The following is a 57,671-nucleotide window of genomic DNA, read 5'->3' as shown; positions in this document are numbered from 1 at the left end:
GATTCTATACGAACTATGGAAATTGAAGTAAATCCGGAATTTACGATCAGTAATACAGGTTTGATAAAATGATGGGAAAGCCTTTTGTCAGTTTGATGAAAATAAAAATGTCTAGAGAAGATGCAAGAAGAAAAATGCGAGGCAGTGACAGCTGAAAGAGGGAGTCGTATGCAAAAAGAAATGTTAACAATGCAGCAAGCCGTTTGTATGATTGCAATGTTTTTGATTGGCAGTAGTACAGTCTTGGGAGTAAGATCTACGGAAAATGATTCGTGGATCGTATTAATTATGGCTGCTATATTTGGAAGTGTACTTACTCTCATGTATGCTCGGATTATGAGTTTGTTTCCGGAACTAAATTTCTATGATATCGTGGAGTTCCTTTTTGGCAAATATTTAGGTAAATTGATGACCTTATTGATGACTTGGTACGCAATCCATTTGGGGGCACTGGTACTTAGAAATTTTTCCGAATTTATTCAAATTGCTGCAATGGAAGAGACACCGCAGCTCGCAGTGATGATTGCAACGCTAGTGGTTACCGGTTATATGGTGGCCAGTGGGATAGAAACTTTCGGCAAATGGACAATGGTGGCGCTCTTTCTGGTTTCCTTGGTTGTTGTATCTACGGTCATTCTATCGATCAAGCAAGCTGACTTTTCAAATCTTCTGCCGATTATGAATCATGATTTAGAAACGATGAGCGCGGCAACCGTAAAATTATTTGCTTTTCCTTTTGCAGAACTCGTCGTATTTTTAGGTTTGGCAGATACGGTAAAAAAAAGCGACAATCCATATAAAATGTATTTGTCGGGGATTTTTATTGGAACGCTGATTTTATTACTTGCTGTTTTAAGAAATATTGTCATTCTGGGATTTCCCATGCTGGAAAAATTATATTTTCCTTCCTATGCTTCTGCTCGCATTATCAATATCGCAGAACTTTTTTCGCGCATTGAAATGTCAATATTCTACATTTATATACTGAATGGTATTGTTAAAATATCAATTTGTTTAGTTGTTGCAAAAAAAGGAATAAAAAAATTATTTTCTACAAATAAAGATGTAACTGCTGTAATTTTGCTTAGTCTTATCGTTTTGCTAGTAAGCAAATATCAATTTAAGAATGTTGTGGAAATGATCAATTTTATTGATATTTATCAATACTATGCATTCCCTTTTCAAATCATTCTTCCGGGGCTTGTGTGGATATGTGCGGAAATAAAAGCGAAAAAAATGAAATATATTGTGAATAAATAAGGTTGAAAAATTTATTTTGGAGGAGCGTTTTATGGCGAATGAAAAATTAGAAGACAAAGGTAAAGATATTCTTAGCTCCTGCTTTGAGAAAAATATAGACGATTTGAAAGCTTTATTTGCAGGTGATGATACGATTGCTGTACGCACAATTGCAAGTTGTCAAAACACACAACTGCGATATTGCATTGCGCAAAACGATGGTTTAGTTAATCCGGCGATCATCAACGAAAATATTATAAAGCCGCTGATTCTTTCAAAAGCGCCGCTTATCTATGGCGATCAAATTGAAACATTAATTCATCAGGTGATTTCAATTAATCAAATCAAGAAAATAAATCAGTGGAAAGAGATCATTCAATCACTGACCTATGGTGATACGATATTATTTATCGATGGTGAGGCGGAAGTTCTCATATTAAATAGCAAAGGATTTAATGTTCGATCAATCTCGGAACCATCGAGTGAAAAAATTCTGAGTGGGCCAAGGGAAGGCTTTTGTGAAGCGTTGATGATGAATCTTTCTATGATTCGTCGCAGGCTTAGAAATAACGAATTAAAAATAAAATTTCGCACTTTAGGAGTACGAACGAATACGCAAGTTTGTATTTGCTATATTGATAGCATTGTAAATAAACATATTCTTACCGAATTAAATCGCCGTCTTGATACGATTGATATGGACGGAATTTTAGATACACAGTATATTACAGAATGTATTCGTGACTCCAAAATGTCCCCATTTCGGGCAACTGGGTATACAGAAAGACCGGATGTTGTTGTTGGAAAACTTTTGGAAGGACGTATTGCGTTGTTGGTGGATGGATCACCAGTCGCTTTAACAGTACCTTATTTATTCATTGAAAATTTTCAAAGCAATGAAGATTATTATCTAAGTTTTTTTTACACTTCATTTAACAGATTTCTTAGAATCTTTGGGTTCCTTTTAAGTGTTATTGTTCCCGCTTTCTATATTGTCATCGTAGCTTTTGATCAGGAAATTTTACCGACTACGTTGTTGGTCAATATCGCGAATGAGCGATCGGGCGCACCGCTGCCAGCCGTTTTAGAATCATTTGTAATGTTGATTTTATTTGATATTTTAAAAGAAACGGGGATACGTGTGCCCAGTGGTATTGGTCAAGCTTTAAGTATTGTCGGTGCATTGGTGATTGGGCAAGCTGCGGTATCTGCAAAGCTTGTAGCAGCACCGATGATTATTGTAGTGGCAATTACTGCGGTAAACGGGTTATTGGTGCCAAAATTGAATGCACCGATTATTTATATACGCTTTTTTTTGTTGATTTTATCATCAACGATGGGATTGTTAGGGTTTATGGTTGGAGTTACGGCAGTCTTGATTCATTTACTCAATCTCCATTCATTAGGAATACCACAGATGACCCCTACAGGCAGTCTTAAATATCAAGAAGTAAAAGATACTTTTTTCCGGGGTCCTTGGTGGAAAATGATCAATCGTCCAGAGACATTAACGAAAAATGAGCGAAGAATGTATCAGGAGGATAAAGGGTGAGTGCAATAAAGAAATGGGTAAGCAGTTTATTAATTGTTCTTTTCTGTATTTCGCTTAGTGGTTGTTGGAATTATCGTGGCCTTAACAAAATTTCTATTGTTTCAGGGATTGCGATTGATCGTCAGGCTGGTACGAATAACTATCATTTAACAATGGAGATTATTGACTTTTCTGAGGCAGGGAAGAAAGATCTTGGAAAACCACAATTGATAGAATCAGAGGGGAAAACGATTTTTGATGCAGTAAGAAATGCCAAGAAAAAGCTATTTAAAAAATTGTATTTCAGTGACACGAAGATTATTGTAATCAGTAATCAGATTGCAAAAGAGGAAGGGATCAGTTCTATTTTAGATTGGTTCCTCAGAGATGCGGAATTAAGAGAGACGATAAAGCCTATTATTTCACAAGAGAAAACAGCGAAAGAGATACTTATGGTAAAAGGAATGGATGAAAAAATCGTTTCAGAAGAAATTGAGCGCATGATCGACATCGATAAAAAAATGGTGGCATCAACGAAAAAAATAAACAATTACCAAGTATTTAATCTTTTACAAGGAGAAAAAGAAACATCTTTAGTTTTGCCGGCTGTACATTGTACGTTAAACCAAGATAAAAAGATCGTAGAGCTAAACGGGGTAGCTATATTTAAGGCAGATCGATTACAGGGATATTTATCTGCCGAGGAAACGCAGTATTACTTATTTGGTGTAGATGAAATAAAAGGAAGTATTATTGCATTTCCGTTTGCAAGAAGTAATGAAAAAAATCAAGATAATTTTTCGCTTGAGGTAAATCAAAACAAAACCAAAAGATCGTATACTTTTGACGAAAATCGTCTTAAAGTAATTTTTGATGTAAAGACGATCGCTGACCTGGGGGAAGTCGGTACAGACATCGATGTTTCTAAGACGGATACGCTGGAACAGATTAAGTTTGCAGCAGAGTCTAGACTGAAAGAGAATATGGAAGAGGTAATTAAAAAAAGTCAACTGGAATTCGGGTGTGATGTCTTGGGAATTGGTGCGATCATTCACAAAAGTGATCCTGCGTTGTGGTACAAGTTAAAAGAAAATTGGACGTATTACGTACAGTCTATGGAGATTGAGATAAGACCGAATTTGGTAATCACCAATACCGGATCAATGAAATGATAGAAAAAGTCTAAAAGCGCAGCGTTTAAGAGAGGTAGTAAAATGCAAAGAGAAATGATTTCAAAAAATCAGATGATTTGTATCGTAATATTATTTTTATTTGGCAGTAATGCTGTGATGGGCGGGAGCTGGCGGGTCGGACAAGATGCGTGGATTGCAATTTTAGTTGCCTTAGCAGCTGGGACTGTTCTTGCGCTCATGTATGCTCGCATCATTCGTTTATTTCCACAAAAAAATATTTATGAGATAGCTGAATATGTCTTTGGTAAGATCATTGGAAAAATATTAATTTTCCTTATGGTTTGGTATGCTGTTCATTTAAGCGCGATCTTACTTAGACTGCTTTCGGAATTTACTAAAATTGCAATGCTGCAAGAAACACCGCATTGGGCAATGATTCTTTTGATTATATGTGTTACTGGATATATTGGCGTAAGTGGAATTAAAACTTTGGGCAGGTGGCTTTTTATTGTTCTGGCATTTTATTTACTTTCTGTACTCGATATATCCGTGATGTCATTATCAGAATTTAAAGTGGCAAATCTTTTCCCGATCATGGAACATAACATTGCAGATATTGGAAGCGCCAGTCTTAAAATTTTTACGACAGCTTTTGGTAGTACTGTGCTTCTTTTGGCGTTGACAGATTCGCTTGAGAAAAAAGAAAATCCTTATAAAGTCTACCTATATGGTATTTTTTTTGGTACGGTAATCTTACTCTTTGTGTTTGTCACAAATGTAATGTTTTTAGGAGTTCCGATGCTGGAAAAATCATATTTTCCATCCTATACAATGGCTAGATTGGTCAATGTTGGAGATTTTCTTTCGAGGGTAGAAAGTATTATTTATTATAATTTCTTGCTTACGGGCATTGCAAAGCTTGCGATTTGTTTACTAGCTGCGATAAAAGGTGTAGAAACGATGTTTAAAACAAGAAAGCGAGGCTGGATTTTGCTTGCCCTTAGTGTTGTAGTTTTAGTTGCGGGAATGAAAGGCTTTGCCAACGCAAATGAGGTATTTAGTTTTGTGGATATTTTTCAATATTACGCGCTGTTATTTCAAATCCTGATTCCTTTTATTGTATGGATTGGGGCGGAAATAAAGGTAGCTAGACAAAGAGGAATAGAGTAAATAACATGTTGAAAAATAGTTGTTTACATAGCATAAGATCACACTTACTTTAGTATAAGTGCGGTCTTTTTTTGTCTGTTCTGCTTGCCAGATTGTTTGCATATAGTATGTTAGCAAATAGTTTTAGGGGGCAGAGGAATGAAGGAATACATTCGTAAACGCGTGTTAGATGTTTGTGATCATATCTTACAGAGTAAACATACGGTTCGGCAGGCGGCAGCAGTTTTTGGTGTTAGTAAGAGTACGGTTCATAAAGATATGATTGAACGATTGCCTCTCATCAATAAAAATTTGGCTGGAAAGATCCGGTTAGTTTTAGAAGAAAACAAAGCAGAGCGTCATATTAGGGGCGGAGAAGCGACACGAAAAAAATATAAAAATTGTTAGATTTAAGCTAAAAATGAAGGATTTAATTGTAAAATGTAGAATAAACAATGTTAGGCATAATTGTATGCAAATCGGTTTGAAATATAGAAGATCGTAATCGTATATTGCAGTTTTGGAAGGGGATTATTCATGTTTGGAATGTCAATGGATATTGGTGTAGATTTAGGAACTGCCAATGTTTTAGTGTATATAAAGGGGAAAGGTATTGTATTAAGAGAGCCGTCAGTGGTTGCAATTGATCGTGATACCAATAAAGTACTTGAAATTGGAGAAGAAGCACGTCGCATGCTTGGACGTACGCCGGGAAACATTGTAGCGATTCGTCCGCTTCGTGAAGGCGTCATTGCAGATTATGATACAACGGAAAGCATGCTGCGTCATTTCATTGAAAAAGTTGCGGGAAAAAGCTTCTTATTCAAACCTCGTATTATGGTTTGTATTCCTTCTGGCGTAACCACGGTTGAAAAGCGCGCGGTATTAGAGGCTGCAGTACAAGCAGGTGCACGGAAAACGTATCTGATTGAGGAACCATTAGCTGCAGCACTTGGTGCAGGGTTAGAAATTTCTGAACCATACGGTTCGATGGTGGTTGACATCGGTGGCGGAACAACGGATGTTGCAGTAATCAGTTTGGGCGGAATTGTAATCAGTGAATCACTGCGTATTGGCGGTGATAAATTTGATGAAGCAATTGTTCGTTATGTAAAGACGGAATACAATATTATGATCGGTGAACGAACGGCAGAAGAGGTTAAGATCAATATCGGCAGTGCGATTATGGATGCACGAAGCGGGACTTTAGAAGTACGTGGACGGGATTTATTAACCGGTTTGCCTAAAACGATTAAAATGGGCGTAAATGAAACTTGTGAAGCACTTCGTGAACCCGTGGCTCGTATTGTTCAATGTGTGAAAAAGGTTCTTGAGGATACACCACCGGAACTTGCGTCTGATATTATGGATCGTGGTATTGTAATGACAGGCGGCGGTTCGTTATTATACAGTTTAGATAAATTAATACAAAAAGAAACAGGGATTCCTACATATTTAGCCGAGGAACCATTATCTTGTGTTGCTTTGGGAACGGGAAAAGCTCTAGATTCTATTGATAAAATAGAGGATAGTTTGACGACGTTAAGAACAAATACTAGGTCTTAGTAATAAATTTAACTTCTGGAGGTATTGGATTATGCTACGCGGACTTTATACAGCGACAGCCGGAATGGTAACCGAATCACTTCGGACGGATGTTATTGCCAATAATTTAGCAAATGTTAACACTGTAGGATATAAAAAAGATGAAACGATTAGTTCTGAATTTGAAGCAGTTTTGTTAAAGCGTATAAATGATGGACAAGTTACCCCCGATGTTGGTGGTTTAGGCAGAGGGTCTCAGGTAGATGAGATTGCAACGATCTATGAGCAGGGCGCGAATCAGCAAACTGGAAATCAATATGATGTTGCAATTCATGGTACTGGGTATTTTGTGATTGAAACACCTGAGGGAGAACGCTATACGCGCAATGGTTCTTTTTCAAGATCTTCGGCGGGTGAATTGGTGACACAAGATGGTTCGAGGGTTCTGGATCAGAATGGTCGTCCGATTCGTATTCCTGATGGCGGGAATTTAACGATTGGTGCAAAAGGTGAAATTACATTGGATAATCAGCCTGTGGGCGTATTGGGCTTTGTTGAGTTTGAAAACGACAGACGATTGACAAAACAAGGAAGCAATCTATATATCGCGCCACAGAATGAACCAACAAACCCGGCAACAGGTACGTTACAACAAGGCAGTTTAGAAATGTCGAATGTAAATGTTGTATCGGAAATGGTAAAATTAATCAACTGTTATCGTACATATGAAGCAAATTCAAAAGCTGTGACTACGCAAGACAGCCTACTTGATAAAGCGGTCAATCAAGTTGGAACGGTTTAATAAAAAACATTTAATATTTATGTCATTTCTTACGATATTATAATAGAAGGTTTATTTAGAGATCATAATTTTATAAGAAGAATATTTTGTAAATGTATGATTTTTAGCATAGTTATGGAGTTTAAAGTTAAAATAAACGGAGGTTTTTCATTATGATGAGAGCACTTTGGACTGCCGGATCGGGAATGGCAGCACAACAAAGTAATATTGATGTAATTTCAAATAATATAGCCAATGTAAATACAACTGGCTATAAGAAGCAACGTGCTGAATTTCAAGATTTAGTATATCAAACATTGAATCTCGCTGGTGCGACAACTGGCCCGGATACACAGCTTCCAACAGGCTTACAAATGGGGCATGGGGTTCGTTTATCCGCTACAAATAATGTACATACACAAGGTAGCCCGCAAAGTACAGGCAGTGAATATGACATGGCAATTCAAGGAAAAGGTTTTTTCCAAGTTACGATGCCGGACGGTACAATTGGCTATACGAGAGATGGATCTTTTAAACGAGATTCTGAAAGTAGATTGGTAACGTCTGATGGGTATCCTATGGAACCAGAAATTTTAATTCCGGAAGATGCTACTGACATTTCGATATCAGCTGATGGACGTGTATCGGTAAAAATTCCAGGGCAAGCAGCAACTGAAGAAGTTGGACAAATTGAGTTAGCTCGGTTTGTAAATCCCGCAGGACTATCAAGAATCGGTAAAAATCTCTATGAAGAAACAGAAGCTTCTGGAGCGCCGATTGTAAATGCGGCTGGAGAAGATGGTACTGGTACAATTCTTCAACAATATCTTGAAATGTCAAATGTGCAAATTGTTGATGAAATGGTAAATATGATCGTTGCACAACGTGCGTATGAAACAAATTCAAAAGCAATTACTACGTCGGATTCGATGCTTGAAATTGCAAATGGGTTGAAACGTTAGGTGTAATTTTATGGTAAGAAAAATATTGCTGGCCTTGGCGGTAAGCTTTTATTTATCGTTTCGTCTGGTGATAGCTTCACCAATTGAAGTCAATACATATGATACGGTGGAAATTGTTGGTCCTGATATTTTACTTGGTGATATTGCGGTAATTTCAGGAGATAATCTTGATCGAGTTGCTGCGTTAAAATCTCTAAAGATTGGAAACGCTGCAAGTCCAGGCAATAGTGTTGTATTTACGAATGAATTGTTGGGAATGCGATTGTCGGCGGCTGGTGGAGATTATACTGATATTACATGGCAGATCAAGCAGCCTGTCATTGTAACAACAAAAGCGCAAAGCATATCAGCTGATATGCTTATTGCATTTGCTGAAGATTATATTAAAGAACAAATTGGAACTGCAAAGATATTTCATATCGATCATATGAGTATTCCGAACGCAGTAATAGCACCGGATGGAAATTTGAGCTTTAGAGTGGATTTGCCGTATGGAATCCGATATAATGCACCGACAAATGCGATTGTGAATATTTATATTAATGATTACCTATATAATAAGTCAAATATTCGCTTTAAAGTGCGTTCTTATGAAAAGGTCGTTGTCATCAATCGAACTTTACCAAGAAAGTATATTTTAACAAAAGAAGATGTTCGTTTAGAGAATTCTGATACGAGTAAGCTTGAGCCAGGGTATATCACTGACATTGATCAAGTCATTGGTCTGGTGACGAAGCGGGTACTGCAAGATGGTACGCCGCTTAGCAAAAATATGTTAGAAAAACCGGTTATCATAAAGCGAATGGCAATGGTAAATATCGTGTCGAATATAAATGGGATCGTTGTTAAAGTAGATGGACAGGCATTGCAAGATGGCAGAGAAGGCAGTTTTATTCGTGTTAAAAATGTAAATTCAAATAAAATTGTAAGTGGTAAGGTAATAGATAGTTCTACTGTTGAGGTTTTAACTCATAAAAGGTAGGTGATTTTCGTGAGAAACTTAAATAAATTATTGGGAGTATTGCTTGTTAGTTTCGCTGTACTGGCAAGCAATGCGATGAGCGTTCATGCAAGCGAGGCTTCCCTTTGGTCGGAAGATTATAATTCCGTAAGTCTCTTTGCTGATCGCAAAGCGAGAGCAGTCGGTGATTCACTTACGATCATTATTAATGAAAGTTCGTCGGCATCGAAATCAAACAGCGCAAGCAATTCAAAATCTGGCAGTAATGAGTTGTCGGCAGGAACGGGAATTTTTCATTTTTTAGCGGCAGCAAGTGCGAGTCAGTCTGATTCTTTTAAAGCAAACGGCAGTTTAAGTAATACGAATCGAGTAACTGGTAAGATTACCGTGCAGGTCGTTGAAGTGAAACCAAATGGAAATATGGTGATTTCAGGAACTCAAAGTATCATCCAAAACAAGGATGAACATAAAATTACGATTACTGGGATTGTTCGTAAAGATGATGTTACCGCGGATAACACCGTATTATCATCTTTAGTATCTGATGCACAGTTGAAATTCGATGGTAAAGGTCCGTTGAATGCAAAACAGCGTCAAGGTATTTTAACACAAGTATTTAATATCTTATTTTAGTGGAGGCTTAGTATGCGTAAGTTTATTGCGGCAATGACCTTTTTATTCGTGTTTGGTTCGTTGATTACATCAGCCTTCGCAGCATCGAGTACAGTGAGCACAAGAATCAAAGACATTGCAAAAGTGCAGGGCGTTCGTTCCAACCAATTGGTCGGATATGGCTTAGTGGTTGGCTTAGCAGGAACTGGTGATTCCAATAAAACACTGGAAACACTGCAATCTGTGAGTAATATGTTAAAAGAATTTGGTGTATCCATATCGACGGCGCAGCTTAAGACAAAAAATGTCGCGGCAGTTATGGTTACAGCACAATTGCCGCCTTTCGTAAGAGAGGGCGATACAATTGATATTACTGTATCCTCGATGGGCGATGCAAAAAGTATTCAAGGTGGGACGCTTTTGCAAACGCCATTAAAGGCGGCGAACGGACAAGTTTACGCTGTTGGGCAAGGTGCGGTATCTACAGGAGGGTTTGCTGCCGGCAGTGGTGGGACTTCCGTACAGAAGAATTTCCCTACCGTGGGCATTACACCGAATGGCGGTATTGTCGAACGTAGTGTAGAAACGAATCTGGCTTCTAACGGAATGATTACTTTGTCTTTGCGGAAAGCTGATTTTACGACAGCAACAAGAATAGCCAATGCCGTTAATTCTCAATATGGTGGCATTGCAACTGCCAGTAATCCAGGCAGAATCGATATTACAGTTCCTTATATGTATCAAAATGATGTGGTTGGTTTTGTTGCCAATATTGAAGATTTATATGTAACACCGGATAATATCGCAAAAGTTGTTGTCAATGAACGAACAGGAACGATTGTTATGGGTGGCAATATTGCGGTTGATGAAGTTGCAATTGCCCAAGGTAGCTTAAATATAAGCGTTACAAAGAATACAGATGTAAATCAACCGCCGCCATTTAGTATGGGAGAAACGGTTGAAACGAAGAATACAGATGTAAATGTAGATGAAGAAAAAGCACATACGATTGTACTTCCGGCAACGGCAAATGTAAGTGATGTTGTAGGCGCGTTGAATGCTGTTGGGGCAACATCGCGTGATATTATTTCCATTTTGCAGGCCATTAAAGCTGCAGGGGCACTTCATGCAGACTTAGAAATTATCTAAATGTAGGTGAATCATATGCAAATTGATAACGTTTCCTCGGAAAATATCATAAATCAATACGCTTCGGCAAAACATAATGCAGATGGGGCTTTTTCCAAAACCTTGGAAAAAGCTACTGAAAATGCAGCAACAGCAGCAGATGATGCAAAGTTAAAAGCAACGTGCAAGGAGTTTGAGGCACTGTTTCTAAATTACATGTATACGCAAATGCGTGATACGATTCCCGAGAATTCTCTGATCGGGGAATCAAGTGGCGAAAAAATTATGCAATCCATGTTAGATACAGAATTGACCAAAAACATGGCAAATGCAGGAGGAATTGGCCTTGGAAATATGATTTACAAGCAATTGTCGATGAGTATGAAGGCCAAACCTAAAAATGATTTAGGTGCAATTTAATTTAATAATACCTGCCAGGCTCCGTGCAGCCTGGCTTTTTTTCTATAATAAGCAGTAGGAAGTGTAGATAAAGATGAAAAATTTAGTGAGACGCGTTGGCCTGTTTGTGATGATGTTATTACTTATTTCACAAATTGCTTTTGCGGCAAAATTATCAACGAATGTAAGTGGAATACGTTCCAGCCAAAGTGCTGAGGCGGTCAGAATCGTTTTTGATGTAGATTCGATTCCTGAATATAAAGTAGTGACGGCAAATAACGGGACGAGTATTGTGATTGATATGCCGAGTACAATCAATAAAACATCTCTGAAAGAATTGCCGATCAAAGATACTTTGGTACAAGATGTTACATTTAAAGATATCAATAAGACCACATTTAGGGTTACGATTCATTTAAAACATAACGTGCTTTATAAAGTTAATCAATTAGCAAATCCAAATCGCATTTACATAGATATAATCAAAAATTTTAATCAAAAATTAGTAGATCAAATTGCACCCGGAGTGGAGCATATTACTTTACTTAGAAGCAATGAAAAGGGAATGCTTACAGCCAATTTTTTAGCGATTGACGGTCAAGCAAACTTTAAGCTTCAGCCGATGCTTGCAAATGGTAAAATTGCCGGTCGTGAAGTTTTAAGCTCAATTGCAAGTTCCGCCAATGCTTTGGCAGCAATAAATTCATCTTATTTTGCAACCAATGGAGAAATTATTGGTTTGACAAAGATGCATAATAAGATTGTCAGTACAACGTACCTTGCACGCGGTGCATTTGGGGTAAAAGCCGATGGAAAGCCAATGATTGGGCAGGTGAACTATTCTGGGACTGTCACTTTAGCAAATGGAACATCGATTCCCGTATCTGGTGTGAATTGTGAACGCGGTGAAAATAATTTGACACTCTACAACGCTTACTATGATGACAGTACAAAAACAAATGAGTATGGAAATGAATACATCGTGAAAAATGATCGAGTGATTGCAATACGTCAAAATGATTCTCCACTCGAGGAAGGAACTGTTGTTGTATCTGTGCATGGAACTAGTATGGAAAAGTTAGCTGACGTAAAGGTTGGCGATGTTCTTAAGATTCGGGAGGATTTGGGCCCTGTTTGGAACAATGTACCGGAAATTATGGGAGTTGGCCCATTATTATTAAAGAATAATAGTTTGAATGTAACTGTAGAGGAAGAACAATTTGGTCCGGATGTCGCAAGTGGAAGAGCTCCTCGTAGTGCTGTTGGCATAACGAAAGACGGGCACGTTATTTTAGGCGTTGTAGATGGTAGGCAGAGCCATAGCATCGGGTGTACTTTAAAAGAAATGGCATTGTTGATGAAGGAAATGGGCGCAGTTGACGCAGTTAATTTTGATGGCGGCGGCTCAAGTGAGATGGTCATTGAGAATGAAGTAATCAATAAACCATCTGACGGAAGAGAACGCAGTATCGGAGCAGCGCTGGTAGTTTTATCAAAATAGGAAGAATCCGCTTGCTATTCATTTGTAATAGGTTATAATGAATGCATAGCAAGATTTTATATTAAGGGGGTAGAATTCGATGCTCCAAAAAAAGACATGGATCATTCTTGTTGTATTGTTATTGACTGTTACTGGGGTTTGGAAAGCAACAGCTAGCTCTTTAATAGAACAGCGGTCGGTACTATCAGGAGAAGTTGTATCGACAATTGCAGTTGGAACGACTGTAAGTGAAGGAACTGAACTTGTGCGTGTTACTACGCTTGCTGGGTCAGCTACTGCAGCTAGAGCAACAACAGCAGGAATTATAAGAGAAATTACAGTGCAAAAAGGGAGTAAAATAAATAGTGGCGACGTTGTAGCTCGCATTGAAGCACGATAGAGAAAGGATGAATTTTTATTGCGATGGATGAGGGAAACTTTGTTTATACTTTTCGCGCTTTTGCTATTACCTCTCAGTAGTGTAAGTGCTGCTCCAGAGATTATGACAGCAGACCAAGTACTACCAGGTATGCAGGGAATTGCGAAAACAGTGATTCAAGGAACAAAGATTGATACATTTGATATTGAAATTATCGGTGTGGTGCAAGAAAGTGATGCGAGTGAAGGCCGGATTTTGGCGAAAGCATCGGGTGCGGTAATTGATAAAACTGGCGGTGTACTGCAGGGGATGAGTGGCAGTCCGGTTTATATTGATGGAAAGCTCATTGGCGCTGTATCTGGCGGCTGGAAAGATATTGATAATCGTACCTGCCTGATAACACCGATTGCCGATATGTTGAAACTTTGGGATATGCCGGAAGTAAGTGGTAGAAAAATTAAACAAGTAAATTTAAAAGAAGTTCTAAAAAGTTATGAATCAAAAGAAGATTCTGTGACAGTTAAAGAGGAGTCCAAAGAAAAAGCGCTTGCGACACCTATTATGGCGGCTGGATTGAGTGATGGTGCGCTTGCACTGTTGACGGAAAAATTAGAACCATTTGATATGGTTCCTTATGCGGCCGCTAGTGCGCAAGGTAATTTTGCACCTGTTACAATTGAACCGGGAAGTTCAATTGGTGCGCAGTTGGTGCGTGGTGATTTCAGTTTAGCTGCAATTGGCACTGTAACTGCTGTAGAAGATGGGAAAGTTTTGGCTTTTGGTCACCCGTTTTTACGGAAAGGGAATGTCAACTATTTTATGACGGATGCGAATATCATTGGTACAGCTAGCGGGTTAAACACCGGATTTAAAATTGGTGTTCCAGGCAATTTGGTTGGTGTTATTCAGCAGGATCGAACTTCTGCTATTGCTGGAAAACTCGGTAAGTATCCAAGTGTAATTCCACTGGAAGTTCGTGTAACGGATAAGCAGCTCAATACAACGAAACGTTACACAATGCAAATCGCGTATGACGAACAGTTGGCATCAACACTTACGGCAACGATGGTTTATAATGCGATTGATAAAACGATCGATCGTACTGGGGAAGGTACAGCTAAAGTAAGCTTTGAGATTTTATCAAGTGCACTGTCTGATGGTGTTTTGAAAAGAGATAATATGTACTATAATCCACAAGAAGTCGGCAAATTAGCGATTGGCGAAGTTTTCCAAGCGATGGATTTATTGTGCAGTAATAATTTAAATGAAGTCGATATATTTAGCGTAAAAGTGAATATTGAGATTGAACAAGCGAGAAAGACTGCATCAATCCTTGAAGTAGTACCAGATAAACCGGTTGTAAAACCAGGTGAAAAAGTAAATCTTGCCGTTAAGTTAAAACCGTATCGTTCAGATGAAGTTGTGGTTGTAGTTCCTTATACTGTACCTAAATATCAGGCACCAGGAATGATGGCATTAGAGGTGCGCGGTGGAGGGCTGGTTCCAATCATGCAGCTTCTCATGCAGCAGCAAGGTATTATGGAACTTGGAATGCAAGAGGAAAAAAATAAGCCATTAGATAAAACAATACAAGAATTTATGGAAGCAAATAAAAACAATGAAATCATTGTAGAACAGGCGATCGTACCAAATGAGCAGGAAATGCAGGCTGAAACGGTACATCCTGTTGCAGTGGATAGAAGTAAGAATGTAGGTCACGAAGTTAAGGACACAAATAAAGAAATGAAAAATACGAAATTTGCGACTGAGTATATTATTGATAATTTTGTACAAACATCCGTGAATGTACAGTCAGCAAAATAGCAGAGCAATCAGACATAATTTGAACAAGCTATGCAAATTTATATGCCGATTTAATTGGCGTAAAAGTAGGCTGTCAGCTGTTGAAAGATGATTAGATGCCCACTGTGTGGAGTGTCGTATTAAACGGCACCCCGAATGTTTTCGTACCTGGCCTTTTCCGGAAAAATACGTTCCGAAGGATGAAAAAAGATCAACTTACGTTAAGAAATCCGTTTGTCTGAGCGAAGCGAGTTAAGGATTTTAGTAAGTTGATCTTTTTTTAAGTATTTTGGAGGTTTGAGGCCTAGACTTTTTGGTCCTTTTGTGTCGATGACAAAAGGACATTTATGCGTTACATGATACATTCAGCATTTATGAGTAAAATTTTAATGCTACAGCTGCATAAGAGTATACATCACTTGTCCGCAGTCTATCTGCGTTTTACTCTGTTGACAAGAAAAGTAATAAAACTTGCCAAAAGTTGCAGGGAATTGACGAAAAATATAGAATAAAAATAGTACACTAATATTTACTATTATAATTTGCATATTTTTATATTGGGTGAGGGAGAAAATGTAAATATGGTTGGTTACTTGGAAAAAGTTGGCCGTAGTGTGATCGCATCTATGGAAGCTTTTGGTGCGGTAGTACTGCTTATCTATGAAGTTTTCTGTCAACTTAAAAAGCCGCCTAAAATAAAACATATATTGGTGCAGATGGCACATTTAGGTGTGGATACGCTGCCGATTGTATTACTTATGATTTTATTTACAGGAATGGTTATTACTTTGCAGACAGCGCAAGAATTTATTAAATATGGTGCGCAATCGACGGTTGGTGGTGTTGTAGCGATTGCAATGGGACGTGAGCTCGGACCTGTTTTGACAGGCGTGGTTGCTGCCGGGCGTGTTGGTGCTGCGATTACTGCAGAAATTAGTACGATGAAAGTTACAGAACAAATTGATGCGCTAAGAGTGATGGCGACAAATCCGGTAGGGTATTTGGTCATTCCACGCTTGATTGCTTGTATGCTGACCTTGCCGATTTTGGTTGTGTTTGCTGATGTGGTTGGTACGATCGGCGGTTATTTAGTTGCTACTTTCTATGCGGGGATCAATTCGGTAACTTATATACAATCGATTCTTAACTTTACTGTATTGCATGATATTACAGGCGGATTAATCAAAGCGGTTTTCTTTGGTGCAGTGATTGCGATCGTTGGTTGCTATAAAGGCTTGAACGCCCCGGATGGAGCTGTTGGTGTTGGACAAGCCACCACGGGATCTGTTGTTATTTCGATTGTTATTATTTTTATTTCTAACTGTTTCTTATCGTTGATTTTGTATCGCTAGAGGTGCTGGTGTGATTAAATTAGTGAATGTAGATATGGAGTTTAAAGAGAAAAAAATTCTGAAAAATATTAATTTAGGAATAGAAAAAGGTGAAACACTAGCTGTTATCGGTGCAAGCGGATCCGGTAAAAGTACGTTACTGCGTCTGATGATTGGATTGCTGAGGCCGACTAAAGGAGAAATTTGGATCAATGATACGGAGTTATCAAAATTAGGTGAAAGCGCGCTTGATCAGGTTAGGCTGCAAATGGGCATGGTATTTCAATATTCCGCTTTATTTGATTCAATGACTGTTGGTGAAAATGTTGCCTTTGGACTGAGGGAACATCAAAAATTAAGTGAAGCTGAAATTGCAGCAAAGGTTCATGAAAAATTGAAAATGGTAGATTTAGAAGGCTATGAAAACTATATGCCAAATGAACTGTCTGGTGGGATGAAGAAAAGGGTTAGTCTGGCACGGGCGATTGCTTTTGAGCCAGATATTGTTTTATATGATGAGCCAAGTGCAGGTCTTGACCCAATTATGACAGCGAAAATTGACAGTTTGATTGTGCATACGCAAAAGATGTTAGGCGTTACTTCTGTTGTTGTGACACATCACATGGAAAGTGCGTTTCATATTGCCGATCGCATTGCCATGATCCATGAAGGGCAGATCATTGCACTTGGAAATGTTGATGAGATGAAAAATACAAAAAACCCAATCGTGAAAGAATTTATTTATGGATCGAAAGGCAGTCTAAGGAGGGGCAAAGATGACAACAGAAGCTAAAGTCGGTGCATTTACCATTGCTGGACTGGCGCTCTTCCTTTATGTAGTACTGCAATTTGGCGGTATGGGGATGAGCGATAAGGGATATCCTGTCAATGTTGTTTTTAATGAGGTCAATGGATTGAAACCGGGAAATCTTGTCCGGTATGCTGGTGTAGATATAGGTAAAGTAGATGAAGTTCGTGCGGAGCCCGATGGAGCAAAAGTGCGATTGCTGATTCACCACGATGTTAAGATTCCGGATACTGCTTTGATTAGTATCGGAGCAGATGGCCTTATGGGAGAAAAATATATTAGTATCTCTCCTGGCGCAGAAACGGGAAACTTTTTGAAAGCAGGCGATGTGGTCAGCGGAAAAGATCAGCAGGGTTTGGATCGATTACTAGTTACCGCGGACAGTGTTTTATTGGATATTCAAAAATTAGTGCAATCATTAAATAAAATTTTTGGTGATGAACGCGTACAAAATGCGATGATTGATTCGGCGGTCAATATAAAAGAATTAACTGCAAATTTAAATCAAATGAGTATGGTTATGGCGCGTATGGCAATCAATAATGAGCAGGATGTAAAAGCGATGGTGACAAATTTAAATCTGATGTCAGGCAGTATGATGCGTGCTGCTGCTCGTGTTGACCAGATGCTTGCAAACTTGGATAATGACGGACAGACAGCAACTGATTTAAGACAGGCCATTGCCAACTTGAATGCGACGAGTAAACGTATAGAACATATGGCTGTTTCTGTTGAATCGTTTGTTACCGATCCAGAGACTGCAGAAAATTTAAAAGTTACACTGCGTAATGCGCGAGGTGTCAGCGAGAAAGCAGATCGTATGATGCAGCAGGTATCGAGTATGAAGGCACAAACGAGTGCAGAAATTCTTTACAGTGCGGGAGATGATCAATATAAAGCCAATGCAGATGTAAAACTTCATACGTCGCCAAATGATTTTATTCTAGTCGGGGTAAACGATATTGGTGAAAGCAATAAAACGAACTTGCAGATTGGTTCAGGCAGTGATAAATTTACAGGACGAGTAGGCGTTATCAACAGTAAAGCCGGTATTGGATTAGATACAAAAATTAATCAGGATTTTAAGATGTCAGTAGATGCCTATGATCCTAACGACGTTCGTGTAAAGCTAAGAGCAGAATATGAAGTAGCGCCAAAAACTTTTATCGTTGGTGAAACGGACGGGATTAATAAAAGCGATGATCGACAATCCTTTGTGGGTATGCGACAATCGTTTTGAGGATCATTTTGGTTGACACCTAAATCGATAAAGAATATAATAAATTATGAAATTTGACTGTGTAGTCAGATTCGTTAAGCTTAGGAGGAAAATTAATCATGATGAGATATAGTTTTAAGAAAAATTTGACTGCGATGATTCTATGTGGATTGTTAAGTTTAACCAGCGTTACAGCTTTTGCTAACGAGGTGGATTTAACCTTGGAAGAAAGTATTGAAATGGCATTGAACAATAATCAAAGCATTAAAATTTCCAGCGCTGAACAAGAAGGTGCTAAGGCTGATTTAGCAGCGGCAAAAGGTGGGAAAAATGTTTCCATTGATTTCGTGCATACAGACGGCCGGTCGAAAAACTTGAATTCTTCGACAAACAACTTTTTCACCTCAAATTCTTTTGGGAATAAAGTAGGGGCTTCTTGGCGTGTTTATACAGGCGGCAAGCTTGAAGGTACGATCAACAGAGCAAAACTGAATACGGAAGTCAGTGATTTGTCACTGGAAAATACAAAGCAAAAAGTTAAGTTAGATGTAACAACGAACTATTTTAATATTTTGCAATCTGCTGATGTTGTAAAAGTCAGTGAAGAGTCTGTCAACACCTTAAAGGGGCATTTAAATAATGTACAAGCGCAATATGCTGTGGGGACGGTTGCAAAATCTGATGTTCTTCGTTCAGAAGTTGAATTGGCAGATGCAGAACAGACTTTGATTAAAGCAAAGAATAGTTATGATTTGGCAATGTCGACATTTAATAATGTAGTTGGGTTACCGCTAGACACTAAGGTCAACATTCAAGATACCTTAAAGTATCAAAAATATGAAGTTTCTTTAGATGACAGTGTTGCTTATGCGCTTGCAAATCGTCCGGATGGGATCGCTGCACAAAAAGCAATTGAGATGTCAAAAGAAAGTGTAAATGTTGCCAAAGCTGACCAAAGACCGAGTGTAGTATTGGAAGCGAATAAAAAATGGGCAGATGATGAATTTGCCGGCACGGAAGATAATGGCTGGGGTGTAGGCTTGACAACAAGCTGGAATATTTTTGACGGCAATGTAACAAGATCAAATATTAAAAGTGCAGAAGCCGGCGTATTGAAAAGTGTAGAAACAGCAAAACAGACCCAAGATGCAATTCAGTTAGAGGTACGTCAAGCTTATTTGAATATGATAGAATCTGAGAAGCGGATTCAAACAAGTCAAGTGACGGTAGAGAAGGCACAAGAAGATTTAAAAATTGCGCAAGTGCGTTATAGTGCCGGCGTAGGTACAAATCTTGATGTAATGGATGCGCAGGTTGCTTTGACACAGGCGCAGAATAATTATATTGCTGCATTATACGACTATAATACAAGCAAAGCATCGTTAGACAAAGCAATGGGGATCGCGGTAGAATAAATTTTCGTAAAACAGGGCTGTTACAAAGTGTTGTAGCAGTCTTGTTTTGTTATATTCAAAGAATTTTCAAATTGTAGTAGTTTAAAATAGTATTCATTTGGTAGAATGGTAAATTTTAATTACAGGAAGTAGATACGCTGATGGCGAAATAAAGCAAAATATATGTTTGCAGATATTTAAGTTGGAGGATAGTTGTATGGGGCGTAAGGCATTCATCGTAATTGTAGGTTTCATTTTTATCATTGGCGTTGGCGTTTTCTGGTGGATAAAGAGTCAATCTTTTATGACAGAGTCGGCAGCGATCTTGTCATCGGAAATTACAAAGACGATCAATACGAAGATCGACATTGCGTCTGTACAAATAAAATCACCGACAAAAATAGCGGTGGATGATATTACGCTTTATACGAAAAATGGCGACGTTTTGGCCAGTGCGAAGAATGTGGATATTGCGTTCAGCCCGTTTGATATGATACGAGGAAAGTCTATTGTGCAAACCATTGACAGAGTAACGGTCGATGCTGCATTTTTAAGTCTTATACAAGACGAGGATGGTAAGTGGAATTATGAAGAGCTGTTATCGGGCGAGCGTAGTTCACATGATTTTAAAGGAAAAGTAGAGCTGAAAAACTCCGTTGTAAAATTAAGTGCTGATCAAAAAACACTCCGTTTAGAAAATGTAAATGGAAGTTTGGATTTTGTTAGCCAGCCATCGATTGCTATGGCTATTTCGGTGGAACATAATGGAGCAAATTTAGATGTATCGGGAACTTTGGGTGGCGAGCGGCAAGCTGTCAGCGTAAAGGCAAAAGATATTGATTTAGAAAATTATTTGGAATTTTTACCGGATAATATGGCGATTCAGGTGCAGAAGGGGAATTTAAAACAACTGGATATGACTGTTTTAAAGGTAAATGATGCATATGAATTCACAGGTGAGACTGTGATTTTAGGTGGCAGTGTGGATGTAGAGGGCACAGTCATTGATCAAATTGATGGATTGTTGCTTTTCAATGAAAAAGAGGTACGCGTATTTAGCCGCGGCAAAATTGCTGAGCAGCCAATTGTTTTAAGAGGTACAACAAATCTTGATGTCGTTAAGCCTTTAGTCAATTTGCAATTGAGCTCAAAAGGGTTTGATGCGAGTAAAGTTTTAAACGAGTTTCCACTCAAGGGGCCGATCGCTTTCCAAGCAAATATTCATGGTGAATTTGATAACCCCGTAATAAGCGGTGCGTTTGATGTCGCTGATGGCACTGTATATGACTATAAGATTCATGATGTAAAAACAAAATTGAAGTTTGCAAATCATATTTTATTTGTAGAGCAGGCGACGGGTTCTGCGTTTGGCGGAACATTTAATTTGCAGGGGCAAGTCGATACGGATACGCAAGCGTATAATTTGCAGGCGAAAGTAAAGCAGATTGCGCTGCATGATTTAAAGCAGTATATTCCTGAAATGACAGGACAAGGAGAGGCGGATGTTGTCATCTCAGGTAAAGGGACAACAATAGATGATAACCTTGTCGTGTATGGAAACTTAGGAATTACCGATGGAAGTTATCAGGGGATTGGATTTAAACAACTGGATACAAGTTTTTATAAACAAGGAGACCGTATTGCGATTGATTATGCCAATGTAGCTTTAAATGAAGGGAAAATTAGTGCAGAAGGTGCAGTGAATGGCCAAGCTTTAGCTTTAGCTTTTTATGGTTCAGGCGTTGGTTTGCAGCAAGTCAGTGATTTATATCCAGACATCCTCTTAAATGGAGTGGCAGATTTTACAGGGAAAATCTCAGGAACATTCGCATCACCAGCGGTTCAGGCAAATTTCTTAGCTTCTAACGGAAATGCTTTCTATCAACCCTTCGAAGTTGCAAAAGGCAATATTACGGTGAACGGAAACCAATTATATATGCATCATGTTGATTTGCTTGATGGTGTGTCAAAGCATGAAATCAATGGCAGTATTGGATTAACGGGTTCTCATGGATTGAACCTGACTGTCTTATCCAGACAAGCAAGAATGGAAAATATAGCAAAATTGTTATTCCCAAATGAAGATATTACTGGGAATGTAGATAATGACGTCACGATCACTGGGACTTTGGATGATATTAATGCAGAAGGTGAGCTGCGGTTCCATGAAGGCAGTTTCCGAAAAATTTTATTAACGAGTGCAACAGGGCGTTATGTGCGTAAAAACGGACAAACCGAATTAAAAGATTTCGTCATTAGTGCACCGAGTTTACATGTTAAATTAAGCGGTATATTAAAAGCGAATGAAGATCTTGATTTTCAGATCGTTGCAGATGATATTCAACTGGATAAACTTCGTTTGCAGCTGCCTTATCCGGTACAAGGAAAGGCAAAATTTGTCGGAAGTTTACAGGGCAATGTCAACGAACCGATTTTTAACGGACATTTGACTGCGGATGCTGTTACCTTTAATGGGCAAGAATTAAAGGCGATTGATGGAAAAATTAATTTTGATCACCATATATTGAAATTGAACTCCCTTAATTTTAAACAAGAGGAAAGTAAGTTTAGCTTATCGGGAAATATAAATACAGCTACAAATCAGATCAAAGGTGATTTAGATGTAATGCAGGGGAATTTGGCTTCCATTTTAAAAATCTTGAATGTAGATCAGAACTGGATTGATGGAATGCTTAATGGGAATATTCATGTAGAAGGGACGACAGACAGTCCCAAAGTTCGGTTGTTAGGAAATTTAAAAAATGGGTCACTGAAAAAGTATGCGTTGGATAGTGTTGATTTAGATATCTTCTTGGATGACAAATTGGTTACGATCACGCGTTTTGATGCCGTTCAGGGAAATGGCCGCCTGGTTGCGCAAGGGAAAATGAATTTGGGCGGAAATTTAGATATTGAAATTGCTGGACAGAATATTGACGCTGGTTTGTTAACCAGTTTGGCAGATTATGATGTGGATACAAAAGGCCTTTTAAATTTTGGTGCACAAATCACAGGTACAGTAGAAAATCCGAATGCCAATGTTTCAGTTGATGTGCAGGGTGGTGGCGTGAATACAGCAACCTTTGATTCCTTGTATGGAATGTTTATATTACAAAATGGAATTATCAATGTGCAGCAGATTCTTGTAAATAAAGGATCATATAAAGCAAGTGCCTATGGCATCATTCCGTTGGCGGCGATCACCAAAGATAAGGGTCAGTATGCAGATGTAAAAGAACAAATGGATTTGAAAGTATCGTTAGATCAAGCGGATCTTAGTATTTTACCGTTATTGAGCAAACAAATTGAGTGGGCAATTGGTCCGACGAAAGGAAATATTACGTTGAATGGGACAATTGCAGAGCCATTGATCAACGGCAGCATTACGGTAACGGATGGTGCGGTTAAATTTAAAGATCTCGCAAAACCTGTCCAAAAAATGGTGCTTGATATTCAATTCCTAAATGATAAAATAGATTTGCAAACCTTTGAGGGTGTCATGGGTAACGGGTCCTATAAAATGTTTGGGACAAGTCAAATTACAGGTGACGGTTTAAAAGATTATAATTTTGAACTTAAATTAGATCAATTAGAGATTGCAAATAAATATTATACCGGACCATTGGAAGGGACATTGACATTAACGGAAAATAAAGGTGTGCCGAAAGTTGCCGGCAATTTAAATTTTGAAAATTGCACTTTGGATATTCCGGCAATTCCCGAAGGCGAAGAGCAGTTGCCGCATGTTCGTTTAGATATTGATGTAACTGCTGGAAAGAAAGTTCGTTTATATAATTCCTTCTTATATGATATTTGGTTTGAGGGATATGCAAATTTCTCGGGCAGTACGATTCATCCGCGTACTTCCGGGGAGTTTCAGGCAAAACGCGGAACGATTAGTTATCTAAAAACTCCATTCAAAGTCAGAGAAGCGACAGCTTATTTTAATCAAGTAGGTTCTTTTTTACCAACCCTTTCTGTAAATGCTGATACGCGGCTTGAAAGTACAAAAGTATATTTGAATATTGATGGACCGGCAGATGCGATGAATATTCGGTTAAGTTCTAGTCCGGCGATGAATGAACAGGAACTTTTGACATTATTAACGCTGCGGAGTCGTTATAACAGCAAAAATAATGATGACAGTTTTGGTCGTGATGAATTGACTTCAATGCTGAATATTGGCTTGCAAATGAGCTTTTTAAATGAGCTTGAAAATATGGTTCGCAAGGCAATTGGGGTAGATGAATTTAACATTGTGCGTGATACATTGTCTGCACAGTCGGTCAATAATACTACAATGGATCGGGAAGTATATAATGTAGAAATCGGCAAGTATTTAAATGATAAAACGATCTTGCAATATACGGCAGGTGTAGATCATGATGCGTATAAATTTGGTGTTCGTTATGAATTTGATCATCGATTCAGCTTGACCAGTGATATTGACCAAGATAGAAATACTGCAGTTGGCCTAGAAGCCAGGATTAAGTTTTAATATGGGGTTGATAGAATGGAACTAGATGCATATTTAAAAGAATTGAAAAAAATAAAAATGCTGCAGTACGAAGAAGAAAAAAAACTATGGCAATCGTTTAAAATGCAGCAGAATATGAAGGCTAGAGAAATTTTAATTGAAAGTTATCAACCCCTTGTATTTAAGGCTGTAATGCAGTTTAAGATTACCGGTCAAATGATGGATCTCGTGCAAGAAGGAACCGTTGGACTTATTGAAGCGGTAGAAAATTATGATCATGAACGCAATGTCGCATTTAGTTTATATGCCTTGCATCGAATTCGCGGACGTATGCTGAATTTCTTAAAGCAAGAAGGTTGTTTTGCGTTGACTTCTGTAGATAGCACAATGTATAATGATGACAGTTTAACTACATTAGAGGAAAATATTGTCGATCCAGAACCGGCTGTTGCGAAACAGGCTGAACAGAATTTTTTAGTTGAACAGCTAAAAAATGCAATGCATCGATTGCCTGAAAATGAGCAATTGGTTTTACAAAGTGTTTATATGAAGGACAAGGAAGTAAAAGAGGTTGCTGAGGATTTAGCACTGAGTCCTACCCATATATATCGTTTGCAAAAACGCGGCATAAAAAGAATTCGCGGTATGTTATCGAATTTGATGAAACATTGGTAAATGGTGAAAAATAGTCATTTTAAAGTGAATTTTAAAGGATACGATACAAATTGCTTAATTTTGCTGATTTATGGCTGAAAATAGCTGGTTTTAATATGAACTTTGTTTTGGATTATAGTATTGTCTATAGGATTGACATTAGGGGTGTGATCTAATGGCGGAGTTAAAAGATCGGATATCGAATCATGTGAAAGCCGCAAAAGCGTGGCTTGGCAGAGCTGAAGAGTCCTTTGATAAGGAAGAAGATATCCGAGGCGAGCTCAACTTAATGTTGGCACAAGCTGAATTGAAGCGTGCACAAGAGTCCAAAGAAAGAAATAAAAAATATCGGAGAAAAAATCGACTAATTCACAGTATGCTTGCTGCCAGTGTTGCTGGTTTGGTTGCAGTTGTTGGTTTTAGTGGATTAGGTATGATTGATAGAAAACCAGCGGTAGAGGCCATTGTTCAATTCAATGAATTAGAACAACCCAAAGCGGTAATTGTGGATAAAACTGAAAAGCCTTTGCTTGATGATAAACCCAAGCAAAGGACAGAAAAAAAGCTTGAAAGCACAGTTGCCAGTCCCGTTATAAAACGGGAGATATCGGAAGTAAATCCGATACAAGAAACAAATGTGCATGTTGAAGAAAAAATCCATCAGACTTCAACATTGAAAGAAGAGTCTATAGACTTACCGCCAGCCCAAATGCAGACATTAATGCGTGCTGCCGGAAAGTCACTACGCGGACAGTAATGAATTAGAAATTGGAGGATAATGCGTGAAGATGAATAAAAATTATAGAGCCATTTTATGTGCTTTAATGCTTACCACGAGTCTAGTAACAGTTACGCACCCAGTCTTCGCCGAAGAAGTAACTGCCGAGACACAAACAGAAACTGCTGCGAATCCAACGAATGCTTATATGAATAAGCCGATCATGAATGTGAGTGTAGCCGGGAATAAAACAATCAATCAAGAAGCTATATTGGCTGTTACGAAAATAAAAGCAGGCGATATTTTAACAGAAGAAGCAATTAAGCAAGATATGAAAGCAATTTATGAGATGGGAAATTTCTTTGATATCATCGTAAATTTTCAAGAGATTCCTGAAGGTGTAAAAGTTGTTTATACCGTCATTGAGAATCCGATCTTAAAAGATATTGTCGTGCAGGGAAATACAAAAGTAACGACTGAGAAAATCTTAGAAATGCTTACGGTAAAAAAAGGTGAAATTTTAAATACAAAAGATTTGAATACGAATGCACGCAGTGTTGAAGCATATTATCATGATCAAGGCTTTATTTTCACCAAAGTCAGTGATGTGGCTATGTCACAAGAGGGTATTTTAACTTTAACAATAAATGAAGGTGTTTTAGAAGGCTTTAAAGTAAAAGGCAATGAAAAAACAAAAGAACATGTAATTACGCGTGAAATGCGCTTAAAACCAGGTGAAGCTTTTAATGTAAAAGATGCACGCCGCAGTATGCAGCGGGTTTATAATCTAGGCTATTTTGAGGATGTAAATATGAAATTAAATCCAGGCCGCGAGCCAAATGCTGTGGTACTGGAAACAGATGTTGTAGAAAAACGTACAGGCTCGTTTTCTGTAGGGGCCGGTTATAGTAGTTCTGATGGTTTAGTTGGTATTTTAGAAGTTGGTGATACGAACTTTAGAGGTACAGGCGATGCGATCAAAGTTCATTTTGAATTTGGTGGCGATGCGGATTCTTATGACAGCTATCAATTCAGTTATACAAAACCTTGGTTAGACAGCAAACAAACTTCTGCTACGGTTCGTGTATATGATATGACACATGAATACGATGATTACAATACAGATGGTGACCTCATAGAAACTTATGATAAAAAATACAAAGGTTTTGAACTTTCCTTTGGCCGTCCGGTAAGTGAGTATTCAACGAATTATATTACACTGAAGAATCGTACGGATAAATATATCGAACATGTCAGTGGTGATACCAATTATGGTGATGGTACGCATCAACAATATTTAGATGATAATTTTGGTAATACGCGCAGTATCACACTTGCGCATACGACCGATACACGTGATAATATCTATAATCCAACCGAAGGTGCAAAGGTTTCAATCAGTGGTGAATTTGCCGGCTTAGCAGGTGGTGATTTCGACTATGATAAATATACTTTTGACGATCGTCACTATTTCAAAGTAGGTCGTGCGCATGTCATTGCAACACGGGCAACTGTAGGGTATGCTACGGGTTCAATGCCAGAGGCAGCACAATTTGATGCGGGCGGACAATCTACTTTACGTGGTTATAAGGATGATCAGTTTGAGGGCAAGAATTTATTGTTAGGTTCAGTTGAGTATCGTTTCCCGATTGCAAGTAAAGTAAAAGGTGCGGTATTTACTGATTTCGGTAATGCTTGGAGTGGAAGTTACAGCGTACCTGACCTTCATGCAAGTGTTGGTGTTGGGGTACAGCTTGAAACACCAATCGGTCCGATTCGCTTAGACTATGGTAGAGGCGATGATGGCGGCAGAACGCACTTTAGTTTTGGAGGCAGTTTCTAACAAGACTTAAAGCCAGGCAATTCTGCCTGGTTTGTTTGTAATTTGCAGGTCAATTGGTGAGGTGAGGCATCATTCGGAACTTTATTTTTGCACTTGCTTTGTTTCCCTGGTTCTTATGTTCAGCACCTACAGTGCAGGCCGCGATTCCCGAGCTGATTGACACTTTGCAGGTAAGGGTAGAAACGGAACAAGGGGTAACAATCCCGGATAGAATTGGGAAAAGGATGCAAGCGAGTGTCTATACGATTGGCGATAATGTTTTAGTTGGACATCCTGTAGAAGAAATTGTTACAAAAAAAGAAAGTTATGAGAACTTAATTCAAGAAGTGTTTGACCGAATTTTAGTCGGTTATTCTGTAAAATCTGTGACAATTACGCCAAACACAGCAGCAAATATCGTTGTAGTAGTTTCACCATGGTCTGACGTGATTCGAGAAGTCAAGGTAGAGGTTGCGGTAAATGAAGTTTCGCCAGAGGTGAAAACTTTAATTTTAACCGATATCGCTGAAATTGAAAGTGTAGTGCACAATGTTTTAATTGGCTTACCGGTTGATGCAGTTGAGTGGGCACGTAGTGTAGTAAAGATAGCGCTTACAGAATATTTATCCGTACGTTTACCGGAATATGATTTTAGTTTTGATATAACAGCAGATCATGTTACAAGGCTTCATTTAATCTTGTATCCAAAAGGAACGATCGTACATGATGTCAATTTGTCCTTGCGTTCTGAAACAATTCCTAATTTATTGTTGCTAAATTTTAGACCATATATTCAAAGACAATCAGATCAATTGATTGGTTTACCAGTCAGTTTTGTGAAAAGGCATCAGGATTATTTTGTAAATGCACTTACGAAAGTTTTAAATGCGGATAAAAATCTGCAAAAATTCGGTGTAGTAACGAATATAAAAATGCAGACCGCAAACAATACCGATATCATAATTCGTGCTGAAACCGATCGATATCGCATTGCATTTGAAGGTTATTTAGATGTTGGTCGAGAGGAAGATAATACATCGTTGAAACTTCATGCCGGGAGAATGATTTCTAGACAAAATGAAATTTTTGCGGAAGTTGATTTCTTGCCGCATAAAGTAAAATGGATATTTCTTCCGGGATTAGCGCATGATATAACACCGCAAATGCAGTTAGGTTTTAAATATGATATGGATCAAAAGGCATCCATCTTGTGGGCAAAGCAAAAAGTTGCAAATAAGTGGATTCTTAGATTTGAACATACACCGAAAACCCAATTGAATGAATTTGCAATTCGATATAATCTGCATGATTTTGTCGGTGTAGAATATGTAATGAATGATGATGATCATTGGTTGCGTATGATTGGATATTTTTAAACTTTCTTGAATAAGAAGCGCTAGTTTGTTATAATAATGTTGTTTAACTTACGAGTCAGTGTGTGAAAAAATGAGTTGAAATGTAAATGCCGAAAGGCAAAAAGGAGAATATTAAAATGATAAAATTCGAGAAAAAACAAATTAAGATTATTAGTGTAGCAATTGCGTTTGTTTTTGTATTTAGTATTGTTGCGCTTGCATTATCACAATCAAGTACAGGATTTGCCGGTGCGGCTGGTTCTTCTTCCAATGTTGGTGTTGTAAATCAACAATTGATCGTTTCACAGCATCCTGATATGACAGCAGCAAAAGAAGCAATGCAAAAAGAAGTGGAACAAGCAAAAGCTGATTTTGAATCCAAATCTGCAAATATGAATGATCAGGAAAAACAAGCGTATTATCAACAAATCCAACAACGTTTAGCAGCGAAAGAAAAAGAATTAATTACGCCAATTTTTGATAAAGTGGAAGCTACGATTAAAAGTGTAGCAGATGCAAAAGGTTTATCTGTTGTTCTTGACAAAAGTAATGTAGTTTATGGCGGACAAGATATTACGGATGAAGTTGTAAAAAAGCTTTCTAAATAATAATTTATAGAGTTAAAAAAATGTGTTTTAACAGTACCGAGCAAGGGCAACCGCGCTCGGTACTTTCTTAGAAAGGGTGGTTTTGTGGCGAGTCGAAAGGTTTGGACGATTGGTTTCCTTGTTTTAGCCGTTATCGCGTTTGCCGGATATCTGCTGAAGGCTGCAGATGGCGACTCAAAAAACCCTGAAGGTTCGACGAATGTAGCCGCGCAGACAGATCTGGGCATTATCGATATGAATAAAGCTTTAAAAGCGCATCCCAAATATAAAGATTTGGTGCGTTTAAATAAAGAATTCAATACATTGAAGGCCCAAAATGAGGAAGGTCAGGATTTCGCAGTAAATCGTCAAGTGCCTGCCTTAAATCAAGGCGCAGTTGAAGAGGCTGCACAGCAAAAGGAAAATGAAAAAATTACGGCAAAACGCGCTGAAATAAAGGACAAACTCAAACGAAAATATGAAGAGGTCGCAAGGCCGTTTGCCGAAAAACTACAGGGTGAAGTCGCTGAGATCGATCAATATTATCAACCGCTTCTTTTTGATTTAAAATTGAAATTAGAAACAATTCAAATGCAGGAAGAAGCTAGAAATGAATTGAATCAAAAGCGGATTGCTTTAGAAAATGAACGAAATCAAAAAGTACAGCAAAAACAAAAAGCTGTGGATGATCAGGTCAATGCGATTATGCAAGCTGAATCACAAAAGGCTGAAAGCGAATTTTCTGCATATGCCAATCAAATCGCACAAAGTGCTGATGCAGAGCGAGTGAAAAAGCAAACAGAAATTACAGAACGCAATACAAAAGCTCTGGAAGAACAAAATGCAGCAATGCAATTTGATGTGGGTAAACTTGCCAAGGGAAAAGAAGCGATGATTTATAAAGAGCAAGAAATCCATGTACTAGAGGAAAGTATAAAAAACGATATCGCGAGTAAAGTCGCAAAGATTGCAATAGAAAAAAATCTGACGACTGTATTAACCACTGTAGAGGTTAATATTCATGCACTTGATATTACAGATCTTGTGGTAGCGGAGTTTAATAAGTAACAGAAACGCGTATAATAGAAAAGAAACTATAGTTTAAGGGAGGCTTTACAAGTGAAGTTACAAGTAAAACGTGTACTGGCAATGCTTATGTTGGCAGTGCTGGCAGTCATGATGACAGGGTGCTTTAATAATACAGACAAAACTGGGGTTGTCGACGTACAAAAGGTTATGCAAGACAGTCCTAAGGTAAAACAATTTCAAGATCAATTGAATGAAAGTGGCAAACAGTTGACGGAAAAACTTGAACAAGAAAAAGCAAATTTGTCGGCAGAGGATTTTCAAAAACGGCAGCAAGATACCTATGCTGAATTTGTTAAACAGAAACAGGATTTAGAAGGTCAAGTAGATACTTTAATGAATCAGGCTTTAACAGATGTTGCGAAAGAAAAAGGATTATCCGTTGTATTATATAAAAATAATGTTGCACAGGGTGGCGTAGATATAACAGATGATGTCATTAAAAAATTGCAGTAATATTGGGAGGATAATCTCTTGAAAATGACGCTAAGAGAAATTGCTAAGTTAGTAGATGGCAATATATTGGGTGAGACTGAAATTACAATTACGGGTGTGACGAATCTTGATAATGCGACAGCAAACGATATTACGTTTGCTGTGGAACCGCATATTGCACAAGGGGAGACTTGTCATGCTGCGGCTGTTATTATTCCAGATACAATTACAACCTATAAAAAGCCAGCAATTTGTGTTGCGAACCCGCGGGCTGCCTTTACGAAATTATTAGAGGTTTTTACGCCACCGTTAAAAATTAAACATGAAATTCATTCTACGGCAGTGATCGGAGAAAATGTTACGCTTGGAAAAAATATTGCAATTATGCCTTATGTCGTCATTGATGACGATGCGGTGATTGGTGACAACGTGATCTTGTATCCGCACACCTATGTGGGACAAGGTGCTGAAGTTGAAGAGGGTAGTACGATATATCCAAATGTTACAATTCGGGAATTTTGTAAAATCGGGAAACGGGTGATCATTCATAGTGGTGCAGTCATTGGCAGTGATGGTTTTGGTTTTATCACTACGAAGGGCAAACACAGTAAGGTTCCGCAAGTTGGCAATGTAGTAATAGAAGATGATGTTGAAATTGGATCCAACACTGGTATTGATCGTGCAACAACTGGCTCCACACGAATTAAGCGAGGCACAAAGGTGGATAATCTTGTTCATCTTGCGCATAATGTCGTGATTGGTGAAGACGGATTAATTGTTGCACAGACTGGTATAGCTGGAAGTACAAAAGTTGGAGATCATGTTACGTTTGCTGGTCAATGTGGCTGCGTCGGTCATATTACCATTGGTGATGACTGCGTCTTTGTGGCGCGGTCTGCACCGATCAATGATGTACCGGCAGGTTCTTACTATGGCGGTTTTCCGGCACGTCCACACAAAGAGTGGCTACGTATTACAGCTGCGGCCAATAAAGCCGCTGATGTTGCAAAGAAGGTTCGTGAGCTTGAAAAACGCCTGGCTCAATTAGAAAACAATTGAAGACCTTTGTCTCCCCGGCGTTTTCGTACCCGGCTTTTTCCGGAAAAATATGTTCCGAAGGATGAAAAATGACCGACTTACGTTAAAAAATCCGTTTGTTTGAGCGAAGCGAGTTTAGGATTTTAGTAAGGCGGTCATTTTTCAAGTATTTTGGAGGTATGAAGCCTAGACTTTTTGGTCCTTTTGTGGCAATGACAAAAGGACATCTTCGTTTTTAAGAGTGCACTAGATTTTTGTAAATAAAATGTTATTGGGATGGTCCCTCTTATTTTGATATGAAATAGAAAGTATGAAAGGATTTATTTTATCAATGAAGAAGCTATTATATAGTGTAATATTATTTTTTTCTTTTATCAGTATGACAGAAGCAGCCCCTTCCACAACCGGATCGACAGGTATGATTGATACACCAACAGCGGATGTTCTCAGAGAAGGACAAGTTTCATTTGGATTTTATGACCTGCATGAAGGTAGATCTGCCAGTCTTGGTTTTAACGCTGCCAAAAATTTAGAAATCAGTGCGGCGCGAACGGATTTTGATTTTTCTGATAAGGAAACTTATCTAAATGCAAAATATGCAATTCAAGCAGAAAGTGTATTTACACCGGGCATTGCCGTTGGCGTTGAAGATTTTGCAGATCGGACTGAGCGGACAAGTTACGCCGTGGCTAGTAAAGGGTTTCCGTTGGGATTTAGAGTGAATGTTGGTATCGGGAACGGTCGTTATGACGGAATGTTTTATGCATTAGAAAAAAATATTACGCCACTGGGGATAAAAGGTGTATTTCCGGATACAGCTTTGATCGTAGAACACGATGGACATGACATGAATTATGGCGTACGCATGTCTGTTGTACCGGGTTTAAAACTAAATGCTGGCTGGCGTGATAAAGAAACTTATGTTGGAGTAACTTATAATTTATATTAATTCTGACTAAGTTTTGTTTTTAGAACTTGGAGTTGATTCGATGGCATATGTATGCATTAAATTATTTAGTAGATTTATTTGTTTTTTACCAGTTTCGCTGCAAAATAAAATTGGTGCTTTTATCGGTCATACTACATGGATGGTTGTTCCGGCAAAGCGTAAATGGATGGCGGTACAAAATATTGTTGCGGCATTGGGCGTTGAACAAGCAGCTGCGGCAGAAGTAGCCAAATGCAGCTGGACTCGATTTGGTAAGATGCTCATGGAAGTGATGGCATTTCCAAAAATTAAAAAGAACGTGGATCATTATGTGAAGATTCAAGGGAAAGAGTATATGGAGCAAGCACTTGCTTATGGAAATGGCGTAGTGCTTGCTACTGCGCATAGCGGTAATTGGGAGTTGTTGGGTGGCGCACTTGCGTTACATGGATATCCAATCGTTGCTGTTGCACAAAAACAGACCAATGGAGATATGGATCGTTTAATTAACGAATATCGGACGATGGTCGGTATGCACGTCACTTATAAAAATGGGGTGCGTGAAATGATTAAAATGTTAGGCCAAGGCAGTGTCATTGGATTGCTAATGGATCAGGATGCAGGCAATGATGGTGTTGAACTAGAGTTTTTTGGCAGACGTGCATTCTGCCCGCAGGGACCAGCTTTTTTGGCACGGATGAAGAATGCACCGTTATTACCGACTTTTATTACGGAAAATACGGATGGAACCCATACGATTCTTATTCAAGAACCATTTTTTGTTGAAAAGACAGAAGATAAACAAAGAGATATTAAGGAAACAACGAAGAAACTAACTGAAATTATTGAAAAACATATCCAAAAACATCCAACGGAATGGTTTTGGATGCATAATCGTTGGAAAAAACATTAAAATCCCCGTTTGGGGATTTTTTTTTTGTAAAACATAAAGTAAAACATTATGGAGCAAAATAACTGGAGAACTTTATTCGATGAGAAAATTTATGCGAAGATTTTTCAGGTAAAATAGATCTTCATTTATGATTGCGAGGGAGAAAAAATGGATTTCTTTAAGCGAGATATTGTTTTACTTTTATTGGTGAGTATTTTATTGGGAACAGCGGTGTCTAGAGCGGTTTCTTATGGGGCAGATCTATATTTTAAGGAAACTTTAATTAGTTTAGTTGGCGATTATGGCGAATATGATTTGATTGTTCAGATTCGTGAAGAAAATAAAGAGAACGGAAAAGTGCAATTGGAAAAAATTCTTGCAGAAAATTTAGTCGGTGCGACCTATAAAGAAGGACCTGCTATTGTGCAAAAAGTTAACTTTTTCATTGCTTTGCCAAGTGAATACAAAAATAAAGCAGTATATGAGAGTTTAGATAAGATTTTTTCCAGTATTCCTGGTGGGGCAGGTATTAGTATCATTACCGAACCTAAACTAGATATTCGTGGTGTGCCAACCGGTGCTGTAGAGATGATGATTGAGCAGTTGCAGGCGATTCCTGGGGTGGATTTCGTTTATCGAAGTGGAAGCAGTATTGGTGTGGTCTTAGCGGGAAATGAGCATATTGCAAGTGTAACCAGCCAGGTAGAGGCCGTGCTCGGCACGAATAAGATGCTGGAAATCAGCTTTCCAGCAGGTATGGAGCCGGAAAATCCCGTATTATTAGCAGAAACGATTGTAACCAATTTATATAAAAAACTGCAGCTTCGTATGGCAAAATATGTGTCAGTTGATAATAGCAACGATGATATTGCGCATATGACAAGTACGATGCAGGAAATGCGTAAATTTTTAAAGGTGTATCAAACACAACTTTACATCAAACCGGAGAATCATATTACATTGGCCAAAGATTATAAACTTGTATTGCAAGGTGAAGATATGGGGGAGTTGCAAGTTGGTGAATTGGTGCAAAAAAAACATATTATTGTTTCTTTGACTGGTGCAAATGCAAATGGTTCATTTACTGGTGTTATTACACAAGGTGATGTGCAGAATATAAAAGACACGCGTGCGTATTTAGTTGATCAAGATCGGGTTGCTGCGTACGCAGGAAATGTCACTTGGTCAAATCCACGCGAAGAAATGCTTTATGCATTATCGGAAACGGAGAAGCTAACAAGCGAGCTGCCTAGATTTGCTAAGGAGAGTAATACAGTGAGTAAGCTCGCCTTAGATACTTTAAATTTTTATGATGAAAATGCTGCAAACGTAGAAAAAACATTGGGCAACATGGATAACGCTGTAAATATTATAAATCGTGCCAATGAAAAAATTGAATCGATTGATGTACCAACGATTCAAGCAAAATTAAATAGTTCCGCAAAATCTATGACAGGATTAATTGGTACTTTGAAGTTGGTTCGTTTAGTGAATCCGGATGTAAAGCAAACCATCGGGGCGTTAGAAGAAACACAGGATAAAATGACCGATTTTAGTGATCTTTTAAGTGGTGTATATAACGTAAATGAAGAAGCGGTACAAGCAAAAAATATTTTATCGATGATGACTGACAATGGGAATCGAATCAATCATTCTTTGCAATTGTTAAACCAAGGAAATACAAAGGATAACTTAGTGAATGCAAACAAACGTTTAAATCAACTTGCAAATTCTGATTTTACAAGTGTCAGCGAGGCTTTGGGAACATTACAAGCATCTGCACCTAAACTCAACGATGAAGAAATTTATAGTTCCATTGGCTTAATGGATAAAATGATCAATGGGCAAGTAATTCCTAATAAAAGATTGCAAATTATGATCGATCATACTGTTTGGATAGAAAATGTAAAACCAATTATTTACGAAACAATTGGACATCAAAACGTGGGGATTTTTGAATCCAATATTGGCGTAATTGAGCCGAATGTGTACTTGCAAGCATATCAAATTTTAAATGAAGTGCAATCGGTGTTGGCTGGGGTTACAGCATTTGTGATGACAATTATTCTCTTAGCGTTGGATCACACGGCAGTTATGTCTGCATTGCGTAATCAAAGATTAAGAAAAATGTTGTATAAACAGCCCAGCGGATTTTTACCGTATAGCAGACATATATTGCAGAGCATCTTTTATATAGAGAACGTCTATGGAATGCTTGTTGGAGCAGGAATGCTTAGTTTGATATTTTATTTTTCCGGCGCACAGATTCCTTACGTAAATTGGTACATCATTCCGTTTATTGGTGCGGCTTTCGGTTTCTTAATGGCTTTGATTACAGAAAAGATTACGCCGCTTTCTTTGGATGAGGTATTGGCTGGCGAATCGTTAGGCATGACGTTTACTGAAATTATGCACGAAATCATTATACCAAATAGCAGACCGGGCGTATTAGAGCGCTTGAATAAGCGTATATTGAAATTCAAATAAGGGGGGATTGGATGTTTGCCATTTCTAATTTGTCCAAGCAATTTGGTACAGTAAAGGCGGTAGATCGGATTAGTTTAACAGCAAAACAAGGTGAAACCATCGTTTTAATGGGACCGTCTGGCTGTGGAAAGTCAACAACAATTCGAATGATTAACCGTTTAATTGAACCTGATGAAGGCAATATTTATTTTGATGATATTGATATTACGAAATTAAAACTACCTGAACTCCTTATTATGCGTAAGAGAATTGGCTTTGTATTTCAGCATTTCAATTTAATTGCGCGTTTGTCGGCTCTTGAAAATGTTATGCTAGGGCTTGTCATGGGCGGTATGGCGAAAGAGCTTGCACTGGATAAGGCCAAGATTGCTCTCAGCAAAGTTGGCTTAGAAAGAGAGATTTATAACAAGCCTGCAGCTCTGTCGGGTGGACAGCAGCAAAGAGTTGCGATTGCCAGAGCACTCGCTTTAGAACCGGAACTCATTTTGTGGGACGAACCAACAGCATCTTTAGATCCTATGTTGGTTAGGGAAGTTCTTGTCATAATGGAAGAACTCGCAAAATATCGTGCCAGCACAATGTTAGTTGTTACACACGAGTTATCATTTGCACTCAATGTAGCAGATAAGATTGTTTTAATGGATCAGGGGCGGATTGTTGAAACTGGATCGACACAAGAGATTTTTATCAACCCAACCTCTGCTGTTGGGAAAAATTACAAAGAACTTATTGTCTATCAGATGGATGCGAGTAAACATATTCTTTAGCATCTGGAGAAGCTATGGACAGATAGGCGGCGGGCTGGCGATAAGCACCTATCTGCGTCGTTGCATGAAGGTGCTGCTCGTCGACGTACGACAGTACGACTCCTTCACATCCCCTTCATGCGCCTAGCATCTAGGCACTTCTCACCAATCGGCAGCCTATCTTCGTACTAGTTTATAAGTGGAGCGGGGAACGAAGGATAAAATATTTATACATCATGTAGATATTTGATTTTTAGAAAAAATTTTTTGCCTGCAATTCTCCGGTGCAGTACATATTGTCTAAAGTGTGTGATACTTCGCTTTGTAGGACGAGATTATTACAATTTAATCTGAATTTTTCATGAATTTATGACAGGTTGAAAATAAATTTTTCTTAATACTTGCAGGATGCGCTAATATTTTGTAGAATAGACAAAGGTTATCATGTCAGGAGGATTCTATTTATGCAGTACCAAACGACAATTGCAAAGGAAGTAACCTATACTGGTATTGGTTTGCATTCGGGTTGTCAAGTTACGATGAAATTAAAGCCGGCCCCGGTAAATACGGGCATCGTGTTTATTCGTATTGATATAGAAGGTTCACCAATGGTTGCTGCTATTTCTGATAATGTAACAGCTACGATTAGAGCAACAACGATTGAATCAGGCAAGGCAAAGGTCTTTACAATTGAACATTTAATGTCCGCTTTCCATGCATTAGGACTAGATAATTGCTATGTTGAAATTGATGCAGTAGAGCCGCCAGTAACAGACGGCAGTGCATTGGTTTTTTTTGAGTTGATCCAAAGTGCAGGCATTGTAAAGCAAGCAGAGGAAAGTAGAGAAGTTATCATTGATCGGACCTACATTGTCAGAAAAGACGATAAATTTGCAATGATTTTACCGTATGATGGATTTAGAGTGAGTTTTACTTCGGTCAATCCAAGTAAACTGATTGGTGTTGAATATGCAGATTATGAAATTACAGCAAAGACTTTTTATAAAGAAATTGCACCGGCTAGAACCATTGCCTATCAAAAAGAAATAGAAGATTTGCAAAAAATGGGACTTGGTTTAGGTGGAACATTAGAAAATGTAATTGTATATGATGACGAGAAATGGCTAACGAAACTTAGATTCGAAGATGAATTGGTACGTCACAAAGTATTAGATATCATTGGGGATCTTCGCTTGGTTGGGCGAATACGCGGACATATTGTTGCTGTAAAATCTAGTCATGCGATCAATACGGAGCTTGCAAAACAAATATCAACTGCAATTTGTAAGTAAAGAGGAGGAGTTTACTATGGTTTTATCAGTAGTAGATATACAGAAAATATTACCACATCGTTCCCCATTTTTATTAGTCGATAGAATTATTGAATTAGATCCTATGAAACGCGCTGTCGGTATAAAAAATGTGACAATGACAGAAACACATTTTCAAGGACACTTCCCTGGCAATCCAATTATGCCGGGTGTATTAATTTTAGAGGCAATGGCACAAGTGGGTGGTGTTGCAATGCTTTATCCTGAAGAAAATCGCGGGAAAATTACATTTTTTGCAGGTATGGAAAATGTACGGTTCAGAAAGCCTGTTGTACCTGGTGATCAGTTGCGTATGGTTGCTGAATTGGTCAAAATACGTGGTTCTATTGGTAAATTACATTGTGAGGCATATGTTGAAGATCAATTGATTGCCCAAGGCGATTTTACTTTTGCATTAAAAAACAATGAAAATAAATAGAAATTAGGTTGTTTTCTTATGAAATGTTTAGCTATTGTAGGATTTTTATCCTATAATAGCTGATTTTGGCGAAATATTAACCGTTAAATTTTTAATGACTCTATGGACTATATAAAAAGTAAAGGAATAAATCCATCGATTTAGGGAGAAATTTACGTATAGGCGTTGAGATAAATTTGCGGGGAAAAGGAGTTGATATACGGATGAAACCAGAAAAAGTAGTTGCTTTGCGTACAGTGCATGAAACAGCAGTCGTACACCCTGGTGCACGACTGGGCAAAGATGTAGAAATCGGCCCTTATGCTGTGATTGGCGAAAATGTACTCATTGATGATGGTACAAAGATCGGCGCACATGCAGTCATAGATGGTTGGACTAGTATAGGTAAAAATTGCGTGATATTTCCTGGTGCTTCGATTGGTGCTGAACCACAGGATTTAAAATTTGCTGGTGAGAAATCGTATGTATTTATCGGTGATCATACAAAAATTCGTGAATGTGCGACTGTAAACAGGGCAACTGGTGAAGGTGAAGAAACACGTATTGGCGCAAATTGTCTGATGATGGCATATACGCATGTCGCGCATAATTGTGTTGTCGGAAATAATGTCATTATGTCAAATGCAGCAACTTTAGCCGGGCATGTTATTGTGGAAGATCGAGCTGTAATTGGTGGATTAACAGGAATTCATCAGTTTGTAAAGGTTGGTCGTAATGCAATGATTGGTGGGGCATCAAAAGTCGTACAGGATGTTGTTCCTTATACGATTGTGGATGGACACCCTGCGAAAGTTTCCGGATTGAATAGTGTGGGAATTTCACGGGCCGGAATTGCGATTGATTCGCGGCGTAATATTAAAAAGGCTTACAAATTACTTTATCGTTCAGGTCTTAGCTTGACGCAAGCGATTGCAATGATTGAGCAAGACGTAGATTCTTGCGATGAAGTTGAGCATTTACTTCGTTTTTTACGTAATGCGGAGCGTGGTATTTGCCGTGGACGTAAAGAGAGTAATGAATAGTGATTTGAGAACCATTCGGAGGAAATGATATGGATAGAATTGGCTTGTTGGCTGGCATCGGCAGACTACCCGTTGAATTTGCGCAAGCAGCAAAAAAAATGGGGTTTGAAGTGTTTTCGGTTGCTTTAGTAGACGGTGTAGAAACAGATTTAGCAGAGAATGTCGTAAAACTGGAATCCATTAGTGTTGGTCAACTTGATGCAATTTTACAGTTTTTAAAACAGCATGATATAACGAAAGTTACAATGATTGGTAAAGTTACAAAAGAATTAATGTTTGGCGGTAAAGTTGAAATTGATGAACGGGTGAAAAAATTAATTACTTCTTTACCGGATCATAGTGATGATACATTAATGCTTGCGTTTGTTCGCGAACTTGCAATGGAACATATTACGGTTTTTGACCAAACCGCATTGATTCGTTCTTTGATGGTAAAAGAAGGAACGCTTACCAATCGTGAACCATCAGCGTCGGAAAAGGCGGATATGGAATTTGGTTTTAAAATGGCCAAAGCAATTGGCGGTCTTGATATTGGACAGACGGTTGTAGTAAAAGATTTAGCAGTTATAGCTGTAGAAGCAATTGAAGGTACAGACGAATGTATTTTGCGCGGTGGTAAACTAGGCTGCGGCGATGTTGTTGTAGCGAAAGTTGCAAAACCAAAGCAAGATGTTCGATTTGATGTACCAGCGATTGGCGTAAAGACAATTGAATCGATGTGTGCAATTGGAGCGAAGGCTTTAGTGATGGAAGCTGGAAAAACAATATTGGTTGAAAAAGCGAAAGTACTTGAAATTGCAAACGAAAATGGAATAACAATTGTCGCTCTGTAAATACTGAGAATAAGAGGCGCGGCGGATGCTAAAATTAAATAACAGCGTCCTCGCGTCTTTTTAAAATTCTCATTGGAGGTTTCTTATGTGCAAAGTGATGATCTCTGTTGGTGAAGCATCTGGAGATTTACATGGTGCAAGTATTGCTGCAGAATTAAAAAAAATAAAACCGGATATAAAACTATTTGGTATGGGCGGTAAAGCTATGCGTGCAGCTGGAGTTGAAATTACGCATGATTTTGCAGATCTTAACGTGATGGGTTTTTTTGAAGTTATAAAAAATTTACCGCGCTTTTTCAAATTGCGTGATGAATTAGTTGAAGTCATGAAAAAAGAAAAACCAGATGTCTTGCTTATCATAGATTATCCAGATTTCAATATCAGACTAGCGAAATGTGCAAAAAAATTAGGCGTACCAATTTTGTCTTATATTCCACCCTCTGCATGGGCTTGGCGTAAAGGAAGAGCAAAATCGGTAGCTAAGATTGTTGATAAGATTGCATCAATTTTTCCTTTTGAAGCCGAAGTTTATAAAAAGGCTGGGGCAGAAGTTGTTTTTGTTGGACATCCTTTAGTTGATATTGTAAAGCCGAGTATGACGAAAGAAGAAGCGTATCAACATTTTTCAGCAGATCCTGCATGTCCGGTTGTTCTATTATTACCGGGAAGTCGTGCCCAAGAGATTACCTCTTTGCTGCCAGTTATGCTCGAAGGGGCAGAGAAAATACAAGAAGACCATCCTAATTGTCAATTTTTCTTGCCGGTTGCCTCAACAATTTCCCAGGAAATGCTGCAAAATATGATGAAAGATTACAAAGTAAATGTAAGCTTTGTTCATGAGAACATTTACGATTTAATGAATATTGCCAATGTAGGAATTGCTGCCTCTGGCACAGTCACCTTAGAAGCGGCTATTTTGAATTTACCGGTGGTGGTAGTTTACAAAATGCCGTCAATTACGTATTTTATCGGGAAATTACTTGTTAAAATTCCGAATATTAGTTTGCCGAATATTGTGGCGAATGAACGAATCATTCCTGAGCTATTGCAAGATGAAGTTACAGCGGAGCATATTGCATGCGAAGCGATAACATTATTAGAAGAAAATGAAAAATCAGAGATGGTGCATCAAAACTTACTGAAAATGAAAAAGACACTTGGTGAGCAGGGCGCTGTAAGACGCGTTGCTGAAGAAGTTTTATCAATGATAGATGAAAAGTGAAAATTTGCAATCGTTTACTCTAATTAGTATGAAACTGGAGGGTATTGCTTGAGTACTTATAAACGTTTACTGTTTTATATGAAACCTTATATGCCTCGATTTACAGTAGCTATTCTATGTATTATATTTGCGGCCGCTGGGAATCTTTATGTTCCATGGATCATGAAGGATGTAATTGATGAAGTATTAGCACAAAAAAATATGACGATGCTGAATACAATTGCAGTTGGCATTGTTATCGTGTTCTTTTTTCGAGGTATTTTCTTTTACGGGCAAACCTATTTGATGTCGTATATAGCACAGCGTGTCATTATTGATATTAGAGAAGATTTATATAAACATCTGCAGACGTTATCCTTGGCTTATTATGAAAAACGTAAAACCGGTACGATTATGAGTTATATTACCAATGACGTTGCAGCATTACAAGCAGCGCTTGTCAGCAGTATGGTAGAAATCGTGCAAGAAGGTGCGATTTTAATAGGATCACTTGCTACGATGTTTTTTCTACATTGGAAGTTGTCTTTACTTACGATGATCACCGTGCCGATTATTGCACAAGCGATGAAAATCTTTGGCAGAAAATTAAAGAAAACCAGCGGAATTATGCAGGAACGAATTGCTGATATTACATCTGTATTGCAGGAAGCGATTTCATCTGTTAGGGTAGTAAAAACTTTTGTTCGTGAAGAATATGAAATTGGACGTTTTAGAGAACAAAATATTTCTAATTTTCGTGCGCAGATGAAAAATACCCAAGTGATGGCAACGCTAAGTCCTGTTGTGGAGTTTTTAGCGGCAATTGGAGTTACTGCTATTATCTGGTATGGTGGTTTTGAAGTTGTAAATGGAAATTTAACATCCGGGGCATTAATTGCATTTTTGGTCTATGCTGTTAATTTATCGAATCCGGTAAAAAGATTAAGTCGTTTGTTTGGTGAGATACAGAAAGCGCTGGCAGCAGCAGAGCGTGTATTTGAGGTTCTTGATACACAGACAGAAGTGAAAGAAAAGGAACATGCCATCGAATTACCAATGATCGATGGCAAGGTGAGCTTCCAGCAGGTTACATTTGAATATAAACCAAATGAATTGGCATTGGACCATGTAAATTTAGAGGTTGAGTCGGGGCAAATGGTTGCCATTGTTGGTCCAAGTGGTGCTGGAAAAAGCACAATCGCCAATTTAATTCCACGTTTTTATGATTTAAAATCAGGAAGCATTTATATTGATGATATTGATATTACTGATGTAAAATTAAACTCATTACGTGAGCAAATTGGAATTGTGCCGCAGGAAACGATATTATTTAATGGATCCATTTACGATAATATTTTATATGGAAATTTAAATGCTACAAAATCTGAAGTGATCAATGCGACAATTGCGGCAAATGCGCATGATTTTATTATGGCGATGCCGGATGGGTATGATACGCAGATCGGGGAACGTGGAACCAGTCTTTCTGGTGGACAGAGACAACGTATTGCAATCGCGCGAGCAATATTAAAAGACCCACGTATTTTAATATTAGATGAAGCGACTTCTGCACTGGATACAGAAAGTGAAAAAATTGTACAAGCGGCATTAGATAAGCTGATGATAGGTCGTACTTCTTTTGTCATTGCGCATCGTTTATCCACCATATTAAATGCAGATTGTATTATTGTTATGGAAAAAGGGAAAATTGTTGAACAAGGGACACATCAGGAATTGCTTAAATTGAATGGTTTATACAGCAGTTTATATAAAATACAGTTTAACAAATAAATTAAATTGTATTTCAAGATTGACGAAAATTGTGAGGTGCACGTATGCAGATTATATATAACATAGTGGCGGTTTTATTGGTTATGATTGCAATGCCGGTATTTGCTGTTCGTGCTATGCGCGAAAAGGGATTTGTGGAGCGGCTAAGACAAAGTTTTGGTTTTTTGCATAAAGATGCGCTAAAACCAGTAGCCAATAAAGGTTGTATTTGGATACATGCGGCTTCGGTTGGTGAAATTGTTGCAGCAAGTCCCTTGATTAAAGAATTCCGGTTGGAATTTCCGGATAAACCTATATTGGTATCCGTGGTTACGAATAATGGATATGAAATGGCGAATCGTATTGTAAAGGATGCGGATAGTATCATTTATTTTCCATTGGATTTGCCTTGGCTTAGCAGCAATGTAGTAAAAAAGATTATGCCAAGTGTATTTTTACCGGTTGAAACAGAACTGTGGCCAAACTTTTTGAAGGCGGCGCGAAAATATCACATTCCTGTTATGATGGTCAATGGCAGAATCAGTGATAAAAGTGTAAATCGTTATCACTATTTGCGTGGCGTGCTGAAAGATATGATCGGTACAGTAAAAAAATTCTGCATGCAATCTGCGATTGATGCGCAATATATTATAAAATTGGGAGCAGATCCAGAACTCGTTACAATTACGGGAAATACAAAATTTGATCAAACCTATACGGATGTGGCACCAGAGGAAAAACAACAAATTATTGATGCTATGGGATTGACTGGTTCAGAGGCAATTTTGCTTGCCGGAAGCACACATAAGGGTGAAGAGAATCTAATCTTAGAAGCATTTCGGCAGTTGAAGAAAGAATTCCCTACGGCAAAACTAGTGATTGCACCGCGAGATATTTTAAGAGTTCATGAAATTGCAGAGACTGCTAAAGTTTTTGGACTTAAGGCAAAAACGCGGACTGCATTAAATAAAAATCTTGAAACGGGACATGATGTTGTCCTGCTGGATACGATTGGTGAATTAGGCAAGGTTTACAGCATCGGTGATGTGATTTACGTTGGCGGCAGCTTGGTGTCACATGGTGGACATAATATTCTAGAACCGGCGGCACATGGGAAAGCCATTCTTGTTGGACCGAATATGTTTAATTTCAAGGATACATATGCGTTGTTTTCCAAGCGTAATGCTTGTATTACAGTCAATGATGCAGTAGAACTTGGAACGAATATTCTAAGACTTTTTAGAGATCCGAAGGCAAGAAAACAGATGGAAGAAGAAACCTTGGCAATCGTAAAAGAGAATCGTGGGGCTTCGCGAAAGAGTGCGATACTTTTGCGTGAAATGCTAGATGCCTACGAGCAACAGCGGGGCAAGGCAGGCAAGAGTTCTATTCGTCAAATTGAAAATTTTCAAACCTATTTATATAAATTGGTACATGGTGAAGTGAATGGCCTTTTATCAAATGTTGTTTTGGGAATTTTGCATATGTTTTCATTCATTTATTGTCAATTAATTAGCTTAACAATATCTCTATATCGACAAGGGATTTTTAAACAATATAAACTGGATTGCCATGTCATTAGTCTAGGCAATATTACGGTAGGCGGTACAGGAAAGACCCCAACGGCGCAAAAACTTGCCTTGGTCATACGTGATATGGGCTATCGTGTGGTGATTTTAAATCGTGGTTACCGGGCAAAGTGGAAGGGCAAAGTCGGCGTTGTTTCGGATGGGAAAAAGATTTATATGTCAGCGGCTGAAGCCGGCGATGAAGCATTTCTGCTTGCGAAAAATTTGCCCAAAGTACCAGTTTTGATCGGAGCGGATCGGGCGAAAACCGGAAAGTATGCAGTTGAAAAACTCAATGCACAAGTGGTGATTTTGGATGATGGATACCAACATTGGAAATTAATCAGAGATTTAGATATTTTACTGATCGATGCGATCAATGTCTTTGGCAACAATTACATGTTGCCGCGTGGGACCTTAAGAGAACCGCTTTCACATTTGAATCGTGCCGATGTGTGTCTATTAACAAAGGTTGATCAAGCAGAAGCAGGTGCCTGTGAAAGAATTAAAGAAACGGTTGCACGCTATAATGACCATGCGGTTCTTGTAGAAAGTATCCATAGGCCTCAGTGTTTTATTGAAATCGCTGATTGGTATAAAGATATTCCAAGTAAAATTATCGATGTGGATACTTTGAAAGACAAGCAAGTCATTGCTGTATCGGCAATTGGTAATCCGGCTTCATTTGAACAAACCATTAGTAATATTGGCGCTGTCTTGATTGATAGTATACGGTTCCCGGATCATCATGGCTATACGATGGCAGAAATGCAGGCAGTGCTGGACAAAGCCCATGAACAAGGTGCAGAGGCAATTATTATTACTGACAAAGATGCGGTGAAGATCCCGGCAGAAGCGATTTATTCCAATCGGCAATTGCCTATTTATATTTTGAGTATTGAAATTACGTTTCAAGAAGGCGCGGCACCATTTATCGAGTTTATTCGTAAAAGTTTAAAAGATAAAATACAAAAATAAAAGATCATTTTGAGGAGGAAGTTTAATGAAAATTTTATGTGTGATACCAGCAAGATATGCTTCAACGAGATTACCAGGCAAACCTTTGGCGGATATTGCCGGAAAACCAATGATTCAGCGTGTTTATGAACGCGCAAGTTTAGCAAAAAAGCCTACGGAAGTTTTGGTAGCGACAGACCATGAAGCTGTGTTTCAAACGGTAGAAAACTTCCATGGACATGTTATGATGACATCCGCGAATCATACGAATGGTACAGATCGTTTGGCGGAAGTTGCGAGAAAATATACAGATGTAGATGTGATCATCAATGTACAGGGGGATGAACCTCTGATTGAACCAAGTATTATTGACGAATTGGCAACTGCATTTGATGATGAAACATTGCAAATGGCAACCGTTATGACGCCGATGCAGGAAGAAGAGAAGAATAACCCAAATGCGGTAAAAGTTGTTACGGATTTAAATGGCTATGCCTTATATTTTTCCCGTTCTCTTATGCCATATCCACGCAATGATCATCAAGTTCCTGTTTATAAGCATATTGGCATTTATGCGTATCGTCGTGAGTTTTTGCTGAAATATGCAGCTATGGAACCAACGCCACTTGAACGTACAGAGTCTTTAGAGCAGCTTCGTGTTTTAGAAAATGGCTATAAAATTAAAGTATTAAAAACGGATTTTTGCTTTGTCGGTGTAGATACAAAAGATGATTTACTCTTAGTAAATGAAATCTATGAAAAGCTTGAAGCAAAAAAATAGTCGAACTACATGGACAATTGATAAAAGAGAGGTAACAAAATTGCATACAATTAACATTGGTGATATAAAAATTGGGGCTGGACAACCACTAGCTCTATTGGCAGGGCCTTGTGTAATAGAAGGGTTAGAACGCAGTCTGAAAATTGGTCGTGAAATCAAGGCTATAACACAGAGATTAGGGATTCCCTATATTTTTAAAGCTTCTTTTGATAAAGCAAATCGTTCTTCGTATGCTGGTTTTCGCGGACCGGGCTTAGAGGAAGGTTTAGAAATATTAAAAGCAATAAAAGACGAATTACAAGTACCGATTGTCAGTGATATCCATTGTTCATCACAAATTGAAAAAGCGTCAAAAATTTTGGATGTGCTGCAGATTCCGGCATTTCTTTGCCGTCAAACGGATTTACTTTATGCAGCAGCGAAAACTGGGAAAACGATCAATGTAAAGAAGGGGCAGTTCATGGCCCCAAAAGATATGAAAAATGTGATAGAGAAACTCCGTGAGGGTGATAACGAAAACATTATGCTTACGGAACGTGGTGTAAGTTTTGGTTATAATAATCTTGTCGTAGATATGCGAAGTTTTCCGATTATGCGTTCTTTTGGCTATCCGGTCGTTTTTGATGCAACGCATAGTGTACAGCTTCCGGGAGGTGCAGGGACAAAATCTGCTGGAAATCGTGAATATGTTGAATATTTATTACGGGCTGCAGTTGGTGTTGGTGTGGACGCTCTATTTATGGAAGTGCATGATAATCCTGAAGAAGCGCTTTGTGATGGCCCGAATATGGTATATTTGGACAAACTAGAAGATATATTAAAAGATGCAATTGCAATTGATCAAGTGGTTCGCAGACATAAATAAAGTTTCGTATTATTAATACGATATATTGTTAAATAAAAAAGTTTTGTGCTTATTTTGTAGCAGGGAGTGATGAAATGCATTTTATGGATAGAGCCGGTAGGGTAAAAGTTATTATTTTTGATGTAGACGGTGTTTTGACGAGCGGTAAATTGAATTTTAGCAAAAATGGGGAACTGTTTAAAAATTTTGATGTATATGATGGAATGGGAATTTCTTTATTGCATAATGCAGGAATTAAAACAGCGATTATTACGGGAAGAAAATCTGATATTGTTATGATTCGCAGTCAAGAGTTGAAAATTACGGATGTGTATCAAGGCAATAACGATAAAATTTATGCACTCAAAGATTTGCAAAAAAAGTATCATTTGCAGTTAGATGAAATCGCTTATGTTGGTGATGATTTATTGGATCTGCCTGTATTGGTTCAAGTTGGTTTTGCTTGTTCCGTTAATAATGCAGTACAAGAAGTCAAAAATATGGTACACTATGTTTCTAGAGCCAATGGTGGAAATGGCGCGGTGAGAGAAATCTCAGAACTGATCTTAAAAGCACAAAATAAATGGGATGATATTATTGCTTCCTATATTAACCGAGACTCGATCGAAGAAATTCAGCAATAATCTTCAAAATAGTATATAATAGAGAAGATAAACCCACTTATAGTTAAGTGGGTTTATTCAAATAATTTGTTTACGATTGAAAGGAGTGGCGATCTATGCAATATAGAGTTTTAAAATTTATCAGTTGGGTATTGTGTTTATTGCCACATCGTGTATTGTTGTGGCTCGGCAAAATCTTAGGTGGGATATATTATCAGATTGCTGCAAAACAACGTAAGCGGGCGATCAAACAAATGATGGAAAGCTTGCAAGTTTCTGAAGAGAAAGCAAAAAAGATTTGTTTAGATTCTTTCATTAATATTGGCAGAACATTTCTTGAAATTATGTATATGCCGAATTTAAAGCGGCATAATTTTACGGAGTATATGGAAATAGAACATATGGATCGCTTTAAAAATGCATTGGCTGAAGGACACGGTGTTGTTATTTTAACTGCACATATTGGTAATTGGGAGTGGTTATCGGCTGCACTTACCTTTTCGGATATTCCGCTTACGGCAATTATCAAGCGTCAACCAAATGATCAGCATACCGTTCTTTTAAATGAATATCGTGAAATGGTCGGTGTCGAAGTATTTTCACGCGGAACGACAGAACTTGTTGGAGCAGCAAAGGCGTTGAAAAAGGGCAAGACGCTGGGATTTCTTGCCGATCAGGATGCAGGCCCAAGCGGGGCATTTATTGATTTTTTAGGGAAACCAGCTTCAACTCCTCTGGGACCAGCTGTTTTTGCGAAACGATTTAAGTCTCCTGTAATTCCGTGTTTTATTGTTCGCAAACCTGACGGAAAGCATAAAGTGATCATTCATGAGCCATTATACTATCAAGATCATGGCAATGAAGAACAAGATCTTTATGATTTCACGGTGAAGATGACGCGTATTCTCGAAACTACCATTCGCGAACATCCGACACAATGGCTTTGGTTTCAAAAACGCTGGAATACAACACCCGATATGAAGAAACAAAAACAAAGACATACCACGAAGGAACAGGTGGAACATGAATAAACAAATCATAGGTTTAATCCTAGCAGTTTGTATTGCTGTTATAGGTGTATTATATTGGGCTTTTTCCGAAGAGATTCATGTACCAGACCAAGATAAAAAGGTTGAAGAGCCTCCAGTTACCATGTCTTATCAAGGGAATACCTTAAGTGAAGAGAAAGACGGTAAAAAGATTTGGGATTTAACAGCTGAAACCATTGAGATTGAAACAAATACAAAAAACGCAATTTTAAAAAATATCCAGGGGATTTTTTATCAAGAGAATGGACAAACAGTTACATTAACAGCACCACAAGCTTTGTATGATCATAAGACAAAAGATATTACCATGCAAGGAGAAGTGATGGCAAAGAGCAGTGATGGTGCAACATTTCAAGCAAAAACTGTTATTTGGCAAAGTCAAAATCAGATATTTCAGGGAGAAGGAAATGTTATTGTGACCCGTGATGATACGGTGCTGACTGGCGATAAAATAGAGAGTGATGCAGGCGTTGTTAAAGTAAAAGTAGCCGGAAATGCACATATTATAAAAGGAGGTGTGACTCAATGATGCATATGAAAAAATTTATGTTGACAATGATTGCTTGCGCTATGATGACAAGTGCGTATGCAGCAGGTGATAAACCAGTAGAGCTTTATGGCGATGTAATTGAATATGATTCGGCGACTGGTATCATGACAGCGACTGGCTCGGTAAAAATGATGCAGGAAAATGCTGTCGTAACAGGCGTGCAAGCTGAATATAATTCGAAGACCAAAGTAGGTAAAGTTACTGGCGGGGTGCATTTTGTAAAAGAGGATATTGATATGACTTCGGAAAGCGTAAATTCTCTTGATGAAAATCATATCGTTGCGATCGGGAATGTTGTGATGAAAAAAGGTACCAGTACTTTATATGGTCCGCAAGTAGACTATTTTAGCGATCAAGAGTATGCTATAATAAATTCTAATGCGCGTATTGTCGATCCTGACGGAACGATGACATCTGACAAACTTGAAATGTATATGGCAGAGAATCGTGCAGTTGGCACAGGAAATGTGCATATCGTGAGCCAAACGAAAAATTTAGATGCGACAGGCGATACCGCGACTTATTATAGCGGGCAAGAGCGAAGAGGTAAAATGGTGCTTTCGGGCAATGCTGTAGCTATACAGGATGGCAATACATTACGTGGTAAAACGCTCACGTTGTATTTAGCCGATAGCAAACCAGCGGAAGAAAAACAAATCGTTGTACAACCTGAATAAATTTAACCTCGAAATGAGGCAAGAGCATGTTTATAGAAGCAAAAAATCTCATAAAAACTTATAAAAAACGAAATGTAGTTGATGGTGTTTCTTTAAAGGTCGAAAAAGGAGAAATTGTTGGTTTGCTTGGACCGAACGGAGCAGGAAAAACAACAACCTTTTATATGATTGTCGGATTGGAACAACCTACATCTGGCAAGGTGTTTATTTCGAATGATGATGTAACCCGTATGCCGATGTACCAAAGATCAACGTATGGTATTGGATATCTTGCGCAGGAGGCATCCATCTTTCGTAAACTGACGGTCGAGAAAAATCTCATGGCGATTTTAGAAACGACGCCATTGTCGAAAAAAGACCGCGAGAATAAAATGCAGAGCCTGTTGAAAGAGTTTCATGTTGAGCATGTCCGGCAGCGAAAAGGAACGGAATTATCCGGCGGGGAAAGACGGCGGGTAGAAATTGCACGGTGTTTAGCGACAGATCCAAGTTTTATTTTACTCGATGAGCCATTTGCCGGGGTAGATCCGATTGCGGTATCGGATATTCAAGCAATTATTGCGTATTTGCGTAAACGCGGTATTGGCATTTTAATCACAGACCATAATGTACGTGAGACACTTAGCATTGTGGATCGTGCTTATATTTTAAACCAAGGTAAAATATTGTTAGAAGGCGATAGCGATACCATAGCCAACAGTGAAATAGCCAAGAAGTTCTATTTAGGTGAAAACTTTAGTTTATAGGGAGATATGTAATGCGGATTTTAGATCAGTATATTATGAAGGAATTAATCGGAACTTTTATTTTTGGTATCTTTGCTTTCTCCAGTGTTTTCATTGGGTCTAGTACCTTATTTCGGATTGCACAATATGTTACGCAATATGGTGCTTCCGTTCAAGCTGTAATTCAATTGTTTATTTATAGTCTGCCAGGCATCATCGTACTGACATTTCCAATGTCTATGCTGCTGGCAGCTTTACTCGCTTTTGGGAGATTATCCGCATCCAGTGAAATTACAGCGATGAAATCAGGCGGAATCAGCTTTTATCGCATTGCTATGCCGGTTTTTGTCGTTGCACTTTTTGTTAGTATCTTTGCAATTTTATTTAATGAACATGTCGTTCCTAAGGCAAATCAGGCCTATAATAATATTGTATTTTACGAAATTCAAGGTAATACTGCACCAAAATCGCAGGAACATCTGGTCTTAAAAGAGATTACGGGCGGTGAGATAGAAAGACTCACCTACGCACGTCGTTATGATGCAGATACCACTGCAATGTATGGTGTATCTGTGCAGGAATTTGAAAAGGGAAAACTCGTTCGCGTTCAAAATGCTGAAAGAGCAGAATGGACTGCGGATCATTGGACGATGTACACGGGAATTCTAAATGAACTATCTGAAGAAGGAAATGTACAGCGTACTTTAAAGTTTACGCAGCAAATCTTGCCAATCAAGCAAAACCCTAAGCAATTGGTGAGAGAACAAAAAGATCCTGATGAAATGACAATGCGTGAGCTGCGTTATCAAATTAAAGCTTTGAAAGCGCAAGCGGTATCCACCAATAAACTTGAATCCGAGTTATATAAGAGAATTACCATTCCGTTTGCAAGTTTTGTGTTTGCTTTAGTTGGTGTACCGCTAGGCCTGCAGCCAAATCGGACGAGTTCTTCTATTGGTTTTGGTCTTAGCATCATTGTTATTTTTATCTATTATTCAGTTATGACAGTTTTTAGTGCGCTAGGACAAGGCGGAACGATGCCGCCGCTTATTGCAGCTTGGATACCAAATATTTTGGGAACGTTGGTTGGCATTATTTTAATCCGCAAAGCTGCACGATAAAAATAAGAAAAAGATCAGCCGCAAAGAAAAAGTTGCAGGAAGGGTTGAATTTTACTCCTTTTGTGTACTATGATTACTTTGTGGTTCTTTTTATGTAAAGGAGGGATAGAGAGTGTATGGTATTGTATTAATTCTTATATTGATTGTCATGGGTGGTGTGATTGCCTATATTGGTGATAAGTTGGGTACAAAAGTCGGTAAAAAGAAATTATCCATGTTTGGGCTCAGACCTAAGCACACCTCTATTATTGTAACGATTATCACCGGGATACTCATTACGTCCTCTACCCTTGGCGTACTTGCTTTAACCTCAAAAAATGTTCGTACAGCACTTTTTGGTATGGAAAAGCTAAATCAGCAAATTCAACTTACAGAATCCAATTTAAAAAATGTAAAGTTGGATCTTGATAAGGCAAATATAGAACGTGCACAGACCTTAGAAGCATTAAAACAAGCACAAGAAGACTATGAGATTGCCAGCAATGATTTGGAAAAATCTCAACAACAAATTGCTGAATTGGAGAATACGAAGAGGCAATTAGAAGAAACTAAGCAGGAATTAGATGCGCGTGTAGCGAGTTTAAGTGAAGAACAAAAGGCACTCGAAAGCGATGTCGAGCGGCTTAATGTTTTGACAAAAAAATTAAATCAAGGGATTCAATTCGTGCGTGAAGGCGACATTGCATATCGGGCTGGTGAAGTCATCTTAAATGGTACAATCCATGCAGATGAAATTCCCGATAAAACGATAGAAAGTTTCATTAAAATTTTAACTGAAGCAAATCAAACGGTTTTAGAACGTCTTGGAATTAAAGAAAATATAGACGTAATATGGCTTTCGAAAGATGAGTTTGAACAGACCGTTCGACAGATCAATCAAAATGATAAAGAAATGATCGTTCGTTTAGTTGCGGCCGGTAATATTATTTATGGTGAACCGGTGCGCGTAAATGTTGAACTTTATCCGAACAAACAAGTCTATAAAGAGGGACAGATTGTGTTCAGAGAAACAATTACAGTCAATGCAAAAGAACGCAATGCAGAAGATATTGTGCTATCTTTTCTTAAAAAGGTAAATGCAGCTGCAATTTATAAAGGCATGATTCCAGATCCGCTGCAGGGTACAATCGGTGTGATGAGTGGTTCTCAATTTTACGATATCGTTAATAGTCTGGAAAATGTAAACGGCGAAATTGAACTTATCGCTACTGCCGCAACGGATACAAATGCCGCAGGCCCGCTACGGCTGAATGTGCGAGTTCGACAACCTTAACCTGTGGACAGGGACAGATCGGCCGTGGGCAGGCGATAAGCACTCATCTGCGTTGTTGCATAAAAGTGCTGCTCGTCGACGTACACCAGTACGACTCCTTCGCAACTCTTTTATGCGCCTAGCATCTGAGCACTTCTCACCAGCCCACAGCCTATCTTCGCACTAGTTTATAAGTGGAACGGCAATGGATACTTTTCTAAATCATATAAATTCTATATTTATCATGTCATATAAAGCTGTCGCATTTTAATTGCGGCAGTTTTTTCGTTCCCCGGCCTTTTCCGGAAAAATACGTTCCGAAGGATGAAAAAAGGCTGGCTTGCGTGAAGAAATCCGTTTGTCTGAGCGAAGCGAGCTAAGGATTTTAGCAAGTCAGTCTTTTTTCAAGTATTTTGGAGGCCTTAGGCCTAGCATTTTTGTTTCTTTTGATGCGATGCCAAAAGAAAGGTCTTAAAGGTTAGTAGTATGCGAGAATTCATGGTATGCTTCGTAGCTGTAATGCCATGGACTTTTTTTAATTGAAAGCAATATAGTGTTACATATATTACCAACCTATAAAAGCAGGAGAATAAGAAGAAATAAAGAATTATGTAAATATAAAATCAAAGCGAATCAATTTTATTTACAACACATAAGATTGATTATACCAAGGTATATGGAAAAAATTACACAGAAGTTTAAGAAGGAAAAAGAAAAGATTTATAGAATTATGTAAATATAAAAGAATTCAAATTGATTTCTTGTCAGACTGACTAGTCGTTCAAAATACCGAGAAATATGGAAATAATTACACGCACTTATAAGCAGGAGTTTTGATAGAAAAATAGAATTATGTAAACATGAAATAAAATACACAGCGCTGAACGACTAGTCAGTCTGATATCTCCCACATATGGTTTCCACATATAGTTTCAATAAAATAGAACCTACCTTGAAAATTTCTTCGTACATACCTACAAAAAAGCTGTAGGGACAACAAGAGACAGCAAGAGATGATTATAATGTTTGCTTGAGGAAACGTGGATACTCAGTAAAAGTTGTAAGGATCAAATGCAAGTCCCTTGGATGTCGGCCATAGGCCAGGCAAAATTTTAAGAAAAAATTCAAGGGGGATCTCGAAGACAATGAAAAAGAGTTTATTAAAAATGGCAGTTACGACTGCACTTACAGTAGCGTTTGCAGTACCTGCATTTGCAAATCCATTTGCTGATGTTGAACAAGGACACTGGGCATATGATGCAGTAGAAGTACTTGCAAAAGATGGAGTAATTGAAGGCTATGGCGATGGCACTTTCCAAGGAGATAAAACAATTACTCGTTATGAAATGGCACAAATGGTAGCAAAAGCTATGCACAAAGATTTAGATGGTGATCAAAAAGCAACAGTAGAAAAATTAGCAAAAGAATTTTCCAGTGAATTAAAAGATATGGGTATTGCAGTTGATGAAGTAAAAGCAGAACAAGAACGTGCAAAAATTACTGGTGACGCTCGTATTCGTTACGGTGCTACCGATAATAGCAGCGATGATACTGATTTCAGAGCACGTATTGGTGTTACAGGTAAAATTAACGATGATTTAACATTCAACACTCGTTTATCCAGTGGTAACATTTCTTACAATGGCGAGTCTGATGGTATCAAATTAGATACTGCAAATGTAGGTTTCCATGCACTTGGCTTAGAAAACACAATTGGTCGTCAAGATGTTCTTGTAGGTACTGGTATGATTTTAGACGATAAAATCAATGGTATCCAATCTGAAATTGGTGGCTTAAAAGTATTTGCTGGTAACCAAACAAGTGAAAAAGATCGTTTATATGGTGCTGAATTACAAAGTGGTATCTTTAACTTGAACTATATCAAAGCTGATGCACAAGCAACTGATGGTACAGACAAAGAATTCTATGGTGCAAATGCATCCTTTGACTTAGTGAAAAATGTTAGCTTAAATGCAGAATACAACAAAGAAGATAATTCCGGTGATGATGCAATCGCTTACGGCGTAAACTTCAACAAACTTGGCTTATCTGCAACTTATAAAGATGTTGAAGCTGGCGCAGTTACAAACTACTCCAACAATTCTGGTGATATCAGTAATGTATCTTTCTTCAATGAAGGCTACAAAGGTATGGAATACAAATATACAAGAGAAGTTGCTGACAACACAACTTTAACTCTTAAATACCAAGACTTCAAAAACCAAGCTGGCGACAAAAACCAAGATCGTACAGCAGCTTATCTAAACGTAAAATTCTAAAAAATAACATCCAAAGAGAAGTATTCTTGAACACAAAGCCGCCGCACATTCAGTGCGGCGGCTTTCGTTTGCTTTTCGTCCCCGGCTTTTTCCGGAAAAATACGTTCCGAAGGATGAATGCGGCTTGGGGCGGAAAGATTATATCATTATTGACTTTAAGCTATCGAATGCGTACAGTATAGATGATAGACTGAGAAAAAATAGAAGGTGAAATTATGCCAACCCAAGTGATTGCTATTGATCCGGGCAGAGAAAAATGCGGAATTGCAGTTGTTGAACAAAGCAAAAAAGTTTTATATCAAGAAGTTATTTTTACAATAGATTTAGAAAATAAAATAAAAACACTACTCGAAAAATATAAAATAGAAAAAATTCTTTTAGGAAATGGAACCTCCAGTGATACAGCCAAGCAGCAAGTGGAAAAAAGTACTACACCTTCAGATGTTAAGATTGAACTCGTAGAAGAATATCGGACAACGGATGCCGCAAAAATTCGTTATTGGCAAAGTCATCCGCCACGTGGTTTAAGACGTTTGATTCCTACGGGGATGCAAGTTCCACCGGTACCAGTAGATGATTATGTAGCTGTTATTTTAGCCGAACGTTATTACGGAAGTAAAAAGCACGTTTAGATCGTTTTAGCCCTAAATATTTAGGAACTTATGGCATTTATTTGTATTATTTAGAGCAATTATTTAATTATTTTTGAAAAATAACAGAAAGTTAACAAAATTTTAATCATTCTTCCAATTATTTGCTTGCAAACTTGTGATTTATCATGTAGAATTCGAAATAAGAGCGTTACATAGATGGAAAAGATGAGAAGATAAAAAATATTTATGAGGAAACATGGAGACTCTAGAAATTTTTTGTCGGAAAATCTTTCCTAAAATTTAAAGCTCGAAAAAATTATTTTATATTTTTAAGGGGGATTTTCTCATGAAAAAAACACTTGTTGCTGCAATCACTTCAGCACTAGTAATCGGTGCAGCAAGCACAACATTTGCTGCTGCAAATCCATTCAGCGATGTACCAACAGATCATTGGTCTTTTGATGCAGTTGCTAAATTAGCACACGAAGGTGTAATCGAAGGTTATGGCGATGGCACATTCCGTGGCGATGCAAAAATCACTCGTTATGAAATGGCACAAATGGTAGCAAAAGCTATGGCTAAAGAAGGCGTTAGCTCAGCAAACAAAGCTACAATCGACAAATTATCCGCAGAATATGCAGATGAATTAAACAACTTAGGTGTTCGTGTTTCAGCTCTTGAAAAGAAAACTGACAACGTGAAATTTAATGGTTTGTTACGTTTAGATGGTAGCCATAAAGAAACTGATAATGTAGATAATGGAAGTGCTGTTACCGCTAAAGTTCGTTTAGATATGACAGCTACTGTAAATGACGACTGGGCAGTAAAAGCTCGTTTTGATTCCGATGCAGATCTTGACAATGATAATCTTTCATCTAAAGACAGAAAAACTGAAGTAAAACGTGTGTATGCAGAAGGTCCTTTATTTGGCGCAACTGCAAAATTAGGTAAATTCGGTGGATTTGATAACGCTGGTTACACAAATGGCGGTTTGCTTT

The 57,671-nt window shown here is 38.2% G+C and carries 52 protein-coding genes (2 of these 52 running past the window's edge); all 52 read left to right on the top strand.

The window, feature by feature from the left end:
• Positions 1-72 carry the end of a Ger(x)C family spore germination protein gene (locus tag BN6559_RS07515; RefSeq protein WP_110954142.1) on the top strand. The gene continues 1,083 nt to the left of window position 1, outside the view, so the window shows 72 of its 1,155 coding nt (coding positions 1,084-1,155); its start codon lies off the left edge, out of view; the stop codon is at positions 70-72.
• A gap of 96 nt (positions 73-168) precedes the next feature.
• Positions 169-1,260, top strand: coding sequence for a GerAB/ArcD/ProY family transporter (locus BN6559_RS07510; RefSeq protein WP_199883831.1), 1,092 nt, complete (start codon positions 169-171; stop codon positions 1,258-1,260).
• 31 nt (positions 1,261-1,291) lie between these two features.
• Entirely contained in the window at positions 1,292-2,791 is a 1,500-nt protein-coding gene (locus BN6559_RS07505) for a spore germination protein (RefSeq protein ID WP_110954140.1), read from the top strand.
• Complete coding sequence (locus BN6559_RS07500; RefSeq protein WP_110954139.1) at positions 2,788-3,942, top strand: Ger(x)C family spore germination protein; 1,155 nt, start codon at positions 2,788-2,790, stop codon at positions 3,940-3,942. The genes BN6559_RS07505 and BN6559_RS07500 overlap by 4 nt, the downstream gene beginning before the upstream one ends.
• 42 nt (positions 3,943-3,984) lie before the next feature.
• Entirely contained in the window at positions 3,985-5,073 is a 1,089-nt protein-coding gene (locus BN6559_RS07495; protein ID WP_110954138.1) for a GerAB/ArcD/ProY family transporter, read from the top strand.
• Positions 5,074-5,211: 138 nt separating this feature from the next.
• Complete coding sequence (gene spoIIID, locus BN6559_RS07490; RefSeq protein WP_110954137.1) at positions 5,212-5,460, top strand: sporulation transcriptional regulator SpoIIID; 249 nt, start codon at positions 5,212-5,214, stop codon at positions 5,458-5,460.
• A 129-nt stretch (positions 5,461-5,589) separates the two neighbouring features.
• A complete protein-coding gene (gene mreB / locus BN6559_RS07485) occupies positions 5,590-6,618 on the top strand; it encodes a rod shape-determining protein (protein WP_110954136.1) in 1,029 nt (342 codons plus the stop codon).
• 31 nt (positions 6,619-6,649) lie between these two features.
• Positions 6,650-7,399 (top strand): flagellar basal-body rod protein FlgF, encoded by a 750-nt coding sequence (gene flgF, locus BN6559_RS07480; protein WP_110954135.1) that lies wholly within the window; start codon positions 6,650-6,652, stop codon positions 7,397-7,399.
• Positions 7,400-7,551: 152 nt separating this feature from the next.
• On the top strand, positions 7,552-8,340 hold the full coding sequence (gene flgG, locus BN6559_RS07475) for a flagellar basal-body rod protein FlgG (RefSeq protein WP_110954134.1): 789 nt from the start codon (positions 7,552-7,554) through the stop codon (positions 8,338-8,340).
• A 10-nt stretch (positions 8,341-8,350) separates the two neighbouring features.
• The gene (gene flgA, locus BN6559_RS07470) at positions 8,351-9,322 is read left to right on the top strand and encodes a flagellar basal body P-ring formation chaperone FlgA (RefSeq protein WP_110954133.1); all 972 of its coding nucleotides are present in this window, start codon (positions 8,351-8,353) and stop codon (positions 9,320-9,322) included.
• Positions 9,323-9,331: 9 nt separating this feature from the next.
• Positions 9,332-9,934 carry a flagellar basal body L-ring protein FlgH gene (locus BN6559_RS07465; RefSeq protein ID WP_199883830.1) on the top strand — a complete coding sequence of 201 codons (603 nt, stop codon included), beginning with the start codon at positions 9,332-9,334 and terminating at the stop codon, positions 9,932-9,934.
• A gap of 12 nt (positions 9,935-9,946) precedes the next feature.
• Positions 9,947-11,062: a flagellar basal body P-ring protein FlgI gene (locus BN6559_RS07460; protein ID WP_110954132.1), complete on the top strand. Its 1,116-nt coding sequence runs from the start codon at positions 9,947-9,949 to the stop codon at positions 11,060-11,062.
• Positions 11,063-11,077: 15 nt separating this feature from the next.
• Positions 11,078-11,461 carry a rod-binding protein gene (locus BN6559_RS07455; protein WP_110954131.1) on the top strand — a complete coding sequence of 128 codons (384 nt, stop codon included), beginning with the start codon at positions 11,078-11,080 and terminating at the stop codon, positions 11,459-11,461.
• Between the two features lie 73 nt (positions 11,462-11,534).
• Positions 11,535-12,941, top strand: a complete 1,407-nt coding sequence (locus BN6559_RS07450; protein WP_110954130.1) for a phosphodiester glycosidase family protein — start codon at positions 11,535-11,537, stop codon at positions 12,939-12,941.
• Between the two features lie 79 nt (positions 12,942-13,020).
• The gene (locus BN6559_RS07445) at positions 13,021-13,320 is read left to right on the top strand and encodes an HlyD family secretion protein (protein ID WP_110954129.1); all 300 of its coding nucleotides are present in this window, start codon (positions 13,021-13,023) and stop codon (positions 13,318-13,320) included.
• A 39-nt stretch (positions 13,321-13,359) separates the two neighbouring features.
• A complete protein-coding gene (locus BN6559_RS07440; protein WP_199883829.1) occupies positions 13,360-15,123 on the top strand; it encodes a SpoIVB peptidase S55 domain-containing protein in 1,764 nt (587 codons plus the stop codon).
• Positions 15,124-15,683: 560 nt separating this feature from the next.
• Positions 15,684-16,454: an MlaE family ABC transporter permease gene (locus BN6559_RS07435; protein WP_110954127.1), complete on the top strand. Its 771-nt coding sequence runs from the start codon at positions 15,684-15,686 to the stop codon at positions 16,452-16,454.
• 10 nt (positions 16,455-16,464) lie between these two features.
• Positions 16,465-17,226: an ABC transporter ATP-binding protein gene (locus BN6559_RS07430; protein ID WP_110954126.1), complete on the top strand. Its 762-nt coding sequence runs from the start codon at positions 16,465-16,467 to the stop codon at positions 17,224-17,226.
• Positions 17,210-18,481, top strand: coding sequence for an MlaD family protein (locus BN6559_RS07425; protein WP_110954125.1), 1,272 nt, complete (start codon positions 17,210-17,212; stop codon positions 18,479-18,481). Before BN6559_RS07430 ends, BN6559_RS07425 begins: the two co-directional genes overlap by 17 nt.
• A gap of 98 nt (positions 18,482-18,579) precedes the next feature.
• Positions 18,580-19,875 carry a TolC family protein gene (locus BN6559_RS07420; protein WP_199883828.1) on the top strand — a complete coding sequence of 432 codons (1,296 nt, stop codon included), beginning with the start codon at positions 18,580-18,582 and terminating at the stop codon, positions 19,873-19,875.
• A gap of 196 nt (positions 19,876-20,071) precedes the next feature.
• Complete coding sequence (locus BN6559_RS07415; RefSeq protein ID WP_110954123.1) at positions 20,072-24,352, top strand: translocation/assembly module TamB domain-containing protein; 4,281 nt, start codon at positions 20,072-20,074, stop codon at positions 24,350-24,352.
• A gap of 15 nt (positions 24,353-24,367) precedes the next feature.
• Positions 24,368-25,006 carry a sigma-70 family RNA polymerase sigma factor gene (locus BN6559_RS07410; RefSeq protein WP_110954122.1) on the top strand — a complete coding sequence of 213 codons (639 nt, stop codon included), beginning with the start codon at positions 24,368-24,370 and terminating at the stop codon, positions 25,004-25,006.
• A gap of 154 nt (positions 25,007-25,160) precedes the next feature.
• Positions 25,161-25,742, top strand: a complete 582-nt coding sequence (locus BN6559_RS07405; protein ID WP_110954121.1) for a hypothetical protein — start codon at positions 25,161-25,163, stop codon at positions 25,740-25,742.
• A gap of 31 nt (positions 25,743-25,773) precedes the next feature.
• A complete protein-coding gene (locus BN6559_RS07400; protein ID WP_234407903.1) occupies positions 25,774-27,546 on the top strand; it encodes a BamA/OMP85 family outer membrane protein in 1,773 nt (590 codons plus the stop codon).
• Between the two features lie 164 nt (positions 27,547-27,710).
• Positions 27,711-28,901, top strand: a complete 1,191-nt coding sequence (locus BN6559_RS07395) for a hypothetical protein (protein WP_199883827.1) — start codon at positions 27,711-27,713, stop codon at positions 28,899-28,901.
• 116 nt (positions 28,902-29,017) lie between these two features.
• Entirely contained in the window at positions 29,018-29,488 is a 471-nt protein-coding gene (locus BN6559_RS07390) for an OmpH family outer membrane protein (RefSeq protein WP_110954118.1), read from the top strand.
• A gap of 84 nt (positions 29,489-29,572) precedes the next feature.
• Entirely contained in the window at positions 29,573-30,535 is a 963-nt protein-coding gene (locus BN6559_RS07385; protein ID WP_110954117.1) for a hypothetical protein, read from the top strand.
• Positions 30,536-30,586: 51 nt separating this feature from the next.
• Positions 30,587-31,009 (top strand): OmpH family outer membrane protein, encoded by a 423-nt coding sequence (locus tag BN6559_RS07380; RefSeq protein ID WP_199883826.1) that lies wholly within the window; start codon positions 30,587-30,589, stop codon positions 31,007-31,009.
• Between the two features lie 18 nt (positions 31,010-31,027).
• The gene (gene lpxD / locus BN6559_RS07375; protein ID WP_110954116.1) at positions 31,028-32,047 is read left to right on the top strand and encodes a UDP-3-O-(3-hydroxymyristoyl)glucosamine N-acyltransferase; all 1,020 of its coding nucleotides are present in this window, start codon (positions 31,028-31,030) and stop codon (positions 32,045-32,047) included.
• 310 nt (positions 32,048-32,357) lie between these two features.
• On the top strand, positions 32,358-32,975 hold the full coding sequence (locus tag BN6559_RS07370) for a YjbH domain-containing protein (protein ID WP_110956314.1): 618 nt from the start codon (positions 32,358-32,360) through the stop codon (positions 32,973-32,975).
• Positions 32,976-33,015: 40 nt separating this feature from the next.
• On the top strand, positions 33,016-33,867 hold the full coding sequence (locus BN6559_RS07365) for a lysophospholipid acyltransferase family protein (protein ID WP_110954115.1): 852 nt from the start codon (positions 33,016-33,018) through the stop codon (positions 33,865-33,867).
• 147 nt (positions 33,868-34,014) lie between these two features.
• Positions 34,015-36,333, top strand: a complete 2,319-nt coding sequence (locus BN6559_RS07360) for an ABC transporter permease family protein (RefSeq protein WP_110954114.1) — start codon at positions 34,015-34,017, stop codon at positions 36,331-36,333.
• Between the two features lie 11 nt (positions 36,334-36,344).
• A complete protein-coding gene (locus BN6559_RS07355; protein ID WP_110954113.1) occupies positions 36,345-37,100 on the top strand; it encodes an amino acid ABC transporter ATP-binding protein in 756 nt (251 codons plus the stop codon).
• Positions 37,101-37,543: 443 nt separating this feature from the next.
• Positions 37,544-38,371 carry a UDP-3-O-acyl-N-acetylglucosamine deacetylase gene (gene lpxC, locus BN6559_RS07350; protein WP_110954112.1) on the top strand — a complete coding sequence of 276 codons (828 nt, stop codon included), beginning with the start codon at positions 37,544-37,546 and terminating at the stop codon, positions 38,369-38,371.
• A gap of 16 nt (positions 38,372-38,387) precedes the next feature.
• The gene (gene fabZ, locus BN6559_RS07345) at positions 38,388-38,828 is read left to right on the top strand and encodes a 3-hydroxyacyl-ACP dehydratase FabZ (RefSeq protein ID WP_110954111.1); all 441 of its coding nucleotides are present in this window, start codon (positions 38,388-38,390) and stop codon (positions 38,826-38,828) included.
• Positions 38,829-39,031: 203 nt separating this feature from the next.
• Positions 39,032-39,850: an acyl-ACP--UDP-N-acetylglucosamine O-acyltransferase gene (lpxA, locus tag BN6559_RS07340; protein ID WP_110954110.1), complete on the top strand. Its 819-nt coding sequence runs from the start codon at positions 39,032-39,034 to the stop codon at positions 39,848-39,850.
• A 29-nt stretch (positions 39,851-39,879) separates the two neighbouring features.
• The gene (locus BN6559_RS07335; RefSeq protein ID WP_110954109.1) at positions 39,880-40,683 is read left to right on the top strand and encodes an LpxI family protein; all 804 of its coding nucleotides are present in this window, start codon (positions 39,880-39,882) and stop codon (positions 40,681-40,683) included.
• 85 nt (positions 40,684-40,768) lie between these two features.
• On the top strand, positions 40,769-41,905 hold the full coding sequence (gene lpxB / locus BN6559_RS07330; protein ID WP_110954108.1) for a lipid-A-disaccharide synthase: 1,137 nt from the start codon (positions 40,769-40,771) through the stop codon (positions 41,903-41,905).
• Positions 41,906-41,953: 48 nt separating this feature from the next.
• On the top strand, positions 41,954-43,675 hold the full coding sequence (gene msbA / locus BN6559_RS07325) for a lipid A export permease/ATP-binding protein MsbA (protein ID WP_110954107.1): 1,722 nt from the start codon (positions 41,954-41,956) through the stop codon (positions 43,673-43,675).
• A gap of 44 nt (positions 43,676-43,719) precedes the next feature.
• Positions 43,720-46,200, top strand: coding sequence for a tetraacyldisaccharide 4'-kinase (gene lpxK / locus BN6559_RS07320; protein WP_110954106.1), 2,481 nt, complete (start codon positions 43,720-43,722; stop codon positions 46,198-46,200).
• A 25-nt stretch (positions 46,201-46,225) separates the two neighbouring features.
• A complete protein-coding gene (kdsB, locus tag BN6559_RS07315) occupies positions 46,226-46,960 on the top strand; it encodes a 3-deoxy-manno-octulosonate cytidylyltransferase (protein ID WP_110954105.1) in 735 nt (244 codons plus the stop codon).
• Between the two features lie 40 nt (positions 46,961-47,000).
• Positions 47,001-47,825, top strand: a complete 825-nt coding sequence (kdsA, locus tag BN6559_RS07310; RefSeq protein ID WP_110956313.1) for a 3-deoxy-8-phosphooctulonate synthase — start codon at positions 47,001-47,003, stop codon at positions 47,823-47,825.
• Between the two features lie 74 nt (positions 47,826-47,899).
• Positions 47,900-48,448 (top strand): KdsC family phosphatase, encoded by a 549-nt coding sequence (locus BN6559_RS07305; RefSeq protein WP_110954104.1) that lies wholly within the window; start codon positions 47,900-47,902, stop codon positions 48,446-48,448.
• A gap of 95 nt (positions 48,449-48,543) precedes the next feature.
• The gene (locus tag BN6559_RS07300; RefSeq protein ID WP_110954103.1) at positions 48,544-49,458 is read left to right on the top strand and encodes a lysophospholipid acyltransferase family protein; all 915 of its coding nucleotides are present in this window, start codon (positions 48,544-48,546) and stop codon (positions 49,456-49,458) included.
• Positions 49,451-50,005, top strand: a complete 555-nt coding sequence (gene lptC / locus BN6559_RS07295) for an LPS export ABC transporter periplasmic protein LptC (RefSeq protein ID WP_110954102.1) — start codon at positions 49,451-49,453, stop codon at positions 50,003-50,005. The genes BN6559_RS07300 and lptC overlap by 8 nt, the downstream gene beginning before the upstream one ends.
• Complete coding sequence (locus BN6559_RS07290; RefSeq protein WP_110954101.1) at positions 50,002-50,703, top strand: LptA/OstA family protein; 702 nt, start codon at positions 50,002-50,004, stop codon at positions 50,701-50,703. The genes lptC and BN6559_RS07290 overlap by 4 nt, the downstream gene beginning before the upstream one ends.
• Positions 50,704-50,729: 26 nt before the next feature.
• Complete coding sequence (gene lptB, locus BN6559_RS07285; protein ID WP_110954100.1) at positions 50,730-51,449, top strand: LPS export ABC transporter ATP-binding protein; 720 nt, start codon at positions 50,730-50,732, stop codon at positions 51,447-51,449.
• Positions 51,450-51,460: 11 nt separating this feature from the next.
• Positions 51,461-52,549 carry an LptF/LptG family permease gene (locus BN6559_RS07280; RefSeq protein WP_110954099.1) on the top strand — a complete coding sequence of 363 codons (1,089 nt, stop codon included), beginning with the start codon at positions 51,461-51,463 and terminating at the stop codon, positions 52,547-52,549.
• Between the two features lie 112 nt (positions 52,550-52,661).
• Positions 52,662-53,822, top strand: a complete 1,161-nt coding sequence (locus BN6559_RS07275; protein ID WP_110954098.1) for a DUF3084 domain-containing protein — start codon at positions 52,662-52,664, stop codon at positions 53,820-53,822.
• A 1,145-nt stretch (positions 53,823-54,967) separates the two neighbouring features.
• Positions 54,968-56,080, top strand: a complete 1,113-nt coding sequence (locus tag BN6559_RS07270; RefSeq protein ID WP_199883825.1) for a porin — start codon at positions 54,968-54,970, stop codon at positions 56,078-56,080.
• Positions 56,081-56,295: 215 nt separating this feature from the next.
• Positions 56,296-56,712, top strand: coding sequence for a RuvC family protein (locus BN6559_RS07265; RefSeq protein WP_110954096.1), 417 nt, complete (start codon positions 56,296-56,298; stop codon positions 56,710-56,712).
• A gap of 307 nt (positions 56,713-57,019) precedes the next feature.
• Positions 57,020-57,671: the 5' end (the start) of an S-layer homology domain-containing protein gene (locus BN6559_RS07260; RefSeq protein WP_110954095.1), read on the top strand. Its footprint extends 668 nt past the window's final position; only the first 652 of its 1,320 coding nucleotides appear in the window; its start codon is at positions 57,020-57,022; its stop codon lies off the right edge, out of view.

The sequence above is a fragment of the Massilibacillus massiliensis genome, assembly GCF_900086705.1.
In the GTDB taxonomy this organism is placed as follows: domain Bacteria; phylum Bacillota; class Negativicutes; order FLKF01; family FLKF01; genus Massilibacillus; species Massilibacillus massiliensis.
This window is presented reverse-complemented; position numbering and strand designations above follow the sequence as displayed.

Excerpts from the sequence above, each read along its gene's own strand:
- flgG (WP_110954134.1), top strand. The coding sequence starts at position 7,552 with ATGATGAGAGCACTTTGGACTGCCGGATCGGGAATGGCAGCACAACAA.
- lpxB (WP_110954108.1), top strand. The coding sequence starts at position 40,769 with ATGTGCAAAGTGATGATCTCTGTTGGTGAAGCATCTGGAGATTTACAT.
- BN6559_RS07450 (WP_110954130.1), top strand. The coding sequence starts at position 11,535 with ATGAAAAATTTAGTGAGACGCGTTGGCCTGTTTGTGATGATGTTATTA.
- BN6559_RS07290 (WP_110954101.1), top strand. The coding sequence starts at position 50,002 with ATGATGCATATGAAAAAATTTATGTTGACAATGATTGCTTGCGCTATG.
- flgF (WP_110954135.1), top strand. The coding sequence starts at position 6,650 with ATGCTACGCGGACTTTATACAGCGACAGCCGGAATGGTAACCGAATCA.
- BN6559_RS07410 (WP_110954122.1), top strand. The coding sequence starts at position 24,368 with ATGGAACTAGATGCATATTTAAAAGAATTGAAAAAAATAAAAATGCTG.
- BN6559_RS07360 (WP_110954114.1), top strand. The coding sequence starts at position 34,015 with ATGGATTTCTTTAAGCGAGATATTGTTTTACTTTTATTGGTGAGTATT.
- BN6559_RS07265 (WP_110954096.1), top strand. The coding sequence starts at position 56,296 with ATGCCAACCCAAGTGATTGCTATTGATCCGGGCAGAGAAAAATGCGGA.
- fabZ (WP_110954111.1), top strand. The coding sequence starts at position 38,388 with ATGGTTTTATCAGTAGTAGATATACAGAAAATATTACCACATCGTTCC.
- lpxC (WP_110954112.1), top strand. The coding sequence starts at position 37,544 with ATGCAGTACCAAACGACAATTGCAAAGGAAGTAACCTATACTGGTATT.
- lpxK (WP_110954106.1), top strand. The coding sequence starts at position 43,720 with ATGCAGATTATATATAACATAGTGGCGGTTTTATTGGTTATGATTGCA.
- BN6559_RS07455 (WP_110954131.1), top strand. The coding sequence starts at position 11,078 with ATGCAAATTGATAACGTTTCCTCGGAAAATATCATAAATCAATACGCT.
- BN6559_RS07445 (WP_110954129.1), top strand. The coding sequence starts at position 13,021 with ATGCTCCAAAAAAAGACATGGATCATTCTTGTTGTATTGTTATTGACT.
- BN6559_RS07365 (WP_110954115.1), top strand. The coding sequence starts at position 33,016 with ATGGCATATGTATGCATTAAATTATTTAGTAGATTTATTTGTTTTTTA.
- lptC (WP_110954102.1), top strand. The coding sequence starts at position 49,451 with ATGAATAAACAAATCATAGGTTTAATCCTAGCAGTTTGTATTGCTGTT.
- BN6559_RS07420 (WP_199883828.1), top strand. The coding sequence starts at position 18,580 with ATGATGAGATATAGTTTTAAGAAAAATTTGACTGCGATGATTCTATGT.
- spoIIID (WP_110954137.1), top strand. The coding sequence starts at position 5,212 with ATGAAGGAATACATTCGTAAACGCGTGTTAGATGTTTGTGATCATATC.
- BN6559_RS07370 (WP_110956314.1), top strand. The coding sequence starts at position 32,358 with ATGAAGAAGCTATTATATAGTGTAATATTATTTTTTTCTTTTATCAGT.
- lptB (WP_110954100.1), top strand. The coding sequence starts at position 50,730 with ATGTTTATAGAAGCAAAAAATCTCATAAAAACTTATAAAAAACGAAAT.
- mreB (WP_110954136.1), top strand. The coding sequence starts at position 5,590 with ATGTTTGGAATGTCAATGGATATTGGTGTAGATTTAGGAACTGCCAAT.
- BN6559_RS07405 (WP_110954121.1), top strand. The coding sequence starts at position 25,161 with ATGGCGGAGTTAAAAGATCGGATATCGAATCATGTGAAAGCCGCAAAA.
- lpxA (WP_110954110.1), top strand. The coding sequence starts at position 39,032 with ATGAAACCAGAAAAAGTAGTTGCTTTGCGTACAGTGCATGAAACAGCA.
- BN6559_RS07425 (WP_110954125.1), top strand. The coding sequence starts at position 17,210 with ATGACAACAGAAGCTAAAGTCGGTGCATTTACCATTGCTGGACTGGCG.
- BN6559_RS07460 (WP_110954132.1), top strand. The coding sequence starts at position 9,947 with ATGCGTAAGTTTATTGCGGCAATGACCTTTTTATTCGTGTTTGGTTCG.
- BN6559_RS07305 (WP_110954104.1), top strand. The coding sequence starts at position 47,900 with ATGCATTTTATGGATAGAGCCGGTAGGGTAAAAGTTATTATTTTTGAT.
- BN6559_RS07270 (WP_199883825.1), top strand. The coding sequence starts at position 54,968 with ATGGCAGTTACGACTGCACTTACAGTAGCGTTTGCAGTACCTGCATTT.
- BN6559_RS07355 (WP_110954113.1), top strand. The coding sequence starts at position 36,345 with ATGTTTGCCATTTCTAATTTGTCCAAGCAATTTGGTACAGTAAAGGCG.
- BN6559_RS07435 (WP_110954127.1), top strand. The coding sequence starts at position 15,684 with ATGGTTGGTTACTTGGAAAAAGTTGGCCGTAGTGTGATCGCATCTATG.
- BN6559_RS07390 (WP_110954118.1), top strand. The coding sequence starts at position 29,018 with ATGATAAAATTCGAGAAAAAACAAATTAAGATTATTAGTGTAGCAATT.
- BN6559_RS07400 (WP_234407903.1), top strand. The coding sequence starts at position 25,774 with ATGAATAAAAATTATAGAGCCATTTTATGTGCTTTAATGCTTACCACG.
- BN6559_RS07280 (WP_110954099.1), top strand. The coding sequence starts at position 51,461 with ATGCGGATTTTAGATCAGTATATTATGAAGGAATTAATCGGAACTTTT.
- BN6559_RS07510 (WP_199883831.1), top strand. The coding sequence starts at position 169 with ATGCAAAAAGAAATGTTAACAATGCAGCAAGCCGTTTGTATGATTGCA.
- BN6559_RS07495 (WP_110954138.1), top strand. The coding sequence starts at position 3,985 with ATGCAAAGAGAAATGATTTCAAAAAATCAGATGATTTGTATCGTAATA.
- kdsB (WP_110954105.1), top strand. The coding sequence starts at position 46,226 with ATGAAAATTTTATGTGTGATACCAGCAAGATATGCTTCAACGAGATTA.
- BN6559_RS07300 (WP_110954103.1), top strand. The coding sequence starts at position 48,544 with ATGCAATATAGAGTTTTAAAATTTATCAGTTGGGTATTGTGTTTATTG.
- flgA (WP_110954133.1), top strand. The coding sequence starts at position 8,351 with ATGGTAAGAAAAATATTGCTGGCCTTGGCGGTAAGCTTTTATTTATCG.
- BN6559_RS07505 (WP_110954140.1), top strand. The coding sequence starts at position 1,292 with ATGGCGAATGAAAAATTAGAAGACAAAGGTAAAGATATTCTTAGCTCC.
- BN6559_RS07415 (WP_110954123.1), top strand. The coding sequence starts at position 20,072 with ATGGGGCGTAAGGCATTCATCGTAATTGTAGGTTTCATTTTTATCATT.
- BN6559_RS07335 (WP_110954109.1), top strand. The coding sequence starts at position 39,880 with ATGGATAGAATTGGCTTGTTGGCTGGCATCGGCAGACTACCCGTTGAA.